This is a genomic window from Streptomyces sp. Ag82_O1-12 (genome assembly GCF_900182715.1).
Classification (GTDB): Bacteria; Actinomycetota; Actinomycetes; order Streptomycetales; family Streptomycetaceae; genus Streptomyces; species Streptomyces massasporeus.
Genome location: NZ_FXUW01000001.1, coordinates 7,546,042 through 7,603,462 on the forward strand (window position 1 = coordinate 7,546,042; position 57,421 = coordinate 7,603,462).

General features: G+C 72.1%; 48 protein-coding genes, 1 tRNA gene and 1 pseudogene (2 of these 50 running past the window's edge). 35 read left to right on the plus strand and 15 right to left on the minus strand.

The window, feature by feature from the left end; all coding sequences use genetic code 11:
* From QOL88_RS34385 to QOL88_RS34410, 6 genes are all read left to right on the plus strand, one after another.
* Positions 1-379 carry the 3' portion of a sugar ABC transporter substrate-binding protein gene (locus QOL88_RS34385; RefSeq protein ID WP_030840685.1) on the plus strand. The gene continues 641 nt to the left of window position 1, outside the view, so only the last 379 of its 1,020 coding nucleotides appear in the window; its start codon lies beyond the left edge, outside the window; its stop codon occupies positions 377-379.
* A complete protein-coding gene (locus tag QOL88_RS34390) occupies positions 379-1,455 on the plus strand; it encodes an ABC transporter permease (RefSeq protein WP_097222133.1) in 1,077 nt (358 codons plus the stop codon). The genes QOL88_RS34385 and QOL88_RS34390 overlap by 1 nt, the downstream gene beginning before the upstream one ends.
* 5 nt (positions 1,456-1,460) lie before the next feature.
* Positions 1,461-2,372, plus strand: coding sequence for an ATP-binding cassette domain-containing protein (locus QOL88_RS34395; protein ID WP_097223309.1), 912 nt, complete (start codon positions 1,461-1,463; stop codon positions 2,370-2,372).
* Position 2,373: 1 nt separating this feature from the next.
* On the plus strand, positions 2,374-3,276 hold the full coding sequence (locus QOL88_RS34400; protein WP_097222134.1) for a sugar phosphate isomerase/epimerase family protein: 903 nt from the start codon (positions 2,374-2,376) through the stop codon (positions 3,274-3,276).
* 18 nt (positions 3,277-3,294) lie between these two features.
* Positions 3,295-4,314 (plus strand): Gfo/Idh/MocA family protein, encoded by a 1,020-nt coding sequence (locus QOL88_RS34405; RefSeq protein ID WP_097222135.1) that lies wholly within the window; start codon positions 3,295-3,297, stop codon positions 4,312-4,314.
* Positions 4,315-4,384: 70 nt separating this feature from the next.
* On the plus strand, positions 4,385-4,990 hold the full coding sequence (locus QOL88_RS34410) for a GOLPH3/VPS74 family protein (RefSeq protein WP_097222136.1): 606 nt from the start codon (positions 4,385-4,387) through the stop codon (positions 4,988-4,990).
* A 135-nt stretch (positions 4,991-5,125) separates the two neighbouring features.
* On the opposite strand, the gene QOL88_RS34415 is transcribed toward QOL88_RS34410, so the two are convergent.
* From QOL88_RS34415 to QOL88_RS34425, 3 genes are read right to left on the minus strand one after another with little or no spacing between them, the layout of a single operon-like run.
* Positions 5,126-6,130 (minus strand): Gfo/Idh/MocA family protein, encoded by a 1,005-nt coding sequence (locus tag QOL88_RS34415; protein WP_097222137.1) that lies wholly within the window; start codon positions 6,128-6,130, stop codon positions 5,126-5,128.
* 46 nt (positions 6,131-6,176) lie between these two features.
* Positions 6,177-6,953 (minus strand): SDR family oxidoreductase, encoded by a 777-nt coding sequence (locus QOL88_RS34420; protein WP_097222138.1) that lies wholly within the window; start codon positions 6,951-6,953, stop codon positions 6,177-6,179.
* Positions 6,954-6,961: 8 nt separating this feature from the next.
* Entirely contained in the window at positions 6,962-8,119 is a 1,158-nt protein-coding gene (locus tag QOL88_RS34425; RefSeq protein ID WP_097222139.1) for a phytanoyl-CoA dioxygenase family protein, read from the minus strand.
* Between the two features lie 108 nt (positions 8,120-8,227).
* On the opposite strand from QOL88_RS34425, the gene QOL88_RS34430 reads away from it, so the two are divergent.
* Positions 8,228-9,259 (plus strand): LacI family DNA-binding transcriptional regulator, encoded by a 1,032-nt coding sequence (locus QOL88_RS34430; protein WP_097222140.1) that lies wholly within the window; start codon positions 8,228-8,230, stop codon positions 9,257-9,259.
* 63 nt (positions 9,260-9,322) lie between these two features.
* Positions 9,323-9,934 (plus strand): TMEM175 family protein, encoded by a 612-nt coding sequence (locus tag QOL88_RS34435; protein ID WP_097222141.1) that lies wholly within the window; start codon positions 9,323-9,325, stop codon positions 9,932-9,934.
* Positions 9,935-10,067: 133 nt separating this feature from the next.
* On the opposite strand, the gene QOL88_RS34440 is transcribed toward QOL88_RS34435, so the two are convergent.
* A complete protein-coding gene (locus QOL88_RS34440) occupies positions 10,068-11,231 on the minus strand; it encodes a Gfo/Idh/MocA family protein (protein WP_097222142.1) in 1,164 nt (387 codons plus the stop codon).
* 111 nt (positions 11,232-11,342) lie between these two features.
* Here QOL88_RS34440 and QOL88_RS34445 point away from each other — a divergent pair, with 111 nt between their 5' ends.
* Positions 11,343-12,341, plus strand: a complete 999-nt coding sequence (locus QOL88_RS34445) for a LacI family DNA-binding transcriptional regulator (protein ID WP_097222143.1) — start codon at positions 11,343-11,345, stop codon at positions 12,339-12,341.
* A gap of 13 nt (positions 12,342-12,354) precedes the next feature.
* On the opposite strand, the gene QOL88_RS34450 is transcribed toward QOL88_RS34445, so the two are convergent.
* Entirely contained in the window at positions 12,355-12,699 is a 345-nt protein-coding gene (locus QOL88_RS34450) for a cupin domain-containing protein (protein WP_097222144.1), read from the minus strand.
* A gap of 279 nt (positions 12,700-12,978) precedes the next feature.
* On the opposite strand from QOL88_RS34450, the gene QOL88_RS34455 reads away from it, so the two are divergent.
* The 9 genes from QOL88_RS34455 to QOL88_RS39030 all read left to right on the plus strand — a co-directional run bounded on the left by QOL88_RS34455 (position 12,979) and on the right by QOL88_RS39030 (position 19,398).
* Complete coding sequence (locus QOL88_RS34455; protein ID WP_097222145.1) at positions 12,979-13,629, plus strand: GntR family transcriptional regulator; 651 nt, start codon at positions 12,979-12,981, stop codon at positions 13,627-13,629.
* Between the two features lie 49 nt (positions 13,630-13,678).
* Complete coding sequence (locus tag QOL88_RS34460; RefSeq protein WP_097222146.1) at positions 13,679-14,434, plus strand: PIG-L deacetylase family protein; 756 nt, start codon at positions 13,679-13,681, stop codon at positions 14,432-14,434.
* Entirely contained in the window at positions 14,431-15,141 is a 711-nt protein-coding gene (locus tag QOL88_RS34465) for a 4-carboxy-4-hydroxy-2-oxoadipate aldolase/oxaloacetate decarboxylase (protein WP_097222147.1), read from the plus strand. Before QOL88_RS34460 ends, QOL88_RS34465 begins: the two co-directional genes overlap by 4 nt.
* A gap of 11 nt (positions 15,142-15,152) precedes the next feature.
* Positions 15,153-16,214 carry a 4-oxalomesaconate tautomerase gene (locus QOL88_RS34470; protein WP_097223310.1) on the plus strand — a complete coding sequence of 354 codons (1,062 nt, stop codon included), beginning with the start codon at positions 15,153-15,155 and terminating at the stop codon, positions 16,212-16,214.
* On the plus strand, positions 16,211-17,161 hold the full coding sequence (locus QOL88_RS34475; protein WP_097222148.1) for a catechol 2,3-dioxygenase: 951 nt from the start codon (positions 16,211-16,213) through the stop codon (positions 17,159-17,161). The genes QOL88_RS34470 and QOL88_RS34475 overlap by 4 nt, the downstream gene beginning before the upstream one ends.
* Positions 17,162-17,290: 129 nt before the next feature.
* Complete coding sequence (locus QOL88_RS34480) at positions 17,291-18,622, plus strand: MFS transporter (protein WP_097222149.1); 1,332 nt, start codon at positions 17,291-17,293, stop codon at positions 18,620-18,622.
* Positions 18,623-18,758: 136 nt separating this feature from the next.
* Complete coding sequence (locus QOL88_RS34485) at positions 18,759-18,980, plus strand: hypothetical protein (protein WP_143668912.1); 222 nt, start codon at positions 18,759-18,761, stop codon at positions 18,978-18,980.
* A gap of 43 nt (positions 18,981-19,023) precedes the next feature.
* Positions 19,024-19,097, plus strand: a tRNA-Pro gene (locus QOL88_RS34490).
* A gap of 223 nt (positions 19,098-19,320) precedes the next feature.
* A complete protein-coding gene (locus QOL88_RS39030) occupies positions 19,321-19,398 on the plus strand; it encodes a 50S ribosomal protein bL37 (RefSeq protein WP_370443954.1) in 78 nt (25 codons plus the stop codon).
* 101 nt (positions 19,399-19,499) lie between these two features.
* On the opposite strand, the gene QOL88_RS34495 is transcribed toward QOL88_RS39030, so the two are convergent.
* Both QOL88_RS34495 and absR1 read right to left on the minus strand, forming a co-directional pair.
* Positions 19,500-21,176, minus strand: a complete 1,677-nt coding sequence (locus QOL88_RS34495) for an FAD-dependent monooxygenase (RefSeq protein WP_097222151.1) — start codon at positions 21,174-21,176, stop codon at positions 19,500-19,502.
* 633 nt (positions 21,177-21,809) lie between these two features.
* Positions 21,810-22,892, minus strand: coding sequence for a beta-glucuronidase AbsR1 (absR1, locus tag QOL88_RS34500; protein ID WP_097222152.1), 1,083 nt, complete (start codon positions 22,890-22,892; stop codon positions 21,810-21,812).
* Positions 22,893-22,991: 99 nt separating this feature from the next.
* Here absR1 and QOL88_RS34505 point away from each other — a divergent pair, with 99 nt between their 5' ends.
* Positions 22,992-24,719, plus strand: coding sequence for a LuxR family transcriptional regulator AbsR2 (locus tag QOL88_RS34505; RefSeq protein WP_097222153.1), 1,728 nt, complete (start codon positions 22,992-22,994; stop codon positions 24,717-24,719).
* 351 nt (positions 24,720-25,070) lie between these two features.
* On the opposite strand, the gene QOL88_RS34510 is transcribed toward QOL88_RS34505, so the two are convergent.
* Positions 25,071-27,638, minus strand: coding sequence for a CHAT domain-containing protein (locus QOL88_RS34510; protein ID WP_097223311.1), 2,568 nt, complete (start codon positions 27,636-27,638; stop codon positions 25,071-25,073).
* Positions 27,639-27,810: 172 nt separating this feature from the next.
* Between QOL88_RS34510 and QOL88_RS34515 the strand changes: the two genes are divergently transcribed.
* The 3 genes from QOL88_RS34515 (at position 27,811) to QOL88_RS34525 (ending at position 30,457) form a co-directional block, all read left to right on the plus strand.
* A complete protein-coding gene (locus QOL88_RS34515; RefSeq protein WP_097222154.1) occupies positions 27,811-29,241 on the plus strand; it encodes a S8/S53 family peptidase in 1,431 nt (476 codons plus the stop codon).
* A gap of 62 nt (positions 29,242-29,303) precedes the next feature.
* Entirely contained in the window at positions 29,304-29,879 is a 576-nt protein-coding gene (locus tag QOL88_RS34520) for an RNA polymerase sigma factor (protein WP_097222155.1), read from the plus strand.
* A gap of 20 nt (positions 29,880-29,899) precedes the next feature.
* Positions 29,900-30,457, plus strand: coding sequence for a hypothetical protein (locus QOL88_RS34525; protein ID WP_373559361.1), 558 nt, complete (start codon positions 29,900-29,902; stop codon positions 30,455-30,457).
* 77 nt (positions 30,458-30,534) lie between these two features.
* Here QOL88_RS34525 and QOL88_RS34530 read toward each other — a convergent pair whose 3' ends face one another.
* A complete protein-coding gene (locus tag QOL88_RS34530) occupies positions 30,535-31,323 on the minus strand; it encodes an N-formylglutamate amidohydrolase (RefSeq protein ID WP_097222156.1) in 789 nt (262 codons plus the stop codon).
* Between the two features lie 81 nt (positions 31,324-31,404).
* Here QOL88_RS34530 and QOL88_RS34535 point away from each other — a divergent pair, with 81 nt between their 5' ends.
* Positions 31,405-31,746: a DUF5713 family protein gene (locus tag QOL88_RS34535; RefSeq protein ID WP_097223313.1), complete on the plus strand. Its 342-nt coding sequence runs from the start codon at positions 31,405-31,407 to the stop codon at positions 31,744-31,746.
* Positions 31,747-31,834: 88 nt separating this feature from the next.
* Here QOL88_RS34535 and QOL88_RS34540 read toward each other — a convergent pair whose 3' ends face one another.
* Entirely contained in the window at positions 31,835-34,054 is a 2,220-nt protein-coding gene (locus tag QOL88_RS34540; protein WP_097222157.1) for an NADP-dependent isocitrate dehydrogenase, read from the minus strand.
* Positions 34,055-34,241: 187 nt separating this feature from the next.
* On the opposite strand from QOL88_RS34540, the gene QOL88_RS34545 reads away from it, so the two are divergent.
* Positions 34,242-35,786 (plus strand): M1 family metallopeptidase, encoded by a 1,545-nt coding sequence (locus QOL88_RS34545; protein ID WP_097222158.1) that lies wholly within the window; start codon positions 34,242-34,244, stop codon positions 35,784-35,786.
* A 97-nt stretch (positions 35,787-35,883) separates the two neighbouring features.
* On the opposite strand, the gene QOL88_RS34550 is transcribed toward QOL88_RS34545, so the two are convergent.
* The 3 genes and pseudogenes from QOL88_RS34550 to QOL88_RS34560 form a co-directional block, all read right to left on the minus strand.
* Positions 35,884-36,981: a mechanosensitive ion channel family protein gene (locus QOL88_RS34550; RefSeq protein ID WP_179879039.1), complete on the minus strand. Its 1,098-nt coding sequence runs from the start codon at positions 36,979-36,981 to the stop codon at positions 35,884-35,886.
* 234 nt (positions 36,982-37,215) lie between these two features.
* Positions 37,216-37,359 (minus strand): annotated as a pseudogene (locus QOL88_RS34555) (crotonase/enoyl-CoA hydratase family protein); the annotation flags it as partial.
* An 86-nt stretch (positions 37,360-37,445) separates the two neighbouring features.
* Entirely contained in the window at positions 37,446-38,429 is a 984-nt protein-coding gene (locus tag QOL88_RS34560) for a lysylphosphatidylglycerol synthase transmembrane domain-containing protein (RefSeq protein ID WP_373559329.1), read from the minus strand.
* 215 nt (positions 38,430-38,644) lie between these two features.
* Here QOL88_RS34560 and QOL88_RS34565 point away from each other — a divergent pair, with 215 nt between their 5' ends.
* The 4 genes from QOL88_RS34565 (at position 38,645) to QOL88_RS34580 (ending at position 43,534) form a co-directional block, all read left to right on the plus strand.
* Positions 38,645-40,540 carry an ABC transporter ATP-binding protein gene (locus QOL88_RS34565; protein WP_097223316.1) on the plus strand — a complete coding sequence of 632 codons (1,896 nt, stop codon included), beginning with the start codon at positions 38,645-38,647 and terminating at the stop codon, positions 40,538-40,540.
* Positions 40,541-40,614: 74 nt separating this feature from the next.
* Positions 40,615-41,112 (plus strand): hypothetical protein, encoded by a 498-nt coding sequence (locus QOL88_RS34570; protein ID WP_097222159.1) that lies wholly within the window; start codon positions 40,615-40,617, stop codon positions 41,110-41,112.
* 95 nt (positions 41,113-41,207) lie between these two features.
* Positions 41,208-42,836 (plus strand): sensor histidine kinase, encoded by a 1,629-nt coding sequence (locus tag QOL88_RS34575; protein ID WP_097222160.1) that lies wholly within the window; start codon positions 41,208-41,210, stop codon positions 42,834-42,836.
* Entirely contained in the window at positions 42,833-43,534 is a 702-nt protein-coding gene (locus QOL88_RS34580; protein WP_097222161.1) for a response regulator, read from the plus strand. The genes QOL88_RS34575 and QOL88_RS34580 overlap by 4 nt, the downstream gene beginning before the upstream one ends.
* Here the strand turns inward: QOL88_RS34580 and QOL88_RS34585 are convergent.
* Both QOL88_RS34585 and QOL88_RS34590 read right to left on the minus strand, forming a co-directional pair.
* On the minus strand, positions 43,516-43,995 hold the full coding sequence (locus tag QOL88_RS34585; protein ID WP_097222162.1) for a MarR family winged helix-turn-helix transcriptional regulator: 480 nt from the start codon (positions 43,993-43,995) through the stop codon (positions 43,516-43,518). The genes QOL88_RS34580 and QOL88_RS34585 overlap by 19 nt on opposite strands.
* Positions 43,996-44,158: 163 nt before the next feature.
* Complete coding sequence (locus QOL88_RS34590; RefSeq protein ID WP_097222163.1) at positions 44,159-45,106, minus strand: methionyl-tRNA formyltransferase; 948 nt, start codon at positions 45,104-45,106, stop codon at positions 44,159-44,161.
* 247 nt (positions 45,107-45,353) lie between these two features.
* Here QOL88_RS34590 and QOL88_RS34595 point away from each other — a divergent pair, with 247 nt between their 5' ends.
* The 7 genes from QOL88_RS34595 to QOL88_RS34625 all read left to right on the plus strand — a co-directional run.
* Positions 45,354-46,706 carry a lysine N(6)-hydroxylase/L-ornithine N(5)-oxygenase family protein gene (locus tag QOL88_RS34595; RefSeq protein ID WP_097222164.1) on the plus strand — a complete coding sequence of 451 codons (1,353 nt, stop codon included), beginning with the start codon at positions 45,354-45,356 and terminating at the stop codon, positions 46,704-46,706.
* Positions 46,707-46,793: 87 nt separating this feature from the next.
* Entirely contained in the window at positions 46,794-47,855 is a 1,062-nt protein-coding gene (locus tag QOL88_RS34600; RefSeq protein ID WP_097222165.1) for a FecCD family ABC transporter permease, read from the plus strand.
* On the plus strand, positions 47,852-48,913 hold the full coding sequence (locus QOL88_RS34605) for a FecCD family ABC transporter permease (protein WP_097222166.1): 1,062 nt from the start codon (positions 47,852-47,854) through the stop codon (positions 48,911-48,913). The genes QOL88_RS34600 and QOL88_RS34605 overlap by 4 nt, the downstream gene beginning before the upstream one ends.
* 39 nt (positions 48,914-48,952) lie before the next feature.
* Positions 48,953-49,807, plus strand: a complete 855-nt coding sequence (locus QOL88_RS34610) for an ABC transporter ATP-binding protein (RefSeq protein ID WP_097222167.1) — start codon at positions 48,953-48,955, stop codon at positions 49,805-49,807.
* 91 nt (positions 49,808-49,898) lie between these two features.
* Positions 49,899-50,957, plus strand: a complete 1,059-nt coding sequence (locus tag QOL88_RS34615; RefSeq protein WP_097223317.1) for an iron-siderophore ABC transporter substrate-binding protein — start codon at positions 49,899-49,901, stop codon at positions 50,955-50,957.
* A 3-nt stretch (positions 50,958-50,960) separates the two neighbouring features.
* Complete coding sequence (locus QOL88_RS34620; RefSeq protein ID WP_097222168.1) at positions 50,961-52,748, plus strand: ABC transporter ATP-binding protein; 1,788 nt, start codon at positions 50,961-50,963, stop codon at positions 52,746-52,748.
* Between the two features lie 57 nt (positions 52,749-52,805).
* On the plus strand, positions 52,806-57,421 hold the 5' portion of the coding sequence (locus tag QOL88_RS34625) for a non-ribosomal peptide synthetase (RefSeq protein WP_097222169.1). Its footprint extends 6,289 nt past the window's final position; 4,616 of the gene's 10,905 nt are visible here — the first part of the coding sequence; its start codon is at positions 52,806-52,808; its stop codon lies off the right edge, out of view.

The window sequence follows — 57,421 nt, forward strand, 5'->3', positions numbered from 1 at the left end:
CACCGACATGCCGTCCGTGAAGTCGACGATCACCGCCAAGCTGAAGCAGGACCCGTCCATCGACTACGTCGTCACGCTCGGCGCGCCCTTCGCGCTGACCGCCGTGCAGTCGATCGGCGACGCCGGCAGCAAGGCGAAGGTCGCCACCTTCGACCTCAACAAGGACCTCATCAAGGCCGTCAAGAGCGGCGACATCCAGTTCGCGGTGGACCAGCAGCCCTACCTCCAGGGTTACCTGGCCGTCGACGGCCTGTGGCTCTACAAGAACAACGGCAACTACAGCGGTGGCGGTGAGCAGCCCGTGCTGACCGGTCCGGCCTTCGTCGACAAGTCCAACGTCGACAAGATCGGGGAGTTCGCCGCGAAGGGCACCCGGTGATGAGCATGACCCAGCACGCCGAGCCGGCGGTGGACACACCGCCGGCCCCCGGCCGCAAGCAGTCCGACGGCCGGACGCGGCAGCGCCCGCTGGCGCTGCGGCTGCTCGCCCGGCCCGAGGTCGGTGTCTTCCTCGGCGCCGTCGCGGTGCTCGTGTTCTTCCTGTTCGCCGCACCGCCGGTGCGCGACGGCAGCTCGATGGCGAACATCCTGTACCAGTCGTCGACCATCGGGATCATGGCGCTGCCCGTGGCCCTGCTGATGATCGGCGGCGAGTTCGACCTGTCCGCCGGCGTCGCCGTGATCACCTCGGCGCTGACCGCGTCGATGCTCAGCTACCAGCTGACCATGAACGTCTGGGTCGGCGTGATCGTCGCCCTGCTCGTGTCGCTCGCGATCGGCGCGTTCAACGGCTGGCTGCTGGTGAAGACCGGGTTGCCGAGCTTCCTGGTCACGCTCGGCACCTTCCTGATCCTCCAGGGCGTGAACCTCGCGATCACCAAGCTGGTCACGGGCAACGTGGCCACCGACGACATCAGCGACATGGACGGCTTCACGCAGGCGCAGAAGATCTTCGCCTCGACCTTCACCGTCGGCGGGGTCAACGTCAAGATCACCGTGGTGTGGTGGCTGGTCTTCGCGGCCCTGGCGACCTGGGTGCTGCTGCGCACCAAGTACGGCAACTGGATCTTCGCGGTCGGCGGCAACAAGTACTCCGCGCGAGCCGTCGGTGTCCCGGTGACCTTCACCAAGATCTCCCTCTTCATGCTGGTCGGTTTCGGCGCCTGGTTCGTCGGCATGCACCAACTGTTCTCGTTCAACACCGTGCAGTCCGGTGAGGGCGTGGGCCAGGAGCTCATCTACATCGCCGCGGCCGTCATCGGCGGCTGTCTGCTCACCGGTGGCTACGGCTCCGCGATCGGCCCCGTCTTCGGCGCCTTCATGTTCGGCATGGTGCAGCAGGGCATCGTCTACGCCGGCTGGAACCCCGACTGGTTCAAGGCCTTCCTCGGCGTGATGCTCCTCGGCGCCGTTCTCATCAATCTGTGGGTCCAGCGCACGGCGACCCGGAGGTGACCGCGATGACCAGCAAAGAAACGGGCACCCACGGTGCCGTCCTGAAGGACACCCCGCCCGCCGACGAGCGTCCCCTGGTGGAACTGCGCGACGCCGGCAAGTCCTACGGCAACATCCGTGCCCTGCACGGCGTGAGCCTCGAAGTCCACCCCGGCAGGGTGACCTGCGTCCTCGGCGACAACGGCGCCGGCAAGTCCACCCTCATCAAGATCATCTCGGGACTGCACCAGCACACCGAGGGCGAGTTCCTCGTCGACGGCGAACCGGTGCGCTTCTCCACCCCGCGCGAGGCCCTCGACAAGGGCATCGCCACGGTCTACCAGGACCTCGCGGTCGTCCCGCTGATGCCGGTGTGGCGCAACTTCTTCCTCGGCTCCGAGATGACCAAGGGCCCCTGGCCCGTGCGCCGCCTCGACATCGAGACGATGAAGAGGACCGCGGACGAGGAACTGCGCAACATGGGCATCGTCCTGGACGACATGGAGCAGCCCATCGGCACGCTCTCCGGCGGCCAGCGCCAGTGCGTCGCCATCGCCCGCGCCGTCTACTTCGGCGCCCGGGTCCTCATCCTGGACGAGCCGACCGCCGCACTCGGCGTCAAGCAGTCCGGCGTGGTGCTGAAGTACATCGCCGCCGCCCGCGAGAAGGGTCTCGGCGTCATCTTCATCACCCACAACCCGCACCACGCCTACATGGTCGGCGACCACTTCAGCGTGCTGCGCCTCGGCACCATGGAACTGTCCGCCTCCCGCAGCGAGGTCAGCCTCGAAGAGCTGACCAACCACATGGCCGGCGGAACCGAACTGGCCTCCCTCAAGCACGAGTTGGCGCAGGTCCGCGGCGTCGACGTCGAAGGGCTCCCCGAAGAGGGGGACCTCACCGCTCCCGTAGCCACGTCCTCGGAAGGAAAGTCCTGACATGGCCCACGCGCTCGACCGCATCCGGGTCGGCTCCGCCCCCGACTCCTGGGGCGTCTGGTTCCCCGACGACCCCCAGCAGGTGCCCTGGGAACGCTTCCTCGACGAGGTCACCGAGGCCGGCTACTCCTGGATAGAACTCGGTCCGTACGGCTACCTGCCGACCGACCCGGCCCGGCTCACCGACGAGGTGACCAAGCGGAACCTGAAGGTCTCCGCCGGCACCATCTTCTGCGGACTGCACCGCGGCCCCTCCGAGTGGGACTCCACCTGGGAGCAGGTCAGCCGGGTCGCCGCCCTCACCCAGGCCATGGATGCCAAGCACCTGGTCGTCATCCCGTCCTTCTGGCGCGACGACAAGACCGCGGAGATCCTGGAGGCGCCGGAGCTCACCACCGAGCAGTGGCGCCACCTCACCACGGGCATGGAGCGCCTGGGCCGCGAGGTGAAGGACACGTACGGCCTGGACATCGTCGTCCACCCGCACGCCGACACCCACATCGACACCGAGGCGCACGTCGAGCAGTTCCTCGACTCGACCGACTCCGACGCGGTCAACCTCTGCCTGGACACCGGGCACTACGCCTACTGCGGCGGCGACAGCGTCAAGCTGATCGAGACGTACGGCGAGCGCATCGGCTATCTGCACCTCAAGCAGGTCGACCCGGAGATCCTCGCCGACGTCGTCAAGAACGAGGTCCCCTTCGGCCCGGCCGTCGCGCGCGGTGTGATGTGCGAACCGCCCGCCGGTGTACCGGAGCTGGGCCCCGTCCTGACGGCCGCCCAGAAGCTGGGCGTGGACCTCTTCGCCATCGTCGAGCAGGACATGTACCCCTGTGAGCCGGACAAGCCGCTGCCGATCGCGGTGCGCACCCGTAAGTTCCTGAGGTCCTGCGGCGCCTGACGACCCGAAAGGACGGCCATGACGGAGCGTGCCCCTCTGGGAGTCGCGGTCATCGGTACCGGAAGGATGGGCGCCGACCATGTGCGCCGCATCCACGAAGTCACCAGCGGAGCACGGGTGACGGCCGTCGTGGACGTCGACGCGGAGCGCGCGAAGGCCGTCGCCGCCCGTGTCGAGGGCTGCACCGCCTACACCGACCCGGCTGCCGCGATGACGGCGGCCGGCGTGGACGCCGTCCTGATCGCCTCCCCGGGCCCGGCCCACGAGGCCACCCTCCTCGCCGCCTTCGAGCACGATCTGCCCGTCCTGTGCGAGAAGCCGCTCACCCCCGACGCGGCGTCCGCGCTGCGCGTCCTCGAAGCCGAACAGCGCCTCGGCCACCGCCGGGTCCAGGTCGGCTTCATGCGCCGCTACGACCCCGAGTACGCGAAGCTGAAGGCCCTGCTGACGACGGGTCAGCTGGGCCGTCCGCTCATGCTGCACAACCGGCACCGCAACGTCGCCAGTCCGCCCTTCTTCACCAGCTCCATGCTGATCAGCGACTCCGTCGCCCACGAGGCCGACGCGACGCGCTGGCTGCTGGGCCACGAGATCACAGCCGTCACGGTGCTGCGCCCCACCCCTTCGGCCAGCGCCCCGGACGCCCTCCAGGACCCCCAGTTCGTGGTCTTCGAGACCGACGGCGGCGCCCTCAGCGACGTCGAGATCTTCGTCAACTGCGGCTTCGGCTACCAGGTCCAGGCCGAGGTGGTCTGCGAACGCGGCACCGCCCGCATCGGCGACGGCCACGCCTTGGTCACCAACATGGCCGGCCGCTGGGGCGGCACCATCGCCCAGGACTGGACCGAACGCTTCGAGACGGCCTACGACCACGAGATCCAGACCTGGATCGACGCCACCCGCCGCGGCGAGGTCACCGGCCCGAGCACCTGGGACGGCTACGCCGCGGCGGCGGTGTGCGAGGCGGGAGTGCGGGCCCTGGAGGAAGGCGGCCGGGTGGAGGTCGAGCTGGTGGGGCGTCCGGCGCTGTACGCGTGACAGGGGCGCGGGACACAGCCCCGGCCCCTTGCCGCGTGTAGCGTAAACACAGGCGTAGAGGGGAGCGGTGATGGGCACGGCACGCGACCTGATGATCGTGGCGGTGGACGGGGCGACGAGCCGGCCGGTGACGCAGGGTGACCTGTCGCTCGGGCTGGCCGGGGCCGAGGTGTTCGACCTCCTCGCCGTCGAAGCGGTGGCGCTGGACGACGACCGCATCGTCCCCCGCCTCACGCCGCCCCTCGACGACCCTCTGCTCGAACAGGCCGCGGCCGGGCTGGTGCGTGACAAGCCCTACGAGACGGTCGAGGACTGGCTGTGGCGCAGGGGCCGCGGACTGGCCGAGCGGTACCTGACCGTCCTGACCGAGGAGGGGCTGGTCGCACGGCCCCGCGCCTCCTGGCTCCCCTTCCGCGGCGCCGCCGGGCCGACGCCGGTCAGCTCTCCCGCCCGGCAGCGCGCCAGGGACCGCCGGGCGGCCGACGAGCCCGTGCTCACCACACTCGCGGCCGCTGTCGGAGCGCGCGACGACGTGCCCGAGGACCTCGCCGTGCCCCACGGCGCCGCCCAGACCGTGTTCGCCGCAGTGGTCGGCGCCGTGACGGAGCTGGACGCCGTCCGCCGGCGACGGGCCGTCGAGAACGCGGCGTTCGCCAACGTCTGGCGGGGTGCGTGAGCCGTCTTCTTTCACCACACTGCGGCCGCTGATCCCTGCTGGACCTGTTGCCCGCCGACTTCCACGCCTGTGGCAGGCCCACATCGGAGTGGAGACGCGGGGGGCCCGGCCCGCCCCACCGCGCCACGCGGTACGTCAGACCGCCCGTACCTCCTCGATCGTCACCGGCCGGTGCTCCCGCAGGGACAGGGTGCACGCGTCGGCGATCCAGCCCGCCTCCAGGGCGTCCTCGATCGTGCAGGGGGAGGGGCGGGTGCCGGCGACGACCTCGGTGAACGCGGTCAGTTCGGCGCGGTAGGCGTCGGTGAAGCGGTCCATGAAGAAGTCGTGCGGGGTGCCCGCCGGGAAGGTCACCCCGGGCTCGACCGAGCGCAGCGGCAACTTGTCCTCCAGGCCGACGGCGATGGAGTCCTGGAAGCCGTGGATCTCCATGCGGACGTCGTAGCCGCGGGCGTTGTGGCGGGAGTTGGACACCACCGCGATGGTGCCGTCGTCGAGGGTGAGGATCGCGCCGGTGGTGTCGGCGTCGCCGGCCTCCTTGATGAAGTGCGCGCCGCGGTTGCCGCCGACGGCGTAGACCTCGGTCACCTCGCGGCCGGTCACCCAGCGGATGATGTCGAAGTCGTGCACCGAGCAGTCGCGGAAGATGCCGCCGGAGGAGGCGATGTAGGCGGCCGGCGGGGGCGCCGGGTCGAGCGTGGTGGAGCGGACCGTGTGCAGCTTGCCGAGCTCACCGCTCCGCACGGCGGCGCGGGCGCCCACGAACCCGGCGTCGAAACGGCGGTTGTAGCCGATCTGGATCGGCACGTCCCGGCCGGCGACGGCCTTGAGCACCTCGACACCCTCGGCCATGGTCCTGGCGACGGGCTTCTCACAGAAGACGGGGACGCCGGCCTCGACCCCGGCCAGGATCAGCGCCGGGTGGGCGTCCGTGGCGGCCGCGACGACGATGCCGTCCACACCGGCGGCCAGCAGGGCCTCCGGCGAGTCCACGACCTCGGCTCCGAACCGCTCGGCGGCGGCCTTGGCGGCGTCCGCGAACGGGTCGGTGAGGACGAGGGAGTCGACGGCGTCGAGTCCGGAGAGGGTCTCGGCATGGAAGGCGCCGATGCGGCCGAGGCCGAGGATTCCGATACGCATGGGGGTGTTGCTCCTAGAGAGGGTGCGGGTGTCTTGCGGAGAGTTGTCAGTCCAGTCCACCGAGGACGTTCTGGTCCCAGTCGATGACCGACCCGGTGACCACCCCGGAGCGATCCGACAGCAGGAAGACCACGAAGTCGGCGATCTCGTCCGGCTGGCCGAGCTTGCCCATGGGCAGCTTCGCGGCGGCTTCGTCACGCCAGTCGTCCCCGGCCCCGTGGAAGGCCTTCTGCGTGGCGTCCTCGCCTTCCGTCGCGGTCCAGCCGATGTTCAGGCCGTTGATCCGGACCCGGTCCCACCGATGCGCGTGCGCGGCGTTGCGGGTCAGGCCGATCAGCCCGGCCTTGGCGGCGACATAGGGCGCGAGGAACGGCTGCCCGCCGTGCGCCGACGACGTGATGATGTTGACGATCGTGCCGGGCGCCTCGCGCCCCACCATGTCCGCCACCGCCGCCTGCATCGCGAAGAACGGCCCCTTGAGGTTGATCCCGATGTGCTGGTCGAACAGCTCGGGCGTGGTGTCCAGCAGCGTTCCCCGGGACGTCAGACCGGCGGAGTTCACGAGGCAGTCGACCCGGCCGTACGTCCGGACGACCCGGGCCACGGAGGCCTTGGCCTGCTCGGCGTCCGACAGATCCGCCCGGACGTACAGGGCCTTGCCGCCGGCGGCGGTCAGCTCCTCCACCAGCGCCTCGCCGGGCTCCGGGCGCCGCCCGGTGACGGCCACGACCGCCCCCTCGCGGACCGCGGCCCGCGCGATGGCCGCGCCGACCCCCTGGCTGCCGCCGTTGACCAGGACGACCTTGTCGTCGAGAAGTCCCATCGAATTCCTCAGCTCTCTCGCCGTTCGGCGCCGGCCCGCAGCTCCGCTCGGAGCGCCTGGGGCGTCCATGCCTCGCGCAGCGCCCGCCGCACCAGGTCCGCCTGCGAGGGCGGGGCCAGGCCGTCGACCGGCGGGTCGCTGTCGAGGTTGGTGGGGAAGGGGTAGCCCTCGGCGCTCGCCGCGACCACGTTGTCCAGCCACGCCTGGTCGGCGCCTGCCGCCTTGCGCTCGAGGAGGACCGGGTACACCGCGTTGGCCACCGCCTCCCGGTCCACCGTCTCCATCGCACGCCCGAACGCGGACGACACCTGCAGCAGGTTGGCCATGCGTCGGATGTCAGCGGAGCGGTTGGTGCCGGCCGCGTGGAAGAGGGCCGGGTTGAAGAACACGGCGTCGCCCTTGGCGAGCGGCAACTGCACCTGGTGCGCGTCGAAGTACGCCCGGAACTCCGGGAGCCGCCAGGCGAGATAGCCCGGCTCGTACTTCTGCGAGTGCGGAAGGTACATCGTCGGCCCGGACTCCACGGGCATGTCGCAGTGCGCGACCGCGCCCTGGAGCGTCAGTACGGGGGAGAGGCGGTGCACCTGCGCCGGGTAGGCGGCGGCGACCTCGTTCGACAGGAAGCCCAGGTGGTAGTCGCGGTGCGCGGTCTGGGCGGCGCCACCCGGGTTGACCACGTTGAGCTGGGAGGTGACCTGGTAGCCGGGGCCGAGCCAGGCGGTGGCCACCAAGGCCAGGATGTCGTTCGCGTAATAGTCGGCGAACGCCTCCGGGTCGTAGAGGGCCGCCTTCTCCAGCGCGTTCCACACCCGGTCGTTGGCGCCCGGTCTGGCGAAGTGGTCACCGGCCGCCGCACCCGAGGCGCGCTGCTCGGCGATCAGCGCCTCGAACACGTCGGTGGCCCGGTCCACGACCCGGGGGTCGGGAAAGGCGCCGCGGAAGACCACGATGCCGGGCCCGTCGGCGAGCGCCCGCACCAGCTCGGCCTGGACCACCCGGTCGCCCTCGAGCAGACCGCAGTCGTAGACGAGCACGTTCCGCTCCACGGCGGAGGCGTGCGGATAGTCGGCGGGATCGGTGGCCTGCTCGACCAGCGCGCGGAACGCGTCGAGATCGCAGTCCTGTTCGGACAGCCAGGAACGGTGGTGGACGGAAGTGAAGGACATCGTCGTCCCTTCGGGGTCACGGAGCGACGCAGCCCTGTCATTCTTGTCAGTACAAACCCCTCGAACAACCAGCAGCGAGCCATCAAAAACCCCTCAAGGAGCCGGCGCATGGGCCACCCGTTCCCGATCCGGGAGATCGCACGTCAGGCGGGCCTGAGCGAGGCGACCGTCGACCGGGTGCTGAACGGCAGGGGAGGCGTGCGCGAGAGCACCGCACGGGAGGTCCGCCAGGCCATCGCCGATCTCGACCGGCAGCGCACCCAGGTGCGGCTCGTCGGCCGCACGTTCATGGTCGACATCGTGATGCAGGCACCCGAGCGGTTCACCACGGCGATCCGCGCCGCCCTGGAGGCCGAGCTGCCGTCGCTGCGTCCGGCGGTGCTGCGCTCCCGCTTCCACTTCCGCGAGACCGGCCCGGCCGGGGAACTCGTACGGATCCTGGACCGGATCGCCCGGCGCGGCTCGCAGGGCGTGATCCTCAAGGCCCCGGACGTCCCCGAGGTCACCGCCGCGGTCGGCCGGCTCGAAGCCGCCGGGGTGCCGGTCGTGACCCTGGTGACCGACCTGCCGGCCAGCGCCCGCCTCGCCTACGTCGGCATAGACGACCGGGCCGCGGGCGCGACGGCGGCGTACCTGATGGGCCAGTGGCTGGGGGAGCGCCCGGGCAACATCCTGACCAGCCTCAGCAGCGGCTTCTTCCGCAACGAGGAGGAGCGTGAGATGGGCTTCCGCAGCGCCATGCGCGCCCGGCACCCCGAGCGCACACTGGTCGAGATCGCCGAGGGACAGGGGCTGGACGCCACCCAGTACGACCTCGTCCGGGCCGCTCTGGAACGCGACCCCGGCATCCGCGCGGTGTACTCGATCGGCGGTGGCAACATCGCCACGCTGCGGGCCTTCGACGATCTCGGGCGCGAGTGCGCGGTGTTCGTCGCGCACGACCTCGACCACGACAACACCCGTCTGCTGCGCGAGCACCGGCTGTCCGCCGTGCTCCACCACGACCTGCGCCAGGACGTGCGCGAGGCCTGCCACACCGTGATGCGCGCCCACGACGCGCTGCCGCCGGCGGGGCCGACCCTGCCGTCGGCGATCCAGGTGGTGACGCCGTACAACATGCCCCCGCAGGCGGCCGTGTGATCCGAGGGCGATGCGGGGCGTGGGTCCGGGAGGAGCCGCGTGCCGGCCCCTACCGTCGGGCGCATGTGGACCTCGCGCCCGGACGGCGGCCCCGAGCGGTTGGTGACCCTGGTCGACGGCGTGTTCGCCATCGCCATCACCCTGCTCGTCCTGGATCTCTCGGTGCCCCGGGAGCTCGACCCCGCCGCCTACCGCCGGGCCCTGGGCGAGCTGCTCCCGGACCTCGGGGCGTACGCGCTGAGCGTCGCGGTGCTGGGGAGTTTCTGGCGTGACCACCGGCGGATCTTCCAGGACGTCCGGGAGATCGACGGCCAGGTGATCGGCATCTCGATGGTCGGCCTCGGCGTCGCCGCCCTGGTGCCGTTCCCGACCCGGCTGCTCGCCGAGTACGGCGCGCAGTCCGTGTCGGTCGCCGTCTACGCGGGCGCCGTCGCCGCTCTGGGCGCCTGCCACCTCGCGGTGGCCGCCGTCCTGGCGAGGCGCCCCTGGCTGCGCCACGACAGGCCCTCCGAGGCGGCGACCACGCTGTACCTCCTCGACAGCGCCACGTCGGTGGTGGTCTTCCTCGCCACCGTCCCGCTGGTCCTGGTGACGGGCCCGAGAATCATGTGGATGTGGCTCGCCCTCGTGCCGGTGAAGGTCTACCTGGGCCGAAGGCTGCACCGCCCGGGCTGAGGGCGGGAATCGCGCCCGGGCCCGAGGCCTGGCACGGGCACGGGCCCGAGGTTGGGCACGGGCCTGAGTCCGAGCCCGGGCCTGAGTCCGAGCCCGAGCCGGCGCCCGAGTCCGGGCCCGGCGGGGTGGGGGGTCACTTCCGCCCCGTCACCTCCGCCCAGCTCCCGCTCTGCGCCGACCGCGCCATCGCGTCCAGCGCGGCCGCACTGTGCACGGCGTCCGTGAGCGTCGCTCCGTGCGGCGTGCCCTCGGCGACCGACCTGAGGAAGCGGTACGCCTCGATGACCTTCAGGTCGTCGTACCCCATGGCGTTCGCGGCGCCCGGCTGGAACGCCGCGAACTCCCCGTGGCCCGGGCCGACATGGACGGTGGTGACGGACTGGTCCTGGTACGTGGTGCCCCGGCTGATGCCGAGCTCGTTCATGCGGCGGAAGTCCCAGAACACGGCGCCCTTGGTGCCGTGCACCTCGAAGCCGTAGTTGTTCTGCTCGCCGACCGAGACCCGGCAGGCCTCCAGGACGCCGCGCGCCCCGGAGGCGAAGCGCAGCAGGCAGCTGACGTAGTCCTCGTTCTCGACAGGGCCGAGTTCGCCTCCGGCGGCGCGGCTGTGGCCCGCCGTGGCGCCGGTGGGACGGGCCCGCTCCGGGAGGAAGATCGCCGTGTCGGCAGTCAGGGACGTGATGTCGCCGAGCAGATGACGGGCCAGGTCCACGCCGTGCGACGCCAGGTCGCCCAGCACCCCGCTGCCGCCCCGCTCCCGCTCGTAGCGCCAGGTCAGCGCGCCCTCGGGGTGGGCCGCGTAGTCGCTGAACAGCCGGACGCGGACATGGGTGACCGTGCCGATCTCCCCGGAGGTGATCAGCTCGCGGGCGGCCTCCACGGCGGGTGCGTTGCGGTAGTTGAAGCCCACGGCGCCCTGCACACCGGCCTGGGCGACCGCGTCCGCGACCGCCCCCGCGTCCTCGGCGGTCAGGCCCACCGGCTTCTCGATCCAGATGTGCTTGCCCGCCTCGGCCATCGCGACACCGATCTCGCGGTGCAGGAAGTTCGGCGCGGTGATGCTGACCGCCCGCACGCGTGGGTCGGAGGCCACCTCGCGCCAGTCCCGCGTCGTCGAGGCGAACCCGAACTGCGCGGCGGCCTCCTCCGCCCGGCCCGGCACCTCCTCCGCGACCGTCACGAGCTCCGGGACGAGGGGGAGCCGCGGATAGTGGTGCCGCACACGCGCGTACGCCTGGGTGTGCACCCGCCCCATCCAGCCGAATCCGATGACGGCGACGCCGAGCGTGTCCACCATGAGAGCCCCTCTTTGGACCGTTCCAGAACCTGTTCAGGCCACCCTGGGTGGGGTTCGCCGACGCTGTCAACCCTTTGACAAGCCGTGGCGTCGCATGGAACGGTCCATCCCATGAGAGCGCCGACGATCCGGGACGTGGCCGAACGGGCCGGCGTCTCCAAGTCGCTGGTCTCTCTCGTGCTGCGCGGCTCCGACCAGGTGCGCCCAGAGAAGCGGGACGCCGTGCTCCGCGCCGCCCGGGAGCTCGGCTACCGGCCCAACGCCGCCGCCCGCAGCCTCAGCGAGCAGCGCACCCGCACGGTCGGCGTCCTCCTGAACGACCTGCGCAACCCCTGGTTCGTGGACCTCCTCGACGGTCTGAACTCCCTGCTGCACGCGGGTGGCCTCCGCATGTTGCTGGCCGACGCCCGCCTCAACCGCCGCACCGGTCAGGACCCGGCCGATCCGCTGCTGGACCTGCGGGTCGACGGTCTGGTCGTGGTCGGCACGCTGCCCGACCCGGCGGCCCTCGGCCAGGTGGCCGAGCGGATCCCGGTCGTGCTGTCCGGCACCCGCGAACCGGCCCCACCGGGGGTCGACGTCGTGGCGGGCGACGACGAGCGGGGCGCCCTGCTGGCCGCCGAGCACCTGATCGGCCTCGGGCACCGCCGTATCGCACACATCGCGGGCTACGGAGCGGTGGGCGAGCTGCGCCGCCGGAGCTTCGAGGCGACGATGCGCCGGCACGGTCTCGCGGACCAGGTGCTGGTCGAGCCGAGCGACATGACCGAGGAGGGCGGCTACCGCACGACCGTCCGGCTGCTCAGCCGCCCCGACCGGCCCACGGCCGTCTTCGCCGTCAACGACATCGCGGCCATCGGCGTGCTCTCGGCGGCCGAGGAGCTCGGGCTGCGCGTGCCGCGCGACCTGTCCGTCGTCGGCTACGACAACACGAGCATCGCCCGGCTGCGGCACGTGTGGCTCACGTCGGTCGACAACTCCAGCCACGAGGTCGGCCGCCGCGCGGCCCAGTGCCTCTTGAAGCGCTTCGAGGGCGCCGGCGGGGCGGGCCGGGTCCAACTGGCCACGCCCACCCTGGAGATCCGGGGATCGTCGGCCCCGGCGCCCTGATCGCGCACCTCACTCAGAGGGTGATCGCGTACGCCTTGCGCAGGGTCTCGTGCACCGTCCACGTCGTACGGTCGCCCTCGCGCAGGACGGCCATGTCGCCGGGCCCGACCGTGAGCGTCGGCCCGCCCTCGACCTCGATCGTCGCCGAACCGCTGATCACCACGAACAGTTCGTCGGCCTCGGTGTCGGTGACCACACCGGGCGTGATCTGCCAGACGCCCCGGACCTGACGGCCGTCCTCCGACTCCCAGACCACCTTCCCGGTCACCTCGGGTGTCCCGGAGACGATCTGCGCGGGCGCGAGGGGCTCGGGTTCGAGCTCGGCGTCGGGGATGTGGAGTACGAAGCTGTGCGTCATGCGCCGACCCTAGACCTGGTGAGCGGGGGAGCGGCCTGGACAGAGTGTGGGGCGCCGACCGGGCCGGGCGGACACTTCGTCGCTCCGATTCCGCGGACGGACCGCTCCGGCTCCGCAAGGCACGACGCTCCGATCCGCGGACGAGCCGCTCCGACTCCGCGGGAGCCCACGGGCGTTGCCACCCCGATGCCCACATCCACGCCAATACGGCGAACAAAATTGTTGACAATAGTGTTTGGCTAGATTTACGTTCGACAGGCACTCATTCAGGGAGGGCACATGCCGAACGAAGCCCGTCCGAGCACCGGGGAGCAGGCCAAGCAGCACGCGCTCGCGCAGCTGCGGCAGGCGATCCTGCACGGCGAGATGGCACCGGCGCAGCGGCTGGTGGAGAACGAACTCGCCGAGCAGTTCGGTGTGACGAGGGCCAGCATCCGGGCGGCACTGATCGATCTGGAGGCACAGGGCCTGGTCGAGCGGATCCGCAACCGCGGTTCGCGGGTCCGGGTGGTGACCGTGGAGGAGGCGGTCGCCATCACCGAGTGCCGCATGGTCCTGGAAGGGCTCTGTGCGGCGAAGGCGGCCGTGGCGGCGAGCGACGAGCAACTGGCCGAACTCACCACCCTCGGCACGGCGATGACCAAGGCCGTGGCCGACGGCGAACCGGTCACCTACTCGGACCTCAACCACGAACTGCACGCCCGTATCCGGGAGTTCTCCGGCCAGCGGACCGCCGTGGAGCTGCTGGAGCGGCTCAACGCCCAACTGGTGCGCCACCGCTTCCAGCTGGCGCTGCGGCCCGGGCGCCCCCAGCAATCCTTGAAGGAGCATCTGGCCATGATCGAGACGATCGAGGCCAGGGACCCGCAGGCGGCCGAGACGGTCGTCCGCGCCCACCTCGGCAGTGTGATCGAGGCGCTGCGCGACTGACGCACACGCGCGAGGCGGGCGCCTCACCTGTTCAGCAAGGAGACACGGCATGACCCACGGCAACGCGCCCGCCGGCACCCGACCACGGTCCACCCTCGTCGTCACCGCACACGCGGGCGACTTCGTGTGGCGGGCGGGCGGCGCCATCGCCCAGGCCACCGCCCGCGGCGAGCAGGTCACCATCGCGTGCCTGACCTTCGGCGAGCGCGGCGAGTCCGCCAAGGCCTGGCGCGAGGGGAAGAAGCTGGAGGAGATCAAGGCCATACGCCGCGAGGAGGCCGAGCGGGCCGCCGCCACCCTCGGCGCGGAGGTCCGCTTCTTCGACGCCGGCGACTACCCGCTCCTCGCCACCCCCGAGCTGACCGACCGACTCGTCGAGGTCTACCGGGACGTCCAGCCCGACGTCGTGCTCACCCACCCCGTCGACGACCCGTACAACGGCGACCATCCGGCCGCCAACCGCATGGCCCTGGAGGCCAGGGTGCTCGCCCAGGCCATCGGCTACCCGGGGCCGGGCGAGATCATCGGCGCCCCTCCGGTCTTCTACTTCGAGCCGCACCAGCCCGAGATGAGCGGCTTCCGCCCCGAGGTGCTGCTCGACATCACCGAGGTGTGGGAGACCAAGCGCACGGCCATGGAGTGCCTCGCCGCCCAGCGCCACCTGTGGGACTACTACACCGACCTCGCCGTCCGCCGCGGAGTCCAGCTCAAGCGCAACGCCGGGCCCAACCTCGGCCTGCCCCACACGACCATGGCCGAGGCGTACATGCGCCCCTACCCGCAGATCGCGAAGGAGCTGGCATGAGCGGCGTGATCGTCACCGGTCCGCCGAAGGCGTCCGCCGAGGACGTCGAGGCCCTCGCCGGCCACGGTGTCGCCACCGTCCACGAGGCCATGGGCCGCACGGGCCTGCTCGGCCCGGGACTGCGCGCGATCCAGCAGGACACCCGGATCGCGGGCACCGCCGTGACGGTGCTCAGCTGGCCCGGCGACAACCTCATGATCCACGCCGCCGTGGAGCAGTGCGGCCCCGGGGACGTCCTGGTGGTCACCACCACCTCGCCCTCCACCGACGGCATGTTCGGCGAACTGTTCGCCACCGCGCTCCACCGGCGCGGCGTGCGCGGCCTGGTCATCAACGCCGGGATCCGCGACACGGCCGAACTGCGCGCGCTGGGCTTCCCCGCCTGGGCCGCCGCCGTGTCCGCCCAGGGCACGGTCAAGGCGACCGGAGGCTCGGTCAACGTGCCGGTCGCGATCGGCGGCCAGGTGATCCGCCCCGGCGACGTGATCCTCGCCGACGACGACGGTGTCGTGGTCGTCCCCCGCGAACAGGCCCGGCGCGCCGCCGAGGCCTCCGAGGCCCGCGAACGCAAGGAGGCGGCCACCCGCGCCGCGTTCCTCGACGGCCAACTGGGCCTGGACCGCTACGGGTTGCGCGGCAAGCTCGCGCAGCTCGGCGTGACCTACACGTCGTACGAGGAACACGCGAGGGACGGGGAGCGGTCGTGACCCCGCGCTGCATGCTGATGCGCGGCGGCACCTCCAAGGGGGCCTACTTCCTCGCCGAGGACCTGCCGGCGGACCCGGACGCCCGGGACGCGCTCCTGCTGCGCGTCATGGGCGGCCCCGACCCGCGGCAGATCGACGGACTGGGCGGCGGCCACCCGCTCACCAGCAAGGTCGCGGTGGTGTCACCGTCCACCGACCCGCGTGCCGATGTCGACTACCTGTTCCTCCAAGTCGCCGTCGACCGGCCCGAGGTGAGCAGCCGTCAGAACTGCGGGAACATCCTGGCCGGAGTCGGCCCGTTCGCCGTGGAGCGCGGGCTGGTCCCGGCGGGGGAGGAGCGGACCGCCGTCCGCATCCGCATGGTCAACTCGGGTGATCTCGCGACGGCGACCTTCCCGACCCCCGGTGGCCGGGTCGACTACGCCGGAGACACCCGGATCGCGGGCGTGCCCGGCACCGCCGCCGCCGTGACCATCGAATTCCCGCCGGGCGACGGGGAGTTGCTGCCGACCGGCCAGGCCCGGGACGACATCGACGGCGTCCCCGTCACCTGCGTCGACAACGGCATGCCGACCGTACTGATCGCGGCCTCCTCCCTCGGCGTCACCGGCTACGAGGCACCCGCGGACCTGGAGGAGAACACCACCCTCACCGACCGGCTGCACGCGCTCCGGCTGAAGGCGGGCCGCCTCATGGGACTGGGGGACGTCTCGAACACGACCGTGCCCAAACTGACCCTGCTGGCCCCGCCCAGGCATGGCGGGACGGTCAGCACCCGCACCTTCATCCCCGCGCGCTGCCACACCTCGATCGGCGTCCTCGGGGCGGCCGGTGTCGCCGCCGGACTGCGCATCGAGGGCAGTGTCGGCGCGGACCTCGCCCGGCCGCCCGCCGGAAGCGACCGGGTGCGCATCGAACACCCCACCGGTCACCTGGACATCGAGAGCGGCATCGGCACCGACGCCGGGGGCAGGCCCGTGGCCCGCCGCACGGCCGTGGTGCGCACCGCCCGCAAGATCTTCGACGGCACGGTCTTCCCCGGCCCCGACCGACCCCTCAAGGACCCCCGATGACCCCACCCCTGGGCGACATCGCCCACATCGGCCACACCCAGCTCTTCACCCCCGACCTGGACGCCAGCGTCGCCTTCTTCACCGACTACCTCGGTCTCACCGTCAGCGGCCGGGACGGCGGCACGGTCTATCTGCGGACGTACGACGACTACGAGCACCACAGCCTCGTCCTCACCGCCCGCGACCGGCCCGGCCTCGGCCGGCTCGCCCTGCGCACCGCCGGCGAGGAGGCCCTGCACCGCAGGGTGCGGGCGGTCGAGGAGGCCGGCGGCTCCGGCCGCTGGACCGAGGACGAACCCGGCCTCGGCAAGCTCTACGTCACCACCGACCCGGACGGCCACGAACACGCCCTCTACTGGGAGAGCGAGCACTACCGGGCCCCCGACGAGCTGAAGCCCGCCCTGAAGAACCAGCCGCAGGCCAAGCCCAACCGAGGCGTCGGGGTGCGGCGGCTGGACCACGTCAACTTCCTCGCCGCCGACGTCCTCGCCAACGCCGAGTTCCAGCAACAGGTCCTCGGGGCCCGGCCGACCGAGCAGATCCGCCTCGACAGCGGCCGGATCGCCGCCCGCTGGCTGACCTTCACCGACAAGTCGTACGACGTCGTCTACACCGAGGACTGGACCGGCTCGTCGGGGCGTCTGCACCACATCGCCTTCGCCACCGACACCCGCGAGGACATCCTGCGCGCCGCCGATCTCGCCATCGACACGGGCGTGTTCATCGAGACGGGCCCGCACAAGCACGCCATCCAGCAGACGTTCTTCCTGTACGTCTACGAGCCGGGCGGCAACCGCGTCGAACTGTGCAATCCGCTCACCCGCCTGGTCCTGGCCCCCGATTGGCCGCTGATCACCTGGACCGAGGCGGAACGCTCCCGGGGCCAGGCCTGGGGTCTGCGGACCATCGAGTCCTTCCACACGCACGGGACCCCGCCGGTGGCCTGAGCGGAGCGCGACCCACCCCGGACATCGGCAGGCGGAGACCACTGTCGATGAGATTGTTGACAAAACTGTTGACTCTCTCGGGGTGGGTCCTTAGCGTCGAGCGCACTCACGCACGAGAGGTAGCCAACGATGTCGTCCTCCCCCTCCCTGGCCGTACGCGGCAGCAAACTCGCCCTCCTGGCGGTGGCCCTGTGCTGGCTGGCCGTCCTCTTCGACGGCCTCGACATGTTCATCTACGGCTCGGTGCTGCCCCACATGCTGGAGGAGCGGGCCCTCGGCATCACCTCCGGCCAGGCCGGTGACCTCGGCAGCTACGCCACCTTCGGCATGCTGGTCGGCGCGCTCACCGCGGGCACGGTCGCCGACCGGATCGGCCGCAAGAAGCTGATGGTCGGCTGCGTGACGCTCTTCTCGCTCGCCTCCGGCCTGTGCGCACTCGCGAACGGCGTCACGCTCTTCGGCCTCGGCCGCACCCTGGCCGGCGTCGGCCTCGGCGGTCTGCTGCCCACCGCGATCAGCATGGTCTCCGACTACGCTCCCCGCGGCCGCGGCGCCCTCACCATCGGCCTGCTGATGACCGCCCACCACGCCGGCGGCATCCTCTCCGCCTACGTGGCCCTGTGGGTCGTCGAACCGCTCGGCTGGCGCGCCGCGTTCTGGATCTGCGTCCTCCCGCTGCTCTTCGTGCCGGTACTCGCCAGGCTGCTGCCCGAATCGCTCGGCTTCCTGCTCGCCCACGGCCGCACCGACGAAGCACGCGCCCTGGCGAGCCGCTACGACGTCGAGCTGCCCTCGGCGAAGACCGGCGCGGACGCACCCGCCCCCTCCCGCTGGACCTCTCTGGCGGGCCTGTTCCGCGGCGGCGAATGGATCCAGACCCTCCTCTACTGGGTGGCGTCCTTCGGCGGCCTGCTCCTCGTCTACGGCGTCGCCACCTGGCTGCCCACCCTGATGCGCAGCGAGGGCTACGAACTCGGCTCCGCCCTCACCTTCGTGGTCCTGTTCAACCTCGGCGGCATCGTCGGCATGCTGGTGGCGGGCCGCGCCTCCGACCGATTCGGCGCTCCGCGCATCTCGGCGATCTGGTTCGCGCTGACCGCCGCCGGCGTCTTCCTGCTCAGCGTCCACATGCCGCTCGCCCTCACCTTCACGGTGGTCTTCCTCACCGGCGTCTTCCTCAACAGCGCCCAGACGATGATCTACGCGACCGTCTCCATCCGGTCGGCCCCCGACAGCCGCGCCACCGCCGTCGGCTGGACCTCCGGCATGGGCCGCTTCGGCGCCGTCTTCGGGCCGTGGCTGGGCGGGCAGCTGCTCGCCGCGGGCGAGGGGGACTGGGGTTTCACGGCCTTCGCGCTGGCGGGCGTGAGCTCCATGGTGTTCATCGGCCTGGCCGCCGTGCGCGGGTCGCGTCAAACGGCCGAGGGCGGGACGAGCAGGACGCTGCTGGGCGCCCACTGACAGAGCTCCCGGTGTCCGTCTCAACCCCTATGCCCTGGTCGGGAGTTCCCACCGATTGGCGTATTGTTTGCGGCATATGCCCGGGAGTTGAGATGCCCGAAGGCATGCGACTGCGTGGGTGAAGGGGGAACAGGACGTGGACGAGACGGGGCGACGACCCGCCCGGCGGACCGGGCTGCCCGGAGGCGCCGTCACGGCACTCCTGGCCGTGGCGGCCTGCGCCGGCCACGCGACCAAGGCGGACCTGCCCTGGTGGGCCGTCCTCGCCGTCGCCGTCTCGGCGGTGGGTCTCGCCGGCTGGACCCGGCGCCCGGAACGACTGTCGGCACGGGCCGGGGGACGGTTCCCCATGCGGTAGGGTTGACCTGCGTGATCACGCGGTTCACCCGCGCGACGCGCATCGGGACGTGGCGCAGCTTGGTAGCGCACTTGACTGGGGGTCAAGGGGTCGCAGGTTCAAATCCTGTCGTCCCGACTCGTATGAGTCGCATGGAAGGGCTGTTTTCGGAGGCATCCGAAGACAGCCCTTCGGTATGTCCGCGCAGGTGCGACCGCGGCCAGGCCGGCACCGTGACATAGGCCACCCGGGTGCGTTTTCCCCGTGCGCGTTTGCGTTCGCGTCGGCTGGAAAGTGGCTCTGTAGTCACCGGACGCGCAATCCGGTGGCTGGTGACCGAAAGCCCGAAAGAGGAGGTTCGATGTCCTCGAAGCGACGTCGCAAGAAGAAGGCCCGCCGCAAGAACGGCGCGAACCACGGCAGCCGTCCGCAGTCCTGAGAAGTCCTGCGGGCGCGCCGACGCAAACGGGTGAGTGGCAGCCGCCACTCACCCGTTTGCGTTCGCAGGCGCGTCACGGCCTCTCGGCCCGTCCGGTGCTGTCACAGGCGGAAGACCCGTCCGAGCGCGTCGGCCAGCGCGGGCTCCGTCTCCGCGGCCGCGAGCCCGGTCAGGCGGGCGGCGAGATAGCCGTCCGGGCGGATGAGGAAGGCCGTCGCCCCCTCCACGCCGTACAGTCGCGCGAACTCTCCCGCCTCGTCCCGGAACACGGGCAGGCGCCTGCCGTCCGCGCCGACCGGGACGTGCACGGCCCGCCCCGCGTCCGAGTCCCCGGCGGCGACGAGGAAGGCGGGCAGTGTGCCGCCCGTCAGCCGGTCGGCGGTAGCGGCGGTGTCGCGGCAGGCGGTGAGCGCGTCGGCCGAGTCGGCGTGGAGGACCAGGACGTGCCCGCGGTCGCGCAGCAGGTCGTAGAGGCGCAGGGGCGTCATGGCCAGGCTGGTGGTGAGGCCGCGGCAGTCGGGCGCCCGGTCGCCCGGGCCGGGGCGGTCCGCGTCCGTGGGGCCCGCCCCGTTCGTCGCGGTCAGGGGACTGTCGGGGTAGGCGACGAGCAGTTGCGCCTCGCGCAGCATCACCGTCGTCCTGTCGTCCTTCGCGGTCTGGACGCCGCCCGCCGTGGCATGGCGGACCGTGCGTCCGACCACTTCCTCGCCGACGGGTCGCCGTTCGGCGTCGTAGCTGTCGAGGAGCCGGGGGTGCGCGCCGCCGTCCAGGACGATGGCCAGCTTCCAGGCCAGGTTGCAGGCGTCCTGGATACCGGTGTTCATGCCCTGCGCGCCGGTCGGCGGGTGGATGTGCGCCGCGTCCCCGGCGACGAAGACCCGGCCCACGGAGTACCGGTCGACGAGCCGGTGACTGATGCGGAAGACCGACGACCAGCGCATGGCGGACGCGGTGGCGGGCTCCGGCGACAGCCGGTCGACGACCGCCTGGATGTGCTCCAGGCGGGGCGCCCGTCCGCCCTCCAGGCCGTGGGCCGTCTCTCCCGGCGCGGGGTTCTCGGCCTTCGTCGAGAGCTCGGGCGGCACCTGCATCGACATGCGGTACCGGCGCTCTCCGGGCAGCGGGATGCAGACCAGGGCGTCGTCGATACGGCCGTCGGCGCCGTGGTGCATGGACCGCACCGCGTGGCCCTCCGGGAGGTTCCAGTCCACCTCCACGTCGGCGAGCATGTACTCCTCCGGGAACGCGCCCCCTTCGAAAGTGAGCCCGAGCCCTTTGCGGACGGTGCTGTGCGCCCCGTCGCAGCCGACCAGGAAGCGCGACCGCACCTCCTCCGGCGCGCCGGACGCCGTGACGATCCGGCTCACGACCCCGTCTTCGTCCTGTGTGAACCCCAGCAGCTCCGTGCCCCGCTCGATCCCGGTGCCGAAGCGGGCGAGGTGTTCCTCGATGATCCGCTCCGTGTCGTACTGCGGCAGGGCCGCGAAGCCGTAGGGGACCTCCGGCGGCAGCCGCAGCTCGAAGCGCGCCTGCTCGACGCCGTCGGCGTACGTCAGCTGCCCGCGCATCGGCACGGCGGCCTCCAGAGCGGCGCGCACCATGCCCATCCGGTCCCAGACCTCCAGCGTGCGCGGCTGCACGCCCACCGCCTTGGCGTAGGGCAGCCTGGCCGGCAGTCTGTCGATGATCCGGCAGGTGGCCCCCTGCCGCCGCAACTCGGCCGCCACGGTCAGCCCGACCGGTCCCGCGCCCACGATCAGTACGTCTGTGTCCACCACCGGCGTCTCCTGCCGAGAGCCCCCCTTCCGCTGCCTCCATGCTCCACCGCCGGGGGGCCGTCAGCTACTCCACGGGGTCTGGCGTCAGGGACCGCCGCATCCGTGCGGGTACGCGGAGGACCACAGTCCGTCGGCCGAGGCCGACGCCCCGCCCGGCGGGCCGCCGCCGGATGCCGGATGCCGGATGCCGGGGGAGAGGCTTCGGCACCGCCGCGGGGTGCGGCTTCTTCCCGGCTCGGTGGCGGGACCGGCAGCCGAACGCGATCTGCGCTCCGTAGTGCGGCAGATTGTCGCCGGGCACGATCGGGGCGGGACACCTCCACTTGCTTCCCCTCATCCCCGGTGTTGCGCCGCGAGCGCCGTCGGGTCATAGGCACCTCGTGCGCCGGTCGCGTGTGCGCCCCCGCCCCCGGCCGGACATCGGCGTGGACGCGCGGTGGGCGGCGCACGCGCGGAGGGCGGCGCACGCGCGGAGGGCGGCGCACGCGCCGGTGGGCCGCACGCTGCCCGCGGGAGCCGGTGCCCCGGCACATGGCGTGGTCGAGGACGTCACCCACCCCCATGGGCGACGTCCTCGACCGTTCCCCCGGTGCCGGACTGTGGCTCAGGTGTCCGCGCGGCGGACGGGTGCCGTCACCAGCACATCACCGCCGTCTCGCCGCTGCCCCAGGCGGAGTAGAGGCGTACGCGGACGACATAGCGCCGGCCCTTGACGAGCCGGGCGCCGATCGTGGCGTTCTGCTCGGTTCCCCCGTCGTCCCGGCCCGCGACGTAACGGGGCCGCCCGTCCCGCTCCTCGAAGAGCACGACTACGGCATCGCAGTCGCCGAAGGTGCCCAGCGTGTACGTGCGGGTCTCCGGCGGGTCGATCACGAAGTCCGCCTGTTCGCCCGGGCCGAGCCCGAGGGGTGCCGAGCGGAACGGCACCAGCGCGGGCGAGCCCTGCGGATGCGGCGGATACCAGCGCAGCACCGACTCCTTGTCGGCGGCCGACAGGGTGCCGGGCGGGTCGAGGCCGCCGCGGTACTGCTCCGGCTCCAGGATCAGCCCCGGCGCGAACGGGAACTCCATGATCGACTGCGGGTCCCAGAAGGAACCGTTGGCCTCGTCGGGGCCCAGCTTGCGCAGGATGTTGTAGTGCGTCCGCTCCCGGCTCCAGTGGTGCGGCGGGCCCGCCAGTTCGGCGTAGACGGCCTCGTCGTCCCAGTGGATGCCCGCGAACGGACTCTGGTGCTCGTGCAGCATGCCGAGCGCGTGCCCGATCTGGTGCAGGGCCGTCGCGCGCTCCCCGGGCGCGGTCAGGTCCCAGCCGAAGTTCATGGTGCGTTCCTGCCGCCCGGCGAGCAGCGCGTCCCGGCCCACCGACGACCAGGAGCCGTCGCCGGCCTGGAACCCGATGCGCAGTTCCGCCTCCGAGCGGTCGTCGACCTCGGTGAAGGCGATCCCGATGCCGAGGTCCTGCCACTCCCGGAAGCACGACCGCACCACGTCGCGCTGCTCCTCGGCACCGGCCCACGACACCCGCCGCGTCATCCCCCTCCCCGGCACGGGGATGACGGACGCGTCGGTGTCACCGTCGAAGAACCAGTAGTGCAGAACGGTGCCGTTGACCCACTTCCGCCGCCCGCCCCCGAGCGCGCTCAGCCGCTCGGCCGCCGGCCCCGGTGCGAAGGCGGGCGCCGGCACCTGAGCCAGCGAGCAGTAGCGTGCGGTCATGGGCCACAGCCTGCCCCGCGGACCGCCCCGGGCGCCTGAGTCGGGGGCTACTCAAGTCGCCCTGTATCAAAGGTGAGTAGCCGCGCTCATGTCTGTGTGATGACTTACGAGAGGGACGCGACGACGCTGGAGCTGCCCTGGCCGTTCGCCGGGCGGGAGAATGAACTGGATCTGGTCCGGCGGTCGTTGACCGGCGTGCGGCGCGGCATCGTGGTGACAGGCCCGGCGGGCTGCGGCAAGACCCGCCTCGTCGCCGAGGCGATGCGCGGCGCCGACTGCGCGCGGGCGGCCGGTACGCCCGAGAGCCGGGCCATCCCCTTCGCGGCGTTCGCCCATCTGCTGCCGGAGTCGGTCACGTTGCACCGCGCGGTCCGGCTGCTGTCCGGTGTCCGCACGCTGCTGGTGGACGATGCGCACCTGCTCGACGACGCCTCCGCCGCCCTCGTCCACCAACTCGCCGTGCACGGACGGACCCGCCTGCTGGTCGTCGCCACGGACGGCGCCCCGGTGCCCGGCGCGATCTCCCGGCTGTGGACCGGCGAACTCCTGCCGCGTCTCGCGCTGGAGCCGCTGCCCGAGGAGGAGACCGGCCGGCTGCTCACGGCCGGCGTCGGCCCGCTCGACGCGCTCACCGCCAACCGGCTGTGCCGTCTGAGCCGGGGCGACCTGCGGCTGCTGCGCGACCTGCTGGGGGCGGTGCGCGGGCTGCTGACCCCCGTCCCGGACACCGACGAGCGGGCCTGGCGGGGACCCGTCCCGCTGACCACGGCCGTCCGTGAACGCACCGCCCCGGTCCTCGGCCGGACCTGCCCGCTCGAACGCGAGACCCTGGACCGCCTCGCCTTCGCCGAGCCCCTGCCGTCGCACCTGGACGACCTGGACCTCGGCGCCCTCGAAGTGCTGGAGTCCGACGGCTTGATCGAGGCCGACGACCACGGTGCCGTCCGTCTCGCCCACCCTCTGTACGGGCCGGTGCTGCGGGCCGCGTCGGGCCGGCTGCGGGCCCGACGGCTGGCGCGGACGGCCGAGGCGTACGCCGCCGCCCTCGACGCCGAGTCGGCCGCCCTGGCCCGCCGGATCGAGCAGGCCGACGTACGGGCGATTGCCACGCCGGCGGGGGAGTGGCTGGTCGCCGAGGGCGGGGTGCTGCCGGGCGGGTACGCAGCCGTACGCGCCCGGTTCGCGTGGTTGCGGGGGGAGGTGCGGGAGGCGGCGGCCTGGGCGCGGGAAGGCCTGCGGGGCGAGCCCGGACACGCCTCCTGCCGGGCCGAACTCGACCGCGCCTCGACGGTGCTGGACAGGCCGGGCGCTCCGGACGCGGACCTGGAGGATCTCACCGACCCCTACGACGCCGTACGCCTCGGCGCCCCCGAGAAGGTCATCGACCGGCTCGGCGGCGTCTTCGCCCGGCACGCCGACGCACTGACCCGTGCCGACGGACCGGACCTGGACGAGGTGGCCGGGGAGCTGGAGCAGCGGGGCTTGTTGCTGTTCGCCGCCGAGGCGTACGCCCAGGCCGTGGGCGTCCACCGCGACCCGCGCGCCGCCCGGCACTCCCGCACCCGGGCCGTCGCCCTGGCCCGGCGCTGCCAGGGCGCCCGCACGCCCGCGCTGTCCGGGCTGGTTTTCGGCGAACTCACCGCCCGGCAGCGGCAGATCGTCACCCTGGCGGCGACAGGTCTCACCAACCGGCAGATCGCCGAGCGCCTCACGCTGTCCGTCCGCACCGTGGGCAACCACCTGTACAGCGCCTACGCCCGACTGGGCGCGAGCGACCGCGGCGCCCTGCCCTGGCTGGACCGCACACCGGAAGCCCAGCCGGCCTGACCGGCCCGGGACCGGCGGCCTGACCCGAACAGGGGACGGGTCAGGCCGCCACACAGGGTGGGTCGTGAACAGGGCGACCGGGCCAGGCCGCCCCGAGCGGGGGAACCGGGCCAGGCCCCTCCTGACGGGTGGGGCCGGGGTCGGCCCCCGGGCAAGGCCTGGGTCAGGCCGCCCCGAGCAGGGGAACCGGGCCAGGCCGCCCCGAGCAGGGGAACCGGGCCAGGCCCCTCCTGACGGGGGGCCGGGATCGGCCCCCGGGCAAGACCTGGGTCAGGCCGCCCCGAGCAGGGGAACCGGGTCAGGCCCTTCCCGACGGTTGGGGCCGGGGCCGGCCCCCGGGCAAGACCTGGGTCAGGCCGCCCCGAACGCCGAGAACGCCCAGCCCGTCGCCTGGTGCAGCGCGTCGCCCGGCAGGGCGGCCCGGGCGTCGCGCAGTGCCTCCGCCAGGGACAGGCCGGCGTCGAGGCCCTTGTGCAGCGCGAGCATCAGCGGCACCACCGCGGCGTCGTTCACGGGCGCGCTGCACGCCACCACCCCGGCCGTGCCGAGCGGCAGCAACGCCGTGACCAAACCCAGCAGTTCGTCGGCGCCGACGGAGGCGAGGCGGGCGGTGTCGCAGCAGGACAGGATGATCCGGTACGGGCTGCGGTCCAGCCGCTCGAAGTCGTGCACGACGATCGGCCCGTCGGCCATCCGCAGGGACGAGAACAGCGGGCTGTCCGCGCGGAACGTGCCGTGCGCGGCGATGTGCGCCAACGCCGCCCCGTCCAGCTCCTCCAGCACCCGCGGCACCCGCGCCTCGTCCTCCTCCAGGACCGTCGCACAGCCGTACCGGCCGGCCAGCTCGGGCACCTCGGCACCGCCGGTCGCCAGGCCCGGGCCGCGCACGAGCACCTGGCAGTCCTCCGGTGGCGGCGCGGTCTCCCGGGCCCGCAGCCAGCTGCCCGCCGACGGCGACACGCTGAGCACCCGTTCCCGCAGTGACGGCAGCAGCGCCCACGGCACCCGGTGCAGCCGACCCGGCGGCACGATCACCACCGGGCCGCCACCCAGCTGCGCCGCCGCCGGGCCGAGCAGCAGTTCCTCCAACCGCCGTCCCGCCGCCTGCACCACCGGAAGCCGGGCCTCCGCCCCGGGGTGGGCCAGTCGCCGCAGCCCCGCCTGTACGTGCTCGGCCTCGGTCTCAGCCTCGGCGAGCAGCCCGGCCTCGAACCGGCGCACCCGCCCCCGCCCGCACAGCAGGACCTGCACCTGCCCGTCGAGGACGGCCAGCTCCACCAGCAGGACTTCGTCACCCAGCCGCTCCAGCAGCCGGCCTACGTCGAACCGGTCCCCGCCCCCGGGTGTCTCGCCCCTCATGTGCAGCGTGCGGGAGCGGATCTCCCGCTCCAGACGCCGCTGTTCACGCTCCAGCGCCGGGACCGGCCGGCCCTCCATCCGGGCGGCCTCCGCACGCGAGGCGATCTCGCGGAAGGCCGTCATGCCGCTGAGCAGCTCCGGGTCGGCGGGCGGCCGGGTCGGCGGTGTGGACAGCACGGTCGCACGCCAGCGCTCGCTCCACACCAGCAACCGCCGCGGCCCGCCGGAGACCAGACTGGCCCGCTGCGCCAAGGCCGCCAGTTCCGCGCCCTGTTCGGTGGCGCGGGCCCGCAACTCCGAGGCACCCAGCGTCATCCGGTGGTCGTCCAGGACGTCCAGGCCCCGCCGGCAGGCCTCCAGGACGCCCCGGGCCGACCCGGCGGCCTGCGCCCGCAGCGCCTGCGCCGCCCAGCCCGTCATCCGTGCCAGGGGCGGACCGCTGCGCCGGCTGCGCGCGGCCACGGCCAAGTGCCGCTCCGCGTCCGCCGTCCAGCCCAGATCCAGCGCGATCCGGCCCGCGAGCAGCGATGCCTCCGGCGCGGCCGGTGAGCCGAACGACGCCAGCTTCCCGGCCACCGCGGCGGCGTCGGCGACCAGCCGCCCCGAGCCCCGCCCGGCCGCGTGCCGAGCCTCGATCAGCACCAGCCGGGCGTGCGTCTCCCACCAGGTGCGCCGCTGCCCGGCGAACAGCCGTACCGCGAGGGCCGCACGGGCGATCGCCGTGTGCGGATCGCCCGCCGGCCGGGCGGCCCGCGCGGCGGCCAGCAGCAGCTCCGCCTTGCGGGTGGACTGCCCGCCGATCCCGTCCAGCTTTCCGATCGCCGCGTCCGCCTCGGCCAGCGCCTCCGGGGCGAGACCGGCCGCCATCAGCACCTCACAGCGCCGGATGTTCAGCATGAACGTCGGTGTGCCGAGCCGGGCGTACCGCTCCTCCGCTTCGTCCAGCAGCCGCAGCGCCGCCGGTACGTCCCCCGACCGGAACGCGGCCAGACCCCGGCTCTCCACCGCGTCGGCCTTGTCGTGCTCCTGGCCGGTGGTGTCCCACAGCGCCTCGGCCGCCGTGAAGTCCGCCTCCGCCCGCTCCACCGACCCCAGCGCCAGATGCACGGTGGCCCGCAGGGTCAGGGCCCGCGCCGTCCAGATCACGTCGTCCGCCTGCCGCAGCACGGGCACTGCCCGGCGCACGTCCTCCAGCGCCTCCCGGTGGTGACCGAGCACCCACCACACATACGCTCGCCGGTACAGCACCCGCGCCCTGGTGTGCCCCGCGCCCCGCGCGACACCCCGCTCGAAGGCCGACAGGCCCTCCCGGGTGCGGCCCGCGTGCACCAGCGCCACGCCCAGCGTGGCCAGCACGTCCGCCTCGCGGTCCGCCGAGCCGGCGCGCGCCGCGCACTCTCGGGCCCGCCGCAGGTGGTGCAGCGCGAGCCGCAGATCGCCGAAGTCCCGCTGCCAGATGCCGATCACCTGGTGGGCGACCGAGGCGTCCAGCGGGGAGGGACCGGCGTCGAGCAGCGCCCGGGCCCTCGCGAGAGCCTCGCCCGGGTCGGCGAACACCATCGGCAGCAGTTCCGTCACCGAGTCGCTGCTTCCCGCTGTCACCCTCGGATGGTAGTGGTCCCGGAGCGCACCACACAGGTGTCGAGCTGTATCAAGAGACGGCGAAGCGCCTCATGTTGACGACCGCTCAGCGGAACCGGTCGACGTCGTCGCACCAACGGGAGGACCCGCCATGGCACCTCAGCGATTCCACGAGCAGTTCGACCAGATCCAGCGCTCGATGCCGGACGTCCCCCTGGCGATGGGCCCGGACGACTCGGCGGAGTTCATGTACGAGAAGGGTGTGGTCCTCGTCCGCGACGGCGAGGAGGCCCGGATCGTGGAGGACACGGTACGGGCGCACTTCACGGCCGCACCCGACCTCGACCAGGAGCAGATCCGCCGGGCGGGCCCGCGGACCAGCCGCAGCGGCATCACCCGCATCCGTGTCGGCGACCCCGGTGAGGGCGCCAGGGACGCCGACCGGGCGGTCGCCCACGCCCTGCGCTCCGTACGGGAACAGGAGACCCGGGCCGGGCGCCGGATGGTCGCCCGGAACCACGTGGTGCACATCGCGGTCAACGCCTGCCCCGGCGACGAACCGGTCCCCGCCCCGCTCAGCGAGCCGCCCAACCCGGCCGCCGCCGACACCCCCCACGACCCGGACACCGCCGTCGGCGTCCTCGTCGTCGACACCGGCCTCATGCGCGACTACCGCTCCTGCGGCCTGCTGGCCCACGCCGACGGCGACGCCCAGGTGCGGGAGTGCGACGACCAGGGCGTCCTCCAGCAGTACGTCGGCCACGGCACGTTCATCGCCGGGCTCGTCGCCGCCGTCGCGCCCAACACCGACATCACCGTCCGCGGCACCCTCAACGACGCCGGAGCCGTCCTGGAGTCGGAGTTCGGCGAGAAGCTCTTCGAGGCCGTCGACGCCGGCGGCTGGCCCGACGTCCTCAGCCTCTCCGCCGGCACCTCCAACGGCCGCACCGACGGTCTGCTCGGCGTCGAGACCTTCATGCGGGAACTGCGCGAGCAGCGCACCCTGCTGGTCGCCGCCGCGGGCAACAACGCCAGCGCGGCGCCCTTCTGGCCCGCCGCCTACGCCGATCTGCCCGGCTGGGAGGACTCCGTGCTGTCGGTCGGCGCCCTGCGCAGCGACGGCGAGTTCGGCGCCTGCTTCACCAACCACGGCCCCTGGGTGAAGGTCTACGCCCCCGGAGAGCGCCTCATCAGCGCCCTCACCGGCTTCGACTCGCCCGTCCCGTACGTGTACCAGCACTCCACGTACGACGCCTGCCGCTACGGCTTCTCCTACGGCTGCACCTGCCAGCACCCCCGCCACAGCGGCGTATTGAGCGACGAGGGCAACGCCGCCAAGCCGGACCAGGTGATGTTCGAGGGGTACGCGCAGTGGAGCGGCACCTCCTTCGCGGCCCCCGTGACCGCCGGCCTGGTCGCCGCCCACATGACGGCGCACAAGGAGACCGATCCCCGCACTGCGCGGCAGCAACTCCTCGCCGCCAACACGGAGTTCGCGGAGGTGCGTGGCGCGCACGTCCCGGCACTGCGTCCGCCCACCTGGCGCCCGGTCCCGGTCGTGCGCCTCGGCCCCGGGCTGTGAGGACCGGAGCCGTCCCCTCCACGGCGTACGATGACGTGCCGTACTCGAGGGGTGGGGCTGCCGTGGACCGTACTGATGCCGGCGCGCTCGTCCAGGCGGCCGCCGACGGTGACGCGGGGGCCTGGAAGGCGCTCGTGGAGGGGTTGAGCCCGCTGGTGTGGTCCGTCGTCCGGGCCCACCGGCTCTCCGATGCCGACGCCCACGAGGTGTACCAGACGGCCTGGTTCCGCTTCGCCCAGCACCTCGGGCGGATCCGCGAGCCCGGCAAGGCGGGCGCGTGGCTGGCGAGCACCGCGCGCCATGAGTGTCTCAAGGTCATCAGGAACTCCCAGCGGCTGACTCTGACGGACGATCCCCGGCTGCTGGACCGGGTCAGCGAGGACGGCACGCCGGAACAGTCGCTGCTCGACTCCGAGGAGGCCGCCGCGCAGAGCGAACGCGTACGGCGACTGTGGCAGGAGTTCGAGGAACTGGGCGAGCGGTGCAGACAGTTGCTGCGGGTGCTGATGGCCACGCCGCCGCCCAGCTACCAGGACGTGTCCGCCGCGCTGGGGATCGCGGTGGGCAGCATCGGGCCCCTGCGCCAGCGCTGTCTGCGGCGCCTGCGGGCCCGGCTCGAGGCGCGGGGGGCGATGTGAGCGACGTGAACGACAACGACATGAACGACGACGACATCGACGATGTCATGAACGCCGACGACCTGAACGAGGATCTGTCCTCGCGGGGCAGGGACGGCCTGGACCACGACGGCCCGTCGGGCGAAGAGGACTGGGGCGACGAGGAGTTCGCCGCCGGATTGCTGGAGGAGGAGCTGCGGCAGGCCGCCGCCGTCCTCGACCCGGTGCCGGCGGAGCTCCAGCAGATCGCGGTCGACGCCTACGCGCTGCACGACCTGGACGCGCGCGTGGCCGAGCTGACCTTCGACTCGCTGGTCGACGCCCTCCCGGTCCGGGGCGTCGGTGACGCGCCCCGGATGCTGACCTTCCGGGCGGGCGAGGTGACCGTCGACGTGGAGGTGACCGCACGGGGGCTGATGGGGCAGGTGCTGCCGCCCCAGCCGGCCCGGATCGAGGTCCTCGGCGGACCGCGCCCCGGCTCCCCGCTCACCGCCGACGACCTGGGCCGCTTCGCCGGCGACGTGCCGTTGTCCGGCCCGTTCGCCCTGCGGTTGCGGACGGGTGAGGACGTGGTGGTCACGGAGTGGCTGCGGGCCTAGTCACCAGGTCGGGGGGATGAGGCACCGGGTCGGGGGCCCAGCCACCGGGCCGGGCCCCGGATCACCGGCCGGACGGCTCAGCGGGACACGGCGTCGACCAGCCCGGCCAGTGCCGCGCCGAGCCGTTCCAGCCCGGGCCCGGCGGGGCCGCCCGGCTCGGTCATGTAGGTGTCCCGGCGGATCTCCACCATGAGCGCGCTCACCTCGGGCCGCTTCCCGTAGAACTCCAGGGGGACGTAGGTCCCGCTGAACGGCGTGTCGAGCTCCGTCTCCCCGAACGCCTCCCGGGCGGCGTCCAGCAGCGCGGGAGGCGTGTGGAAGGAGTCGGTGCCGAGACAGACCGCCGGGCGGGGCCCCTCCCCGTGCAGCTCGTAGGGCAGCCTCCGGCTCGGGTAGGAGTGCACGTCGATGATCACGGCCCGCCCGGTGGCTTCCAGCCGGTCCGCCACGGCCTCGGTCATCGCCCGCGCGTAGGGCAGGAAGTACCGCTCGACGAGCGGCCCGGCATCGATGCCCTCGGACCGCAACGCGTCGCCGTGCGTGGTCCGCGTGTACACCGCCCCCATCCCCACGGCGAGCATCTCCTCACGCTCGTCCGGGAACCGCTCCGGGTCGACGACCAGCCGCGACAGCCGGTTGACGAACCGCCACGGCGTGACGCCGGCCGGCCCGGCCGCGATCTCGGCGATCCGGTCCGTGTGCGCGTCCGTGATGTGGTCCAGCTCCCGCGCCAGCTCCTCGTCGCCGAGCGCGATCCCCGCGCGCACGCTGCGCGGTATCTCCCGCGCGGCGTGCGGCACATGGAGGATCACCGGGGACCGCCCGGCCCCGGGCAGCAGCTCGAAGGGCGGCGGGGCGTCGGTCACGAGGCGGCTCCAGGGGCGTTGTCAGTGGTGTCCGGCAGGATCAAGGTGCCACATCGACCGACCACCGAGGCCGAGGACGCCATGCCGATCAGCGACCAGCGGGTGAGCACCCGTCCGTTCCTCCGGCGCCTGTACGACGACGGCTACTACCCGGACCACGTGGTGGACCGCGGGCGCGCCGTCCTGCTCGCCCTGTGCGAGCGCATCGAGCGGGAGCGCCCCGCCGGCCTCGCCGCGCTGTACGCGCTGACGCAGGCGGCCACGGAGGAGTTCAACGACCTGGAGGCCGCGTTCGAGGCGGCGGGCAGTGAGATCGAGACGGTGGCCCGGGAGGAGATGGCCGAGGACTTCGCCTTCGTCGCGTCCGCGTACGGCTTCCCGGACGCGGACGTGGAGGAGCTGATCGCCACGCGGGAGTGGTGAGGGCCGGAGGAGGAGCGCACACGGCTCCGCCCCGGCCGGGCGCTGTGCCGGCCGGGGCGGAGTCAGCGGGCCGAAGGGGCCCGGAGCGTCAGCTCAGGGACGCCAGGGCCTCGTTCCACGTGGTGGACGGGCGCATGGCCTCCGCGGCCTTCGCCGGGTCGGGCTGGTAGTAGCCGCCGATGTCGACCGGCTTGCCCTGCACCGCGCTCAGCTCGTCGACGATCTTCTGCTCGTTCGCGGCGAGCGTCTCGGCGAGCGGGGCGAAGGCCTTCGCCAGGTCCGCGTCGTCGCTCTGCCCGGCCAGCTCCTGCGCCCAGTACAGGGACAGGTAGAAGTGGCTGCCGCGGTTGTCGATGCCGCCGACACGCCGGGTCGGGGACTTGTCCTCCTCGAGGAAGGTCGCCGTGGCGCGGTCGAGGGTGTCGGCCAGGACCTGGGCGCGGGCGTTGCCCGCCACCTTCGCGAGCTGCTCGAAGGACGGCACCAGGGCGAAGAACTCACCCAGGGAGTCCCAGCGCAGGTAGTTCTCCTTGACCAGCTGCTGCACGTGCTTCGGCGCCGAGCCGCCCGCACCCGTCTCGAACAGGCCGCCGCCCGCCATCAGCGGGACGACCGACAGCATCTTGGCGCTGGTGCCCAGCTCCAGGATCGGGAACAGGTCGGTCAGGTAGTCGCGCAGCACGTTGCCCGTGACCGAGATCGTGTTCTCGCCGCGGCGGATGCGCTCCACCGACAGCTTCGTGGCCTCGACCGGGTTGAGGATCCGGATGTCCAGGCCCTCGGTGTCGTGCTCGGCGAGGTAGGTGTTGACCTTCGCGATCAGGTTGGCGTCGTGCGCGCGGGTCTCGTCCAGCCAGAACACCGCCGGGTCGCCGGTGGCGCGGGCGCGGGTGACGGCCAGCTTCACCCAGTCCTTGATCGGCGCGTCCTTGGTCTGGCAGGCGCGGAAGATGTCACCGGCCGAGACAGCCTGCTCGATGAGCGCGGTGCCGCTCGCGTCGACCAGGCGGACGGTGCCCGTGGTGGGGACCTCGAAGGTCTTGTCGTGGCTGCCGTACTCCTCGGCCTTCTGCGCCATGAGGCCGACGTTCGGCACCGTGCCCATGGTCGACGGGTCGAAGGCGCCGTTGGCCCGGCAGTCCTCGATCACGGCCTGGTAGACGCCCGCGTAGGAGGAGTCCGGCAGGACCGCGAGGGTGTCGTGCTCATTGCCGTCCGGGCCCCACATGTGGCCGGAGGTGCGGATCATGGCCGGCATGGAGGCGTCCACGATGACGTCCGAGGGGACGTGCAGGTTCGTGATGCCCTTGTCGGAGTCGACCATGGCCAGCTCCGGGCCCTCGGCGAGCTCGGCGTCGAAGGAGGCCTTGATCTCGGCGCCCTCCGGCAGGGCGTCCAGACCCTTCCAGATGCCGCCCAGACCGTCGTTCGGCGTGAGGCCGGCCGCGGCGAGCTTGTCGCCGTACTGCGCGAACGTCTTCGGGAAGAAGGCGCGCACCACGTGGCCGAAGACGATCGGGTCGGAGACCTTCATCATCGTCGCCTTCAGGTGCACCGAGAACAGCACGCCCTCGGCCTTGGCCTTGGCGACCTGCGCGGTCAGGAACTCGCGCAGCGCGGCGACGCGCATCACGGAGGCGTCGACGACCTCGCCGGCGAGCACGGGTACCGACTCGCGCAGCACCGTGGTGGTGCCGTCGTCGCCGACCAGCTCGATGCGCAGCGCGCCGTCCTCGGCGATCACGACGGACTTCTCGGTGGAGCGGAAGTCGTTCTGGCCCATGGTCGCCACGTTGGTCTTGGACTCGGCGGTCCAGGCGCCCATGCGGTGCGGGTGGGACTTGGCGTAGTTCTTGACCGAGGCGGGGGCGCGGCGGTCCGAGTTGCCCTCACGCAGGACCGGGTTCACGGCGGAACCCTTGATCTTGTCGTAGCGGGCGCGGATCTCGCGCTCCTCGTCGGTCTTCGGGTCGTCCGGGTAGTCCGGGAGGGCGTAGCCCTGGCCCTGCAGCTCGGCGACGGCGGCCTTGAGCTGCGGGATGGACGCCGAGATGTTCGGCAGCTTGATGATGTTGGCGGCGGGCGTCTTGGCGAGCTCACCGAGCTCCGCGAGGGCGTCCGGGATGCGCTGGTCCTCGGTCAGGTACTCCGGGAACACGGCGATGATGCGTCCGGCCAGCGAGATGTCGCGGGTCTCCACGGCGACACCCGCCTGCGACGCGTACGCCCGGACCACCGGCAGGAAGGAATACGTCGCCAGGGCGGGGGCCTCGTCAGTGTGCGTATAGATGATGGTCGAGTCAGTCACCGGGTGCTCCGCTCCACGTCTGCAACATTGCTCGACATCAAGATATCTCGTGATCGACCTCGTCTCGACAGGGGTCCGCGACCAGTTTCGTGCAACCGATCGCCTCGTTCCCGTGTCCTGGAGAGAGATCACTCACTCCAAGCCGCGGCCGGACCTGACCACCCGGCCGTCCGAGCGAAGGCGGACCATGAGATATCGCACCAGAGTGACGGCCCCGGCAGTTGCCCTTCTCGGCACGGCGGCGGCTCTGACCACGGGGGTTCCGGCCCAGGCGGCCGGCAGGACCGGCGCCGGGCCGGGCTCCGAGACCCTCGGTGACCCCGTCTACCCGGCCCTGGGCAATGGCGGATACCGCGTTTCGGCCTACCATCTCGACTTCGCGTACGACGCCACGACCAAGCTCGTCGAGGCCACCGCGACCCTGACCCTCCGCACCGCCCAGGCCCTGAGCCGCTTCTCCCTGGACGCGCTCGGCCTGGACATACGCTCGGTCCGCGTCGACGGCCGCACGGCCGCCTTCGAGCAGGTGGCCGGGAAGCTGCGGATCACTCCCGCCCGCCCGCTCGCGGCGAAGGCCCGGGCCACGGTGTCCGTGGGCTACGGCGCCGACCCGCGCCGGATCCCGCCGCCCGCCGGCGGCTGGGTGGCCACCCCGGACGGGTTCGCGGTGTGCGGTCAGCCGGACGTGGCGCACACCGTCTTCCCCTGCAACGACCACCCCTCCGACAAGGCCGACTTCACCTTCCGTCTGACCGTGCCCGCCGGGCTGCGGGGCGTCGCCAGCGGCCGGCTGGTACGCACCGAGCAGCTGTCCGGCGACCGGACCGCGTACACGTACCGCTCCCGTTCGCCGATCGCCACCGAGGTGGTGCAGATCACCGTCGGCGACTACGTGATCAAGGACCGGCAGGGCCCGCACGGCCTCCCGCTGCGGGACGTCGTCCCCGTCGCCCGGGCCGCCGCCCTGGAGCCCGCCCTCGCGCTCACCCCGGCCCTGGTGGCGTGGGTCGAGCAGCGGCTCGGCGCCTACCCCTTCGAGACGTACGGCCTGCTGCCCTGCAACAACGACGCCTCGAACGCCTTCGACTTCACCGGCCTGGAGACCCAGACCCTCACGCTCTACAAGCCGAACTACCTCCTCCAGGAGGAGAGCAAGATCGGCTCGCACATGATGCACGAGCTGGTCCACTCCTACTTCGGCAACAGCGTCAGCCCCGCCACCTGGGCCGACCTGTGGCTGAACGAGGGCCACGCCGACTTCTACGGGCTGCTGTACCGCTACGAGCGCGGCTGGGCGGACTCGCTGGGCCTGACCACGCTGGAAGCCCGCATGAAGCACACCTACGCCCAGGGCGACCAGTGGCGCCGCGACTCCGGGCCGGTGGCGGCGCCCAACGCGGCCAACCTGTTCGACAGCCAGCGCTATCTGGGCGGCGTGCTCGTGCTGTACGCGCTGCGGCAGCAGGTCGGCGAGGCGGCCTTCACGGCCCTGGAGCGTGCGTTCCTGGAGCGGTACCGCGACTCCTCCGCCTCCACGCAGGACTACATCGCCGTCGCCTCCGAGGTCTCCGGCCAGGACCTCACCGGCTTCCTTCGGGACTGGCTGTACGGCACGAAGACGCCGCGGATGCCGGGGCACCCGGACTGGACGGTGACGCCGGTGAACGCGTCCCTCTCGACGCCGCGCGACCGGAGGGACAGCCACCACCACGAGAACTCCGCGACGCTCTGACGAACCGGGGCGCGCTCGGCCGGGCCCGCGTGCCTCGGCCGAGCGCGCCCCTGGTCCGCCCCGGCGAGTTTCAGTCGAACCGGGCGGTGCTCAGCTTTCAGTCGAACCGGGCGGTGCTCAGCCCGCCCGGCTCGATCGCGCCGGTCCGCTGCTGCGGGATGGCGACCGCGCCCTGCTGGAGCGCCACCGTGCGGGCCGGGGCGGGGATGCGGATGCCCTCCGCGCGGTAGCGCTTGTGCAGGCGCTTGATGAACTCGTGCTTGATCCGGTACTGGTCGCTGAACTCGCCGACGCCCAGGATGACGGTGAAGCCGATGCGCGAGTCGCCGAAGGTGTGGAACCGGATGATCGGCTCGTGGTCCGGCACCGCGCCCTCGACCTCGGTCATCGTCTCGGCGATGACCTCGTTGGTGACCCGCTCCACGTGCTCCAGGTCGCTGTCGTAGGCCACCCCGACCTGGACCAGGACGGTCAGCTGCTCCTCGGGGCGCATGAAGTTGGTCATGTTCGCCTGCGCGAGCTGGCCGTTGGGGAGCACGATGAGGTTGTTGGACAGGTTGCGGATCGTCGTCTGCCGCCAGTTGATGTCCTCGACGTAGCCTTCCTCGCCGCTGCTGAGCTTGATGTAGTCGCCGGGCTGGACCGTCTTGGAGGCAAGGATGTGGATGCCCGCGAAGAGGTTGGCGAGGGTGTCCTGAAGCGCCAGCGCCACCGCGAGACCGCCGACACCCAGGGCGGTGAGCAGCGGCGCTATGGAGATGCCCAGGGTCTGGAGCACCACCAGGAAGCCGATCGCCAGGACCAGGATCCGGGTGATGTTGACGAAGATCGTGGCCGAACCGGCGACCCCGGAGCGGGACTGGGTGACCGTGCGCACCAGCCCGGTCACGACCCGGGCCGCCGACACCGTGGCGACGAAGATGAGCAGCACGGTGAGCACCTGGTTGGTGGTGTGCTGCACCGTGCGGGTCAGCGGCAGCACCGCCGCCGCGCCTGCCACGCCGCCCACGACCGCGGCCCAGGGCACCACGGCCCGCAGCGCGTGCACGATGACGTCGTCGCCGGTCCAGCGGGTGCGGTCGGCGTGCCCGCCCAGCCAGCGCAGCAGGATGCGCAGCGCGAACGCCGTCAGCAGGCCCGAGCCGAGGGCGATGCCGGCGAACAGCAGATCGTCCACGGTGAGTGCCCGGTTCACCGGTCACCTCCGGGGCGTGGAGCTGCCGCGAACGCCGCCACCGGCGGCCGGATGTGAAGTCTCGTCACGTCGTCACCTGCTCGTCTTCCGGGATGTCCGAAGGTGCCCGACCACCCTGACCCGCGGTCGGCACGATCGTTCATCCTGCCGTATCCCGTACGGGGTTCCGTACCGGAGACGGGGGTGAGCGAAGGGTGAGTTACTGCACATGACGCGCCGTCACGCCCGGCTCGCTCACAGGCCCGTGAACGACCCGTGCCGGCCCTCGCCCGAGGCGAACCGGGCGGCTCCTTCGAGGCTCTCGGCGAGGACGCCCGCGCCATGCCGGAACTCGGCGTGCGGCGCGGCCGGTTCGTCCAGGCACTCCTGGTCCAGGACGACACCGGCATGGTGAAGTCCCTTCCGCGTGACGGAATCGGCACGCCACCCGGGTCGGATCACCTTCAGCCGGAACCCGGATCAGATCAGATCACCTTCAGCCGGACCAGCGCCGCCAGCGTCAGCGCGCCCGGCACCAGCGGCAGCCAGACGGTGATGACCCGGAAGGCCAGGACCACCGCGGTGGCCACCGTGGCCGGGCCGCCCGCCGCCACCAGCGCCATGACGAGCGCCGCCTCCACCGAGCCGATGCCGCCGGGTGTGGGCACCAGCGCGACGGCGACCGTCGCCGCCAGGTAGGCCACCGCCATGTGCGCGGCCGGAACGTCCAGCCCCAGGGCCCGCCCCACCAGCACCAGGACGGACGCCTGCAGGGCGGGGAAGGCGAAGGACCCGCCCCACAGCGCCAGCGCCCGGGCCGGACGGGTGTGCACCGTACGCGCCTCGCCGAGCGCCGTCCGCAGGAACGACACCAGGGCCGAGCGCAGCCGCCGCACCAGGGCGAGCACGGTCACGGCGATCACGAGCACCACCGCGACGCCGGCCAGCAGCGGGCCGAACGCCGTCTCCGGCACCAGCGCGCCGAGCCGCAGCGCGTCGGGGAACGCGACGAGCAGGGCACCCAGCAGCGCCACCCGGCCGATGCTCTCGGCGAGCAGGTACAGGCCGAGGGCCGCCGAGGAGCGGGCGAGCGGCAGCCCGCACACGGTCATGAACCGCAGGTTGACCGCGCTCGCCCCCAGCCCGGTCGGCAGCAGGTGGTTGGCCGCGCCGGCCGCGAACTGCGTGGCCAGCAGCCGTCGTCGGGGCAGCCGCTCGACGACCGCGCCCTGCCGGGTGCAGGAGGCGGCGACCCAGGTCAGGCAGGTCGCGCCGGCCGCGGCCAGCAGCCAGGGCCACTCGGCGGTGCCCAGATGCGCGAAACCGGCGGCCAGTACCGACCGGTGTTGCACCGCGACCACGGTCACGAGCAGGAGCGGGAGCAGACACAGGATCTGCCGCAGGCGGCGGACCGGGACGCGACGGGGGAGTCGTCCCGGGCGGAGTTCGGGGAGTTGTACCGCTGTCACGTCTGAAGAGACTGTCCAGGCCGTGCCAACTGCGGGTTGCGGGAGCGGGGACTGGGGATTGCGCGCGGGAAGCGGCTGGGTGGGGAGCGTCATCGGGGCCTTTGAGCGGAGGGACGGGGAAGAGGGGGATCGGGCTGATTGTGCGGGATGTCGGGGAAATGTGCGAGCTCCTTGACCTCAAGATTGCTTGAGGTTCTATGGTCGCTTCCATGAGCATGGAGACCACAGCGTGGACACAGCTGCACAGCGTCATCAACGCCGAACAGGACCGCCGTCCCTTCGCCTTGGCGACCCTGCGCCGCATCGGCGCGTTCGCCCGCCCGCACCGGCGCCGCATCGCCCTCTTCGTCCTGCTCGGCGTGGGCACCGCCCTGCTGGCCGTGGCGACACCCGTCCTGGCCGGGTGGGTCGTGGACACGATCGTGAAAGAGGGCGACGAGGGCAGAGTCGTACGCCTGGCCCTGCTCATCGCGCTGATCGCGGTGGCGGAGGCGGCGCTGGGCATCCTCGGCCGGAGACTGTCGGCGACGCTCGGGGAGCATCTGATCCTCGATCTGCGGACCGCCGTCTTCGACCATGTGCAGCGCATGCCGGTCGCGTTCTTCACACGCACTCGTACGGGCGCCCTCGTCTCCCGGCTCAACAACGACGTCATCGGTGCCCAGCGCGCGTTCAGCAACACCCTCTCCGGAGTGGTCAGCAACGTCGTCACGCTGCTGCTCACGCTCGCGGTGATGCTCACGCTGTCGTGGCAGATCACCCTGCTCGCCCTGGTGCTGCTCCCGGTGTTCGTGATCCCGGCCCGGCGGATGGGCAGCCGGATGGCCCGGATGCAGCGGGAGGCGGCGACGCTGAACGCCGCGATGGGCACCCGCATGACCGAGCGGTTCTCCGCCCCCGGCGCCACCCTGGTCAAACTCTTCGGCCGTCCCGAGGAGGAGTCACGGGAGTTCGCCGAACGAGCCCGTCGGGTCGCGGACATCGGGATCCGGACGGCGACCGCCCAGGCTGCCTTCATCACCGCTCTCACCCTGGTCTCCGCCCTCGCCCTGGCCCTCGTCTACGGCCTCGGCGGCTGGTTCGCCCTGCGCGGCGCCCTGGAACCCGGCGCGGTCGTGTCGCTCGCCCTGCTACTGACCCGGCTCTATGCGCCGCTGACGGCGCTCGCGGGGGCGCGCGTCGAGGTGATGAGCGCCCTGGTCAGCTTCGAGCGGGTCTTCGAGGTGCTCGACCTCCGGCCCCTCATCGAGGAGAAGCCGGACGCGCGCCCGGTGCCCGACGGCCCCGTTGCGGTCGAGTTCGACCGGGTCCGCTTCGGCTACCCCGCCGCCGACAAGGTCTCCCTGGCCTCCCTGGAAGAGGTCGCGGCCCTCGACAAACGGGGCGGCGACGAGGTCCTGCACGGCCTGTCCTTCCGGGCCGAACCGGGCCAGACCGTGGCGCTCGTCGGCTCCTCCGGAGCGGGCAAGTCGACCATCGCACAGCTCATGCCGCGCCTGTACGACACCGACGAGGGCGCCGTGCGCATCGGCGGCGTCGACGTCCGCGACCTCACGGCCGGGTCGCTGCGGCAGACCCTCGGCATGGTCACCCAGGACGGCCACCTCTTCCACGACACGGTCCGCGCCAACCTCCTGCTCGCCCGCCCCGAGGCCACGGAGGACGACCTGTGGGACGCCCTGCGCCGGGCCCGCCTCGACGACCTCGTGCGGTCCCTGCCCGACGGCCTCGACACCGTGGTCGGCGAACGCGGCTACCGCCTGTCCGGCGGCGAGCGCCAGCGCATGACCATCGCCCGGCTGTTGCTGGCCCGCCAGCGCGTCGTCATCCTCGACGAGGCCACCGCCCACCTCGACAACACCTCCGAGGCCGCCGTCCAGGAAGCCCTCACCGAAGCACTCGAGGGCCGGACCGCCGTCGTGATCGCCCACCGTCTCTCCACCGTCCGCGCGGCCGACCAGATCCTGGTCGTCGAGGCCGGCCGGATCGTGGAGCGGGGCACGCACGAGGAACTCCTGGCGGCGGGGCGGCGGTACGCGGAGCTGTACCGCACCCAGTTCGCGGGACCGGCCGACGGAACGCGGGGCGAGGCGGTGGAGGAGGCCGCGTGAGGCGTGAACGCCCGCCCGGACCTGTGCGTACTCCTGTCGAACACCTGCCGAAACAGCGCACCCGGAGAGGCGACGTGTCCCAGCAGCAACCGACCGCACGATCCCCCCGCCGCACCCCCTCCCGCGCCCTCCGGCCGCGCGCCCTCGCGACGGCCGGCGCCCTGATCGTCCTCCCCCTGGTCACGGCCTGCGGCGGCGACGGCAAAGGCGCGAACGGCGGCAAGGCGGCACCGAGCGTGACCGCCGCCCCCGCCGCCGGAGTCGTCGCACCGGCCAAGGTGGAGGTGATCGCCGGGCTGACCGGCTGCAAGGCGAAGATCCGCATCGACGCCGACGAACTGCGCCAGGGCCTGTGCCACACCAAGAAGGCCGACTACCTCATCACCACCTTCCCCGAGGAGAAGTACAAGGAGACCTGGCTGGAGGAGGCACGCGTCTACGGTGGCAAGTACCTCGTCGGCACGCGCTGGGTGGTCAGCGTGAAACCGGCACTGCTGGAGTCCTTCCGCGCGAAGCTCGGCGGCACGATCAGGGAGATGCGGGGCATCGGCCCCAAGCCGGGCGGGCGCTGACAGCTCTCTTTCGATTTCGGCTGGTGGGCGTCATGATGGTGCGGCTCGGCACATGAGCCGCCCCCCTCGCGGCGGCATCGGAGATTGAGTTCGTCGTGGTCGCCACCTTTCGTCGCCATTCGCTCGCGGGCGAGATGCTGGTGCTCCAGCTCGCCATCGTGGTGGTGGTGCTGCTGGCTGTCGCCGCGGTCTCCCTCGCCCAGTCGCAGGCCACCTTCAACCGCGTCGAGGGACGCCGGGTGAGCGCGCTCGCCGAACAGCTGGCCGCCAACCCCCTGGTCCGCAGCCAGCTGGTGCGCCCCGCGCCGGGCGAGGCGCTCGCCCCGCTGGTGCTCGCCACGCAGGCCCAGTCGGGGGTGACGTCGGTGTCGGTGGCCGACGGGGCCGGGCGGATCGTCAGCTCCACGAACCCCACGGTCGTCGGGGAGCGGATGCGGCTCGGGCCGGGCACCGCCCGCGGACGCGGCTGGTCCGGGCAGCTGACCCTGGACGGCGAGCGCGAGCTGGCCGCCCAGGTGCCCGTCCTCGGGGCCACGCAGGAGAACCTGGGCCGGATCCTCGGCACCGTGATGATCGGCGAGGCCGATCCGACGGTGTGGCAGCGGCTCAACGGCGCCTCCTCCTACCTGCTCGCCTACCTGGGCATCGCCAGCGGACTCGGCGTCGCCGGCTCCTGGCTGCTCGCGCGACGGGTGAAACGGCAGACCCTCGGGCTGGAGCCGGGCGAGATCGCCGGGCTCGCCGAGCACCGGGAGGCGATGCTGTACGGGATCGCCGAGGGGGTGATCGCCCTGGACCCGCAGCACCGGCTCACCCTCGTCAACGACATGGGCCGTCGGCTGCTCGACCTGCCCGAGGACTGTGTCGGCCAGAGCCTCACGGGCCTCGGCATCGACGGGCGGCTGCGCGACGTACTGTCCGGCACGGCCGCCGGCGAGCGCGACGAGGTCGTCGTCCGCCACGGCCGGGTCCTGGTGATGAACCGGATGACCGTCACCAAGGACGGCCGGCCTCTCGGCTCGGTCACCACCCTGCGCGACCGCACCGAACTGGCCCGGCTGGAGCGGGAGATCGGATCCTTCCGCAGCTCCTCCGAACTGCTGCGCGCACAAGCACACGAGTTCGCCAACCAGCTGCACACCATCTCCGGACTGATCCAGATCGGTGAGCAGGACGAAGTCGTCCGCTACATCCGGGCGTTGAGCCGGCACCGCCAGTCCCTCGACGTCACCCTCAGCCGCCGCGTCCGGGACACCGCGGTGGCCGCGCTGCTGATGGCGAAGGCGTCCCTCGCGGCCGAGCGGAAGGTCAGCCTTCGGATCTCGGACGACACCGCGCTGGAGCGCCTCGCCCCGGAGGACGCCGCCGATGTGGCGACCGTGGTGGGCAACCTGGTGGACAACGCCGTCGACGCCGCCGCCGCCCGGGACGACGCCTGGGTGGAGGTCGCACTGCGCCAGGACGCCTCCAGCGTGGAGATCGCGGTCCGCGACTCCGGGCCCGGGGTCGCTCCCGAGCTGGCCCGCGAGGTGTTCTCCCACGGCTTCACCACCAAGGCCGCCCGCGAGGGCGAGCGCGGCATCGGACTGGCCCTGACCAAGCTGGTCTGCGAACGGCACGGGGGAGAGATCTCGGTGGCCAACACCCCCGAAGGGGCCGTGTTCACCGCACGCATGACCGTCAGCCACCTCACCGGCACGGTGGCGGAAGGAGCGGCCCCATGACCGAGGCGAGCGACAAGGCGGGCGCGATCGACGTCCTCGTGGTCGACGACGACTTCATGGTGGCCCGGGTCCACCGCGCGTTCGTCGAACGCGTCGGGCCGTTCCGCGTCGTCGGCACGGCCCACACGGGGGAGCAGGCCGTCGAGGCGGTCGACGAGCTGCGCCCCGACCTCATCCTGCTGGACCTGTACCTGCCCGACCTCTTCGGGCTCGATGTCATACCCCGGCTGCGCGCCGCGGGCCATGACTGCGACGTCATGGTCATCAGCGCGGCGACGGAGGCCGACACCGTACGGGGCGCGGTCCGCCGCGGTGTGGTCGACTACCTCCTCAAGCCCTTCGAGTTCGAGGACTTGCGTCTGCGGCTGGAGAGATACGCCGTCCAGCGGGGCCGGCTGCTCACGACGGTGGTGCGGGGGCAGGCGGACGTGGACCGCGTCCTGGCCGGGGCGTTCGTCCCCGCCCCGGCGCACACTCTGCCCAAGGGCATGAGCGTGGAGACCGCCGAACTCGTCGAACGGGCCCTGCGCGAGGCGGACGGCACCCTGTCCGCCACCGAATGCGCGGCTCTGACCGGCGTCTCGCGCGTCAGTGCCCGCCGCTACCTCGAGTACTTCCACGGCACGGGCAGCGCGGAGGTGTCCCTGCGCTACGGCGCCACCGGCCGGCCCGAACGCCGTTACGCCTGGCGGGCCTGAACCGCCGGCCGCGCCCCGGCGGCGGGGCCCGTCGCCTCGTGGTGGGCGTGCACGCGCCGCAGCAGGGAGGCGAGTTGCTCGCGCTCGGCCTCGCTCAGCGGCGTCAGGATGTCGTCGTCCGCGGAGGCGATGTCGGCGTTGAGGTGGTCGAGGGCACTCCTGCCCTCCGGGGTGATGCGGACGTCGACGCGGCGGCGGTCGGTGAGGCTGCGGACGCACTCGACCTGCCCGGCGTCGGCGAGGTCCTTCACGATCCTCGCGAGGTCACTGGCGTTCATGTCCAGCCGGGCGGCCAGCACGCCCTTGGGCTGCGCGCCGAGGTCGGCGACCAGGGTCAGAACGGTCAGATGCCACAACCGCAGCCCCTTCGCGGTGAGCTTCTCCGACAGGGTGCGGCGGGCGGCCTTTCCCGTGGCGTACATCAGGTACGCGCTGAGGTTCAGCACGCTGGGCGGGGTCATGCGTGAACGGTAGCCCGGCCGTGCCCCCGCTGTGAACGCCGGTCGTAAATCGGCTACTTGGGAAGGGGAAGCGGGAGGTATCGCGCGCGCGATCACCGCCGCGCGGACCGGGCCCGCGCGGCGGGATGCCGGCCGACCCCGGGACCGTACCGGGGCCGGCACGTCAGGGGCGGTCGGTGAGATAGCCGCCCATGGAGGTGAAGTACTCGGCCGCGGGCAACTCCCGGCCGTCCTCGGTGCGTACGCGCGTGATGGCGAGGCCGCGGTTGCGTCCGGTGCGGGCGTCGGCGCCGGCGACGATCACCACGCCGTCGCCCTCGCGGTAGAAGATGCGCCCGGGCGTGCCGCCGTAGCGGCCCTCGGAGACGAACGAGGCCAGGACGTCGAGCCGCCTGCCCCGGTGGAAGGTGTGGGCGCTCGGGTACGGCTCGGACTGGGCGCGCACCAGACGCTCCAGGTCCTCGGCCGGCCAGCTCCAGTCGATGCGGCTGTCGTCGTCGGCGCGCTTGTGGAAGAAGGACGCCTGGGAGCGGTCCTGCCGGGTGAACTCCGTCTGGCCGGCGGCGATCAGGCCGAGCGCGCCGATGGTGACCGGGGCGATGAGGTCGACGGTCTTGTGGAAGAGGTCGGTCGCCGTGTCCGTCGGCCCGACCGGAACCGCCTCCTGCCGGACGATGTCGCCGGCGTCGAGCTCGTCGTTCATCATGTGCGCGGTGACGCCGACTTCGGATTCGCCGTTGATGAGCGCCCAGATCAGCGGGGAGAACCCGGCGTACTTCGGCAGCAGGGAGTCGTGCACGTTCAGCGTGCCGTGGCGCGGCAGGCCGAAGATGCGCGGCGGGATCCAGGTGCGCCAGTTGTTGGCCACGATGATGTCCGGATCGGCCTCCTTGAGGCGCTCGAACAGCTCCTCGTCGTCCGGGCGGTTGCGGATCAGCACCGGGACGCCGTGCTCCTCGGCGAGGTCGGCGACGGAGTCGCTCCAGATCTTCTCGTAGGCGTGCTCGCTCTTGGGGTGGGTCACGACCAGCACGACGTCGTGCTCGGACTCCAGGAGGGCTTGCAGGGTGCGATGCCCCCAGGTCTGGTAACCGAACATGACGACCCGCATGGGGTTCCTCCTCAGAGCAAGACAGTGGCCGACGCAAGTAAAGCAAGGCTTACCTTAGTTCGCAACGGGCCTGCGGGGCGGCTCAGTTGACAAAGCCCGATCCGGGGGGTGTCCGTTTTGCCCTGTCGACACCTCAACCCGTTTAGCTTAGGCTCACCTAAGTTCCTTGGTGTGCCGCCTCGTTGGCATGCCCGCCTTTCGTTCCCTCCACACCTGACACGCGGCTGCCCCGCACGATGGGAGTGACATGTCGCAGGTTCTTCCTGGTGACACACCACCGGTCCACGACCTGATCGGTATCGGCTTCGGGCCGTCCAATGTGGCCATGGCGATCGCGCTCCGCGAGCACAACAACCGCGTCGGCAGGCAGGAGGCCGTCACCGCTCACTTCTTCGAGCAGCAGCCCCGCTTCGGCTGGCACCGCGGCATGCTCATCGACGACGCCACCATGCAGGTCTCCTTCCTCAAGGACCTGGTGACACTGCGGAACCCGGCCAGCGAGTACAGCTTCCTCTGCTACCTGCAGAGCAAGGGCCGGCTGATCGACTTCATCAACCACAAGAACCTGTTCCCGCTGCGCGTGGAGTTCCACGACTACTTCGAGTGGGCCGCGGCCCAGGTCGACGACATGGTCTCCTACGGCCACGAGGTCGTCGGCGTCGCACCCGTCACCCGGGACGGCGTCGTGGAGTACCTGGAGGTGACCGTCCGCTCGGGCGGCGGCCTGGAGGTCCACCGGGCCCGCAACCTCGTCATCGGCACCGGCCTGCGCCCCCTGATGCCGGAGGGCGTGGAGCGCGGCGAACGCGTCTGGCACAACTCCGAACTGCTCGCCAAAGTCGACGAGTTGGAAGGCGCCTCGCCGTCCCGGTTCGTCGTCGTGGGCGCCGGCCAGAGCGCCGCCGAGAACGTGGCCTACCTGCACCGCCGCTTCCCCGAGGCCGAGGTCTGCGCCGTCTTCTCCCGGTACGGCTACAGCCCCGCCGACGACAGCAGCTTCGCCAACCGGATCTTCGACCCCCAGGCCGTCGACGAGTACTTCGCCGCCCCCGAGGACGTCAAGCGCCGGCTGATGGACTACCACGGCAACACCAACTACTCCGTGGTGGACATCGACCTGATCGACGACCTCTACCGGCAGTCGTACCAGGAGAAGGTCCTCGGCACCGAGCGCCTGCGGTTCCTCAACGTCTCCCGCCTCACCGGCGTCAAGGAGTCGCCGTCGAGTGTCCGCGCCACGGTCACGTCCCTCGTCACCGGCGAGGACACCGACCTCGAAGCGGACGTCGTGGTCTTCGCCACCGGCTACAGCCCCGTCGACCCCACGAGCCTGCTCGGCGAGGTCGCCGACCGCTGCCTGCGCGACGACGAGGGCCGGGTGCGTGTGGAGCGCGACTGGAGCATCGTGACCGAACCCACCCTGCACTGCGGCATCTATCTGCAGGGCGGCACGGAGCACACGCACGGCATCACCTCGTCGCTGCTCTCCAACACCGCCATCAGGGTGGGCGAGATCCTGGACTCGCTCCTCGGCCGCGTGGCCGAGCCCGCGGACCAGAGGCGAACGCTCGCCGACGGCACGGGCAGCGCGGCCCGTTAGGACCGGCGGGAAAGTGCGGACACGATCCGGGTCGCGAGGCACCGTCCGGTCAACTCGCCCACTGTGCAAGGGATAACGTACGTCGACATGGGCACGACTGCTGCAGTGGAACGCCCCGCGACTAGGGGCTCGTCACCGGCCCGGCGGCGTCGCGTGGCGGGTCTGGGCATCCTCGTGGCGCTCCTGGTGACCGCCACGGTGCTGTCGCTGGCCGTCGGGGCCCGCGCGTTGACTCCCACCCAGGTGTGGCACGGGCTGTTCGCGGCCCCCGAGTCCGATCAGCGGCTCACCGAGATCCGGCTCATCGTGGAGACCGTACGGGTGCCCCGCACGGTCCTCGGGATCGTGGCGGGTGTCGCCCTGGGGGTCGGCGGTGCGCTGATCCAGGGGTACACGCGCAACCCGATCGCCGACACGGGCCTGCTGGGGGTGAACACCGGCGCCTCGTTCGCCGTGGTGTCGGTGATCGCCGTGTTCGGGTTCTCCGACCCGTTCCAGTACGTCTGGTTCGCCTTCCTCGGCGCGGCCGTCGCCGGTGTCGTCGTGTTCGGTCTCGCGAGCATCGGCCGAGGGGCCGGCAACCCGTTGACGCTCGCGCTGGCCGGGCAGGGGATCACGGTGTTCCTGATGGCGATGACCACCGCGGTCGCGCTGTCGAACCAGGCGTCGCTGAACGCGCTGCGGTTCTGGAACGGCGGCTCCCTCGCCGGTGTCGGATTCGACGTCATCTGGCCGGTGACCGCGTTCATCGGCGCCGGGCTGGTGCTGGCCCTCACCACGCTGCCCTCCCTCAACCTGCTCAACCTGGGCGACGACGTGGCCCGGGGCCTGGGCGTGAACCTCGCGCTGAGCCGGACCGTCGGCATCACCGCCATCACCCTGCTGGCGGGAGCCGCGACGGCCGCGTGCGGGCCCATCGCCTTCCTCGGCCTCATGGTGGCCCACGTGGCCCGGTACCTGACCGGCCCGGACTACCGCTGGCTCGTGCCGTACGCCGGGCTGCTCGGGGCCGTCGTACTGCTCTTCTGCGACATCGTCGGCCGACTGGTGGTGCGGCCGGGCGAGTTGGACGCCGGTGTTCTCGTGGCGCTGCTCGGCGCCCCCTTCTTCGCGGTTCTCGTGTGGCGCGGAAAGTTCAGGCAGGCATGAACGTGACCGAGGTGAAGCCGTCACTGCCGCCGGGTGTGCGGCTCGGCCGGGTGTCGTTCGTCTGGCGGCCCTGGCTCCTGAGCGTGACGCTGCTGCTCGTGGCGGCGACCTTCCTGGTGTTCTGCGTCTCCATCGCCGTCGGGGACTTCCCCCTGGGCATCCCCCAGGTGATCGCCACGATCTTCGGACGGGGCGAGCAGGTCGACCAGTTCATCATCATGGACCTGCGGATGCCGCGCGCCCTGGCCGGGCTCGTCGTGGGCGTCGCGCTCGGGGTGTCCGGGGCGATCACGCAGTCCATCGCCCGCAACCCGCTGGCCAGCCCGGACGTCCTGGGGATCACCTCGGGCGCCAGTGCCGTCGCGGTGTTCCTGGTGACCGTCTCGGGCGGGACCGCCGCGGCGATCGTCAACTCCGTGGGACTGTCGGCCGCGGCGCTCGCGGGCGGGCTCGGCACGGGGCTGCTGGTGTACTTCCTGGCGTGGCGGCGCGGGATCGACGGCTTCCGGCTCATCCTCATCGGCATCTCGGTGAGCGCCGTGATGGAGGCCATCACGACCTGGCTGCTGGTCACGGCCGACATCCGGGACGTGGCCCGGGCCCAGGCGTGGCTGGTCGGCTCGCTGGAGGACCGCTCGTGGGGCGAGGTCTGGACGGCCCTGTGGTGCGGGCTCGTCCTCCTGCTCGTCGTCTCCTGTGTCGCCTTCCAGTTCAGGCCGATGCACTTCGGCGACGAGGTGGCCGCGGGGCTGGGCGTCCGGTACACGAGGGTGCGGGCGGTGCTGCTGCTGTGCGCGGTGCTGCTGGCCGGTGTGGCGGTGAGCGCGGCGGGTCCGGTGCCCTTCGTCGCGCTGGTGGCGCCGCAGGTGGCGATGCGTCTGGCGCGCTGCCCCACACCGCCGATGGTGGCCTCGGGGCTGGTGGGCGCGCTGCTGCTGATCGGCTCCGACCTCGTGGCGCGCACGGCGCTGCCGGTCTCGCTCCCGGTCGGCGTGGTCACCGCCGCGATCGGGGGGCCCTTCCTCGTCCATCTGCTGGTGCGGGCGAACCTGCGGTAGATGTACAAGAGTCAGGTGAACCTAAGCAAGGGGGGACCCGTGGTCGCACAGTCCGTCACCGAGGCCGCGGTCGGCGGCACCTCGCGGCTGGCAGCCCGAGGCGTCACGGTCGGCTACGGCGGCCGGGTCGTCATCGACGAACTCGACGTGGCGATACCGCCCGGCGTGATCACTACGATCATCGGCCCCAACGGCTGTGGGAAGTCGACCCTGTTGAAGACGCTGTCGCGGCTGCTCAAGCCGGCCAAGGGAGCCGTCGTCCTGGACGGCGAGGACATCGGCAGGCTCAGGACGCGGGACGTGGCGAAGAAGCTCGGCCTGCTGCCGCAGGCGCCGGTCGCGCCGGAGGGGCTGACCGTGGCCGACCTGGTCGCCAGGGGCCGCCATCCGCACCAGAGCTGGCTGCGGCAGTGGTCGTCCGACGACGCCGACGTGGTGGAGCGCGCCCTGGCCATGACGGGCGTGTCCGACCTGGCCGACCGCCCGGTCGACGCGCTGTCCGGCGGGCAGCGCCAGCGCGTCTGGATCTCCATGACCCTGGCCCAGGGCACCGATCTGCTGCTGCTGGACGAGCCGACGACCTATCTGGACCTGGCGCACGCCGTGGACGTCCTGGACCTCGTGGACGACCTGCACGAGTCGGGCTGCACCGTCGTCATGGTGCTGCACGACCTCAACCTGGCCACGCGCTACAGCGACAACCTCGTGGTGATGCGCGAGGGAACGGTCCTGGCGCAGGGGCACCCGCGGGACGTCATCACCGCCGAACTGCTGGACGAGGCCTTCGGGTTGAGGGCCCGGGTGATCGACGACCCGGTCGGCGACCGGCCGCTCATCGTGCCGATCGGACGCACCCATGTGCTGCCCGGCTACATCCCCGCAGCGGAGCATTAGTAAGGCTAGGCTAACCTCATTCTCTCGCGATAAGGTTTGCCTGCCCTTAGGCGAGGGTGCAGCGAACTGGCGCGAAAGCAAGGGGATGTGGATGCTCCTCCATCGAACGACACCCGGGAAGCCATGGCGGCGGCTGGTGGCGGTCCTGTCCGCGGCCGCCCTCGGGGTCGGTCTCCTCGCGGGATGCGGTTCCGGCTCGACGGACTCGGCGGACGGCAAGGGCGAGGGCACTCAGGCCGCGGCCGCCGGTGACTTCCCGGTCACCGTGGAGCACGCGTTCGGGTCCACCACGGTCGAGAAGGCGCCCCAGCGGGTCGTCTCCGTCGGCTACACCGACGACCAGACCGTCCTGGCCTTCGGCATCAAGCCCGTCGGCATGGTCGACCAGTACCCGAACCCGCCCGGCAAGAGCCCCGACATCAACACCCAGTGGCCCTGGGTGAAGGACAAGTGGGGCGACACCAAGCCCGAGGTCGTCATGAAGAACGGCGACTCCGGCCCCAACTACGAGAAGATCGCGGCCCTTCGCCCCGACCTGATCGTCGCCGTGTACTCCGAGATCGACCAGGCCGCCTACGACAAACTCTCCAAGATCGCCCCCACGGTGGCCCGCACCAAGGGCGAGAAGGAGCCCTTCAGCGCTCCCTGGCAGGACAACGCCCTGCACATCGCCAAGGCCCTCGGCAAGGCCGATGAGGGCCAGAAGATGGTCGACGACATCCAGGGGCAGCTCGACACGGCCAAGAAGGAGCACCCGGAACTCGGCAAGCAGACCGCTGTCGCCCTGTCCTGGTACGAGAACTCGGTGGCGCCCTTCACCTCCACCGACGTGCGCGGCCGGCTGGTGTCGGGCATCGGCTTCAAGTATCAGACCGGGATCGACAAGGTCGCCGGGGGCAACTTCTACACCAAGCTCTCGCCCGAGCGCATCGACCTCGTCGACGTCGACCACATCTTCGTCATCAACGACAAGGCCGACACCGAGGCGCTCAAGAAGTTCAAGCTGTTCGCCAACCTCGACGCGGTCAAGAAGGGCAACGTGTCCTACCTGCTCGACAGCGAGGGACCCGCGGTCGGCGCGGCCATCTCCCAGGGCACCTTGCTGTCCATGCCGTACGCGATCGACGAGCTCGTCAAGTCGGTCGAGTAGGGGGTGAGCGCCACCGACACGCGCGTCGCCCCGGCGACCCTGCGCACGACGACCGGCCGTGAGGCCGCCCGATGGGTCGCGGACCACTGCCGCGCGATGCCCGGCCTGACCGCCGCGACCGTGCTCACCACGGTCGCGGGGGCGGCGCTCCAAGTGCTCCCGGTGCTCCTGCTCGGCCGGGTGGTCGACGGGGTCGTCAGGGGCGAGGACCGTTCGGTCCTGGTCACGATCGGGGTGCTGATCGGTGCCGCCGCGCTGCTCGGCGCGGCGGCCACCGCGGTGTCGACCTACCTGATCGGGCGGCTGGGCGCGGATCTGCTCGCGCGGCTGCGCGAGGGCGCCGTCCGGGCGGTGCTGGGCATGCCGAGCACGCGGATCGAGCAGGTCGGCCGGGGAGACGTGCTCTCCCGGGTCGGCGACGACGTCGCCGTCATCTCCAAAGGCATCCGCACGGCCGTCCCCACGGTGTTCTCGGCGGGCGTCCTGGTCGTCATCGCGACCCTCGGCATGTTCGGCCTGGACTGGCGGCTCGGCCTGGCCGGCGCCGGCGCGCTGCCCGCGTACGCGCTGGCGCTGCGCTGGTACCTGCCCCGGTCCGCCCCGCTCTACCGGAAGCAGCGCGTGGCCCAGGCCGACCGTGCCCAGGCGTTCATCAGCGGCCTGAACGGCATCGACACCGTCCGGGCGTACCGCCTGGAGGGTGCCTTCCGCGAGAAGGTCACCACCGAGTCGTGGCGGGTGCGCGAGCTCGGTATCGAGGTGTTCCGGTTCTTCGGCCGGTTCGTCGGCCGGGAGAACCGCGCCGAGTTCATCGGCCTGGTCCTGATCCTCGTGGTGGGGTACGCCCTGCTGGAAGCCGATGCGGCCAGTCTGGGCGAGGTGTCGGCGGCCCCGCTGCTGTTCCACCGGCTCTTCACCCCGCTCGGCGCCATCATGTTCACCTTCGACGAGGCGCAGAAGTCGGGCGCGAGTCTGACCCGCCTGGTCGGGGTGCTGGGGGAGTGCGCCGAGGAGCGGCTGGTCGGCGACGAGTCCGTCACGGCCGCCGGGCCCGGGGCGTACCCGGTGACGGTCGAGGGGCTGACGTTCCGTTACCCGGGCTCCGAGGAGCCGGTGGTGCGGGACGTCGACCTGACGATCCCGGCCGGCGGGTCGCTCGCCCTGGTGGGCGCCACGGGCGCGGGCAAGACGACACTGGCCGCGCTGATCGCCGGCATCGGCACCCCACAGGCCGGGTCGGTACGCATCGGGACGACCGATCTCGCCGACCTGGACGAGGCCGGGGCGCGGGCCCTGGTCAGCATCCTGACGCAGGAGACGCACGTCTTCTCCGGCCCGCTCGCCGACGACCTGCGGCTGTCCGCCCCCGGGGCCACCGACACCGAGCTGCTGGACGCGCTGCGCACCGTCGGCGCCGAGAGCTGGGTCGCCGCGCTGCCCGAGGGGCTGAACACCCCGGTCGGGGAGGGCGGTGAGCGTCTGGACGTCACCAAGGTCGCCCAGATCGCCCTGGCGCGACTGGTGCTGGGTCGGGCGCCGGTGGTGGTGCTCGACGAGTCGACCGCCGAGGCCGGCAGTGAGGGGGCCGCCGAGCTGGAGCGGGCCGTGCTGGCCGCGTGCGCGGGCCGGACCACGCTGTTCGTGGCGCACCGGCTGACCCAGGCGATGGCGGCGGACCGGATCGCCGTGCTCGACGCGGGACGCGTCGTGGAGCAGGGGACGCACGAGGAACTGGTGGCTCTGGGCGGCCGGTACGCACGACTGTGGCGGGCCTGGCGCGAGGATAGTTAGGCAACCCTAATTTAGGTTAGCCTAACTCCACATTCTGGAAGGGACGCTGAGTCTTCGATGATGGAATCGCGCGCTCGTCTCGCACTGCTTTCTCCCACGCGCCTGGCCGATGTGCGCCGGCGGATCGGCGACTACCCGGACAGGACCATCACCGAGGCCTGCGCCATCGCCCTGTCGTACTGGGCGACGGGCCGGAGCCCCGAGGGCATCGACCTCACCCCCGGCACGCTCTTCGCCGACGTCCTCGGCTGGGTCGACAACGGCGGTGCGGCACCCGCCGGTTGGGAGATCTCCCCGGACGGCCGCGGCATCACCGTCCCCGACGGCGTCACACCCGAGGACGCGCAGCTCGCGCTGGACGACCTGGCCGACTTCCCGGACCGGCCGCTCGGCACCGTCGGCCCCTCCGGCGTGACGGCGAGGCTGCGGACCCTGGCCGAGTGGAACGACAACCGGGCCGACCGGGACCGTCCCACCCTCGTGGAGATGTTCCGCGCGCAGGCGAGTGCCCGGCCGGACGCCCTAGCCGTCGTCGACGAGCACCGGTCGCTGACCTACCGCCAAGTCGCCGAACACTCCAGCCAGTTGGCGCATCACCTGCTCGGGCGGGGGCTCGGCCCCGAACAGGTCGTCGGCATCTCCCTGAGCCGCTCCGCCGACATGGTCGTCGGGCTGCTCGCCGTGCTCCAGGCCGGGTGCGCCTTCGTGCCTCTCGACCCGCAGTGGCCCGCCGCGCGGCGCGCCGTCGTCATCGAGGACGCCCGGGTCGTCGTCCAGCTGAACGCCACGGGCGAGCACGACCCGGCCGAACCGGACGCCGTGGCCGTCGACCTCGGCGACTGGCGGTACGACGCGCATCCGAAAGAGGGGACCGGCGTCACCGTCCTCGGCGACGCGCTGGCCTACGTGATCTTCACGTCCGGTTCGACCGGGCGGCCCAAGGGTGCGATGATCCGCCACGAGGCGATCAGCGAGCGCCTGTTGTGGCAGGTGAACGAGATCCTCGGCTTCGGCCATGACGACGCCTCGCTGTTCAAGGCGCCACTGTCCTTCGACATCTCCATCAACGAGATCTTCCTGCCGCTGGTCTGCGGCGGCCGGCTCGTCGTCCTGCGGCCCGGCGGCGAACGCGACCCGCACCACCTGCTGAGCGTCATCGCCGAACAGCGCGTCACCTTCACCTATCTGGTGTCGTCCATGCTGGACGTGCTGCTGGAGATGGCCGGCGACTCCGGCCGCCTGGACAGCCTGCGGCACGTGTGGTGCGGCGGGGAAGTGCTCACCCCCGAGCTGTACGAGCGGTTCCGCACCAAGCTCGACAACATCCCCATGTACCACGGCTACGGCCCCGCCGAGACGACCATCGGCGTCTCGCACGTCATCTACCGGGGCGCCGCGGAACGCCTGTCGACGTCCATCGGCAAGGCCAACCCCAACACCCAGCTCTACGTCCTGGACGACGAACTGCGTCCGGTCCCGGTCGGCGTCGGCGGTGAACTCTACGTCGGCGGCTTCCTCCTGGGCCGCGGCTATGTCAACGCGCCGGGCCTGACCGCCTCCCGCTTCGTCGCCAACCCCTTCGCGAACGACGGCTCCCGCCTCTACCGCACCGGCGACCTCGCCCGCTTCGCCCCCGACGGATCACTGGACTTCCTCGGCCGCGCCGACAACCAGATCAAGATCCGCGGCATGCGGCTGGAGATCGAGGACGTCGAGGTCGGCCTCGCCGAACACCCCGGGGTCCGGCACACCTGCGTCGTCGCGAAGAAGAACGCGGCGGGCGGCACCTACCTGATCGGCTACGTCATCCCCGCCGCCGGCCGTGCCGACCTGCGGGCCGACGAGGTCAAGGCGTGGGCCGGCGCGCACATGGTCGAGTACATGGTGCCCGCCCACATCGTCGTCATGGAGGAGTTCCCGCTCACCGCCAACGGCAAGCTCGACCGCGACGCGCTGCCCGAGCCCACGACCCAGGCGGGCCCGCTCGTCCGCCCCACCACCGACGACGAGCGCGCTGTGTGCGCCGCCGTCGCCGAGGTGCTGCGCCTCGAAGAGGTCGGTGTCGACCAGGACTTCTTCCAGCTCGGCGGCGACAGCATCCTCGCGATCTCCCTGCTCAGCGCGCTGCGCGAGCAGGGCCTGCACGTCACGGCACGGCAGATCTTCACCCACGGCACGGTGGGCGCCCTGGCCGCGGTCGCGAGCCGCGAGGACGTCTCCACCGTCGACCACGCCGATGTGGCCACCGGCACCGTCGTGGGCTCGCCCATCGTGCAGTGGCTCGGCGAGACCACGGACGCCATCGACGGTTTCGTCCAGTCGGTCGTCCTGAACACGCCGGCGGACCTGACCGCCGACGCCCTCGACGCGATCTTCACCGCCCTCGTCACCCGGCACGACATGCTCCGCGCCAAGCTGGTGCGCGGCAGCCGATGGAGCTTCGACATCCCCGACGCGGACCGGGCCGAGCCGGGCTGGCAGCGCAGCGACCGGCCGCTCGACGACTGCGTCGCCCTCGCCACCGGCGCACTGGACCCCACGGGCGGCGTGATGCTCCGCGCCGTCTGGCGCCCCGAGGCACGCCAACTCGTCCTCGTCGCCCACCACGTGATCGTCGACGGCATCTCCTGGCGCGTCCTGATGGAGGACCTGGCCACCGCCTGGCGGCAGGTCAGCGCGGGCCGGCCCGTCGAACTCCCTCCGGTGGGCACGTCGTTCCGGCGCTGGACCCAGCTGCTGGAACGCGCCGCGTTCGACGCCGACAGCTCCTCCTACCGGCGGCCCCTGCCCGGCGAGGACCGCCCGCTGGCCCGCCGCCCCCTCGCCGCGACCGACACGGTCGCGAACGAACGCCTGCGGACCGTCACGGTCGGCCCCGAAGTCACGGCCGCGCTGCTGAACGAGATCCCCGCGAAGTTCCACGCCGGCGTCAACGACGTCCTGCTCACCGCGCTCGCCGTCGCCCTCGCCCGGCACCGCCGCGACCTCGGCCAGGACCAGACCTTCGCCCACATCGAACTCGAAGGCCACGGCCGCGAAGGACAGTTCGTCGCGAGCTCCGCGGGCTTCGAGCCGGAACTGTCGCGGACCGTAGGCTGGTTCACCACCCTCTTCCCGGTGACCGTCGACCCCGGCACGGCAACCGACTTCACCACCCCCGAGTATCTGACCGCAGCCCTCAAAGCGGTCAAGGAAGACCTCGCCCGGGTACCGGACAACGGCGTCTCCTACGGCGCCCTGCGCTACCTCACCCACAGCGAGTTCGACGCCCCCGCACCCCAGGTGCTCTTCAACTACCTCGGCCGCTTCGCCGCCGGCGCCCCCGGCGACTGGCAACTCGCGGGCACCACCGGCCAGCTGGGCGAAAGGCGCGACCCCCGGATGCGGCTGCCGCGCGCCCTGGAGTTCAACGCGATCGCCGAACCCGCCGCCTCCGGCGCCTACGAACTCGTCACCACCGTCTCCTGGCCCGACGGCCTGTTCACCGACGCCGACATCACGACACTCGGCGACTACTTCCGCACGGCCCTGACCGGCCTCGCCGCACTCGATCAGGGCGGCCACTCGCCCAGCGACTTCCCCCTCGTACCGCTCACCCAGGCCGACGTCGACGCCTTGGACGGTCCGGCGCTGCGGGACGTCCTGCCGCTGACGCCGCTCCAGGAAGGCCTCTACTTCCACTCGGTCTTCGACGACGACTCCTCGGCCGCCTACGTCGAGCAGCAACTGCTCACCTTGGAAGGCGAAGCGGACGCCGGCCGGCTCGCCGCGGCGGCCACCCGGCTGCTCACCCTGTTCCCGAACCTGGCCGCGCGCTTCACAGCCCTGGCCGACGGCCGCGTGGTCTCCGTCCTGGAGAACGGCGTCGAAGCCCTCTTCACCACGCTGGACCGCCCCAACATCAGCGACGAGGAGATAGGCGACCTCGCCGAACGGGACCGCCGCACCGGCTTCGACCTGGCCACCGGCCCCCTCATGCGGTACACGCTCATCCGCACCGGCTCCGGCCGGAACGTCCTGGTGCAGACCGTGCACCACATCATCGCCGACGGCTGGTCCGTGCCGCCGATGCTCCGCGCGCTGCTCGCCGAGTACCACGCGCCGGGCACCGTCCACCCGATCGGCGGCTTCGCCGACTATGTGCACTGGCTCGCCGGACGCGATGCCGACGAGAGCGACCGCGTCTGGCGCGAGGAACTCGCCGAGCTGCCCGGCCCGTCGCTGGTCGCCGAGGGACACACCCCCTCCGACCGGTTCGCCGACACCTCCGTGGAACCCGAGGGCGACCTCGACACCGCCGTCCGCGAGGCCGGAGTGCCGCTGAGCGTCGCCGTGCACAGCGCCTGGGCCGTCACCCTCGGCGGCATCCTCCAGGGCCGGGACGTGGTCTTCGGCTCCACGGTCTCCGGCCGCGACGCAGAGGTGCCCGGCATCGGCGACATGGTGGGCCTCTTCATCAACACCATTGCCGTACGCGCCCGTTGGGCTCCCGGAACCACCGCCGCCGACCTGCTCACCTCGGTGCGCGACCACCAGAGCACGGTCCTGCCGCACCAGCACGTCTCCCTGGCGCGCATCGGCCGCCAGGCCGGCTCCGGTTCCCTCTTCGACACGCTTGTGGTGTTCGACGTGACCACCGACCTGACCGCGCTGCGCAGCCCCGGCGACACCCT

Excerpts from the sequence above, each read along its gene's own strand:
- QOL88_RS34390 (WP_097222133.1), top strand. The coding sequence starts at position 379 with ATGAGCATGACCCAGCACGCCGAGCCGGCGGTGGACACACCGCCGGCC.
- QOL88_RS34395 (WP_097223309.1), top strand. The coding sequence starts at position 1,461 with ATGACCAGCAAAGAAACGGGCACCCACGGTGCCGTCCTGAAGGACACC.
- QOL88_RS34400 (WP_097222134.1), top strand. The coding sequence starts at position 2,374 with ATGGCCCACGCGCTCGACCGCATCCGGGTCGGCTCCGCCCCCGACTCC.
- QOL88_RS34405 (WP_097222135.1), top strand. The coding sequence starts at position 3,295 with ATGACGGAGCGTGCCCCTCTGGGAGTCGCGGTCATCGGTACCGGAAGG.
- QOL88_RS34410 (WP_097222136.1), top strand. The coding sequence starts at position 4,385 with ATGGGCACGGCACGCGACCTGATGATCGTGGCGGTGGACGGGGCGACG.
- QOL88_RS34415 (WP_097222137.1), bottom strand. The coding sequence starts at position 6,130 with ATGCGTATCGGAATCCTCGGCCTCGGCCGCATCGGCGCCTTCCATGCC.
- QOL88_RS34420 (WP_097222138.1), bottom strand. The coding sequence starts at position 6,953 with ATGGGACTTCTCGACGACAAGGTCGTCCTGGTCAACGGCGGCAGCCAG.
- QOL88_RS34425 (WP_097222139.1), bottom strand. The coding sequence starts at position 8,119 with ATGTCCTTCACTTCCGTCCACCACCGTTCCTGGCTGTCCGAACAGGAC.
- QOL88_RS34430 (WP_097222140.1), top strand. The coding sequence starts at position 8,228 with ATGGGCCACCCGTTCCCGATCCGGGAGATCGCACGTCAGGCGGGCCTG.
- QOL88_RS34435 (WP_097222141.1), top strand. The coding sequence starts at position 9,323 with ATGTGGACCTCGCGCCCGGACGGCGGCCCCGAGCGGTTGGTGACCCTG.
- QOL88_RS34440 (WP_097222142.1), bottom strand. The coding sequence starts at position 11,231 with ATGGTGGACACGCTCGGCGTCGCCGTCATCGGATTCGGCTGGATGGGG.
- QOL88_RS34445 (WP_097222143.1), top strand. The coding sequence starts at position 11,343 with ATGAGAGCGCCGACGATCCGGGACGTGGCCGAACGGGCCGGCGTCTCC.
- QOL88_RS34450 (WP_097222144.1), bottom strand. The coding sequence starts at position 12,699 with ATGACGCACAGCTTCGTACTCCACATCCCCGACGCCGAGCTCGAACCC.
- QOL88_RS34455 (WP_097222145.1), top strand. The coding sequence starts at position 12,979 with ATGCCGAACGAAGCCCGTCCGAGCACCGGGGAGCAGGCCAAGCAGCAC.
- QOL88_RS34460 (WP_097222146.1), top strand. The coding sequence starts at position 13,679 with ATGACCCACGGCAACGCGCCCGCCGGCACCCGACCACGGTCCACCCTC.
- QOL88_RS34465 (WP_097222147.1), top strand. The coding sequence starts at position 14,431 with ATGAGCGGCGTGATCGTCACCGGTCCGCCGAAGGCGTCCGCCGAGGAC.
- QOL88_RS34470 (WP_097223310.1), top strand. The coding sequence starts at position 15,153 with ATGCTGATGCGCGGCGGCACCTCCAAGGGGGCCTACTTCCTCGCCGAG.
- QOL88_RS34475 (WP_097222148.1), top strand. The coding sequence starts at position 16,211 with ATGACCCCACCCCTGGGCGACATCGCCCACATCGGCCACACCCAGCTC.
- QOL88_RS34480 (WP_097222149.1), top strand. The coding sequence starts at position 17,291 with ATGTCGTCCTCCCCCTCCCTGGCCGTACGCGGCAGCAAACTCGCCCTC.
- QOL88_RS39030 (WP_370443954.1), top strand. The coding sequence starts at position 19,321 with ATGTCCTCGAAGCGACGTCGCAAGAAGAAGGCCCGCCGCAAGAACGGC.
- absR1 (WP_097222152.1), bottom strand. The coding sequence starts at position 22,892 with ATGACCGCACGCTACTGCTCGCTGGCTCAGGTGCCGGCGCCCGCCTTC.
- QOL88_RS34505 (WP_097222153.1), top strand. The coding sequence starts at position 22,992 with ATGACTTACGAGAGGGACGCGACGACGCTGGAGCTGCCCTGGCCGTTC.
- QOL88_RS34510 (WP_097223311.1), bottom strand. The coding sequence starts at position 27,638 with ATGGTGTTCGCCGACCCGGGCGAGGCTCTCGCGAGGGCCCGGGCGCTG.
- QOL88_RS34515 (WP_097222154.1), top strand. The coding sequence starts at position 27,811 with ATGGCACCTCAGCGATTCCACGAGCAGTTCGACCAGATCCAGCGCTCG.
- QOL88_RS34525 (WP_373559361.1), top strand. The coding sequence starts at position 29,900 with ATGAACGACGACGACATCGACGATGTCATGAACGCCGACGACCTGAAC.
- QOL88_RS34535 (WP_097223313.1), top strand. The coding sequence starts at position 31,405 with ATGCCGATCAGCGACCAGCGGGTGAGCACCCGTCCGTTCCTCCGGCGC.
- QOL88_RS34545 (WP_097222158.1), top strand. The coding sequence starts at position 34,242 with ATGAGATATCGCACCAGAGTGACGGCCCCGGCAGTTGCCCTTCTCGGC.
- QOL88_RS34565 (WP_097223316.1), top strand. The coding sequence starts at position 38,645 with ATGGAGACCACAGCGTGGACACAGCTGCACAGCGTCATCAACGCCGAA.
- QOL88_RS34580 (WP_097222161.1), top strand. The coding sequence starts at position 42,833 with ATGACCGAGGCGAGCGACAAGGCGGGCGCGATCGACGTCCTCGTGGTC.
- QOL88_RS34585 (WP_097222162.1), bottom strand. The coding sequence starts at position 43,995 with ATGACCCCGCCCAGCGTGCTGAACCTCAGCGCGTACCTGATGTACGCC.
- QOL88_RS34590 (WP_097222163.1), bottom strand. The coding sequence starts at position 45,106 with ATGCGGGTCGTCATGTTCGGTTACCAGACCTGGGGGCATCGCACCCTG.
- QOL88_RS34595 (WP_097222164.1), top strand. The coding sequence starts at position 45,354 with ATGTCGCAGGTTCTTCCTGGTGACACACCACCGGTCCACGACCTGATC.
- QOL88_RS34600 (WP_097222165.1), top strand. The coding sequence starts at position 46,794 with ATGGGCACGACTGCTGCAGTGGAACGCCCCGCGACTAGGGGCTCGTCA.
- QOL88_RS34605 (WP_097222166.1), top strand. The coding sequence starts at position 47,852 with ATGAACGTGACCGAGGTGAAGCCGTCACTGCCGCCGGGTGTGCGGCTC.
- QOL88_RS34615 (WP_097223317.1), top strand. The coding sequence starts at position 49,899 with ATGCTCCTCCATCGAACGACACCCGGGAAGCCATGGCGGCGGCTGGTG.